General features: G+C 38.8%; 50 protein-coding genes and 1 pseudogene. 38 read left to right on the top strand and 13 right to left on the bottom strand.

Going from position 1 to position 57,671, the window contains the following annotated elements; genetic code table 11:
* The first annotated feature begins 48 nt into the window (after nucleotides 1–48).
* The 11 genes from JKP71_RS05910 (at nucleotide 49) to phoU (ending at nucleotide 11,884) form a co-directional block, all read left to right on the top strand.
* Nucleotides 49–978: a peptidyl-prolyl cis-trans isomerase gene (locus JKP71_RS05910; RefSeq protein WP_200407373.1), complete on the top strand. Its 930-nt coding sequence runs from the start codon at nucleotides 49–51 to the stop codon at nucleotides 976–978.
* Between the two features lie 264 nt (nucleotides 979–1,242).
* On the top strand, nucleotides 1,243–3,861 hold the full coding sequence (alaS, locus tag JKP71_RS05905; protein WP_200407372.1) for an alanine--tRNA ligase: 2,619 nt from the start codon (nucleotides 1,243–1,245) through the stop codon (nucleotides 3,859–3,861).
* 105 nt (nucleotides 3,862–3,966) lie between these two features.
* Complete coding sequence (locus JKP71_RS05900) at nucleotides 3,967–4,527, top strand: GDSL-type esterase/lipase family protein (protein ID WP_200407371.1); 561 nt, start codon at nucleotides 3,967–3,969, stop codon at nucleotides 4,525–4,527.
* Nucleotides 4,528–4,604: 77 nt separating this feature from the next.
* Nucleotides 4,605–5,072 (top strand): SsrA-binding protein SmpB, encoded by a 468-nt coding sequence (gene smpB / locus JKP71_RS05895; RefSeq protein ID WP_075526192.1) that lies wholly within the window; start codon nucleotides 4,605–4,607, stop codon nucleotides 5,070–5,072.
* A 196-nt stretch (nucleotides 5,073–5,268) separates the two neighbouring features.
* On the top strand, nucleotides 5,269–6,156 hold the full coding sequence (locus tag JKP71_RS05890; RefSeq protein WP_200407370.1) for a phosphate ABC transporter substrate-binding protein: 888 nt from the start codon (nucleotides 5,269–5,271) through the stop codon (nucleotides 6,154–6,156).
* 400 nt (nucleotides 6,157–6,556) lie between these two features.
* On the top strand, nucleotides 6,557–7,408 hold the full coding sequence (locus JKP71_RS05885) for a phosphate ABC transporter substrate-binding protein (RefSeq protein WP_075526190.1): 852 nt from the start codon (nucleotides 6,557–6,559) through the stop codon (nucleotides 7,406–7,408).
* Nucleotides 7,409–7,554: 146 nt separating this feature from the next.
* Nucleotides 7,555–8,478 carry a phosphate ABC transporter permease subunit PstC gene (gene pstC, locus JKP71_RS05880; protein ID WP_075526189.1) on the top strand — a complete coding sequence of 308 codons (924 nt, stop codon included), beginning with the start codon at nucleotides 7,555–7,557 and terminating at the stop codon, nucleotides 8,476–8,478.
* Nucleotides 8,478–9,365, top strand: coding sequence for a phosphate ABC transporter permease PstA (gene pstA, locus JKP71_RS05875; RefSeq protein ID WP_200407369.1), 888 nt, complete (start codon nucleotides 8,478–8,480; stop codon nucleotides 9,363–9,365). The genes pstC and pstA overlap by 1 nt, the downstream gene beginning before the upstream one ends.
* Nucleotides 9,366–9,446: 81 nt before the next feature.
* On the top strand, nucleotides 9,447–10,256 hold the full coding sequence (pstB, locus tag JKP71_RS05870; protein WP_075526187.1) for a phosphate ABC transporter ATP-binding protein PstB: 810 nt from the start codon (nucleotides 9,447–9,449) through the stop codon (nucleotides 10,254–10,256).
* Between the two features lie 107 nt (nucleotides 10,257–10,363).
* Nucleotides 10,364–11,125: a phosphate ABC transporter ATP-binding protein PstB gene (gene pstB / locus JKP71_RS05865; protein WP_200407368.1), complete on the top strand. Its 762-nt coding sequence runs from the start codon at nucleotides 10,364–10,366 to the stop codon at nucleotides 11,123–11,125.
* Nucleotides 11,126–11,230: 105 nt separating this feature from the next.
* The gene (gene phoU, locus JKP71_RS05860) at nucleotides 11,231–11,884 is read left to right on the top strand and encodes a phosphate signaling complex protein PhoU (protein ID WP_075526185.1); all 654 of its coding nucleotides are present in this window, start codon (nucleotides 11,231–11,233) and stop codon (nucleotides 11,882–11,884) included.
* A 36-nt stretch (nucleotides 11,885–11,920) separates the two neighbouring features.
* Here phoU and JKP71_RS05855 read toward each other — a convergent pair whose 3' ends face one another.
* From JKP71_RS05855 to JKP71_RS05840, 4 genes are all read right to left on the bottom strand, one after another.
* Entirely contained in the window at nucleotides 11,921–12,487 is a 567-nt protein-coding gene (locus JKP71_RS05855) for a histidine phosphatase family protein (protein WP_200407367.1), read from the bottom strand.
* Between the two features lie 20 nt (nucleotides 12,488–12,507).
* Complete coding sequence (locus tag JKP71_RS05850) at nucleotides 12,508–13,482, bottom strand: S66 family peptidase (RefSeq protein ID WP_200407366.1); 975 nt, start codon at nucleotides 13,480–13,482, stop codon at nucleotides 12,508–12,510.
* Nucleotides 13,483–13,614: 132 nt separating this feature from the next.
* The gene (gene serS, locus JKP71_RS05845; protein ID WP_200407365.1) at nucleotides 13,615–14,886 is read right to left on the bottom strand and encodes a serine--tRNA ligase; all 1,272 of its coding nucleotides are present in this window, start codon (nucleotides 14,884–14,886) and stop codon (nucleotides 13,615–13,617) included.
* 407 nt (nucleotides 14,887–15,293) lie between these two features.
* A complete protein-coding gene (locus JKP71_RS05840; protein WP_200407364.1) occupies nucleotides 15,294–15,680 on the bottom strand; it encodes a DUF956 family protein in 387 nt (128 codons plus the stop codon).
* A 142-nt stretch (nucleotides 15,681–15,822) separates the two neighbouring features.
* On the opposite strand from JKP71_RS05840, the gene JKP71_RS05835 reads away from it, so the two are divergent.
* Nucleotides 15,823–16,515 carry a YitT family protein gene (locus tag JKP71_RS05835; RefSeq protein WP_200407363.1) on the top strand — a complete coding sequence of 231 codons (693 nt, stop codon included), beginning with the start codon at nucleotides 15,823–15,825 and terminating at the stop codon, nucleotides 16,513–16,515.
* Between the two features lie 93 nt (nucleotides 16,516–16,608).
* Here the strand turns inward: JKP71_RS05835 and JKP71_RS05830 are convergent, their stop codons facing one another.
* From JKP71_RS05830 to JKP71_RS05810, 5 genes are all read right to left on the bottom strand, one after another.
* Nucleotides 16,609–16,992: a DUF956 family protein gene (locus tag JKP71_RS05830; protein ID WP_075526179.1), complete on the bottom strand. Its 384-nt coding sequence runs from the start codon at nucleotides 16,990–16,992 to the stop codon at nucleotides 16,609–16,611.
* Nucleotides 16,993–17,174: 182 nt separating this feature from the next.
* Nucleotides 17,175–18,098 (bottom strand): PTS system mannose/fructose/sorbose family transporter subunit IID, encoded by a 924-nt coding sequence (locus JKP71_RS05825; protein WP_075526178.1) that lies wholly within the window; start codon nucleotides 18,096–18,098, stop codon nucleotides 17,175–17,177.
* Nucleotides 18,099–18,116: 18 nt separating this feature from the next.
* Entirely contained in the window at nucleotides 18,117–18,929 is an 813-nt protein-coding gene (locus JKP71_RS05820) for a PTS mannose/fructose/sorbose transporter subunit IIC (protein WP_075526177.1), read from the bottom strand.
* An 84-nt stretch (nucleotides 18,930–19,013) separates the two neighbouring features.
* Complete coding sequence (locus JKP71_RS05815; RefSeq protein WP_075526176.1) at nucleotides 19,014–20,003, bottom strand: PTS sugar transporter subunit IIB; 990 nt, start codon at nucleotides 20,001–20,003, stop codon at nucleotides 19,014–19,016.
* Nucleotides 20,004–20,268: 265 nt separating this feature from the next.
* Nucleotides 20,269–20,475, bottom strand: a complete 207-nt coding sequence (locus tag JKP71_RS05810; protein WP_075526175.1) for a ferredoxin — start codon at nucleotides 20,473–20,475, stop codon at nucleotides 20,269–20,271.
* 46 nt (nucleotides 20,476–20,521) lie between these two features.
* Between JKP71_RS05810 and JKP71_RS05805 the strand changes: the two genes are divergently transcribed.
* From JKP71_RS05805 to JKP71_RS05795, 3 genes are all read left to right on the top strand, one after another.
* The gene (locus JKP71_RS05805; protein WP_075526174.1) at nucleotides 20,522–21,052 is read left to right on the top strand and encodes an SAG1386/EF1546 family surface-associated protein; all 531 of its coding nucleotides are present in this window, start codon (nucleotides 20,522–20,524) and stop codon (nucleotides 21,050–21,052) included.
* An 83-nt stretch (nucleotides 21,053–21,135) separates the two neighbouring features.
* Entirely contained in the window at nucleotides 21,136–21,798 is a 663-nt protein-coding gene (gene cmk / locus JKP71_RS05800) for a (d)CMP kinase (protein ID WP_075526245.1), read from the top strand.
* A gap of 88 nt (nucleotides 21,799–21,886) precedes the next feature.
* Entirely contained in the window at nucleotides 21,887–23,275 is a 1,389-nt protein-coding gene (locus JKP71_RS05795; protein WP_200407362.1) for an LCP family protein, read from the top strand.
* Between the two features lie 84 nt (nucleotides 23,276–23,359).
* On the opposite strand, the gene JKP71_RS05790 is transcribed toward JKP71_RS05795, so the two are convergent.
* The 3 genes from JKP71_RS05790 to JKP71_RS05780 all read right to left on the bottom strand — a co-directional run bounded on the left by JKP71_RS05790 (nucleotide 23,360) and on the right by JKP71_RS05780 (nucleotide 26,917).
* On the bottom strand, nucleotides 23,360–24,226 hold the full coding sequence (locus JKP71_RS05790) for a sugar ABC transporter permease (protein WP_075526243.1): 867 nt from the start codon (nucleotides 24,224–24,226) through the stop codon (nucleotides 23,360–23,362).
* Nucleotides 24,227–24,232: 6 nt separating this feature from the next.
* Nucleotides 24,233–25,615, bottom strand: coding sequence for a carbohydrate ABC transporter permease (locus tag JKP71_RS05785; protein WP_075526173.1), 1,383 nt, complete (start codon nucleotides 25,613–25,615; stop codon nucleotides 24,233–24,235).
* Between the two features lie 78 nt (nucleotides 25,616–25,693).
* On the bottom strand, nucleotides 25,694–26,917 hold the full coding sequence (locus JKP71_RS05780; protein WP_075526172.1) for an extracellular solute-binding protein: 1,224 nt from the start codon (nucleotides 26,915–26,917) through the stop codon (nucleotides 25,694–25,696).
* Nucleotides 26,918–27,224: 307 nt separating this feature from the next.
* On the opposite strand from JKP71_RS05780, the gene JKP71_RS05775 reads away from it, so the two are divergent.
* From JKP71_RS05775 to JKP71_RS05690, 18 genes are all read left to right on the top strand, one after another.
* Nucleotides 27,225–28,979 (top strand): glycoside hydrolase family 13 protein, encoded by a 1,755-nt coding sequence (locus JKP71_RS05775; RefSeq protein ID WP_200407361.1) that lies wholly within the window; start codon nucleotides 27,225–27,227, stop codon nucleotides 28,977–28,979.
* Between the two features lie 84 nt (nucleotides 28,980–29,063).
* Nucleotides 29,064–30,659 carry a glycoside hydrolase family 13 protein gene (locus tag JKP71_RS05770; RefSeq protein ID WP_200407360.1) on the top strand — a complete coding sequence of 532 codons (1,596 nt, stop codon included), beginning with the start codon at nucleotides 29,064–29,066 and terminating at the stop codon, nucleotides 30,657–30,659.
* A 20-nt stretch (nucleotides 30,660–30,679) separates the two neighbouring features.
* Nucleotides 30,680–31,285 carry a sugar O-acetyltransferase gene (locus tag JKP71_RS05765; RefSeq protein WP_200407359.1) on the top strand — a complete coding sequence of 202 codons (606 nt, stop codon included), beginning with the start codon at nucleotides 30,680–30,682 and terminating at the stop codon, nucleotides 31,283–31,285.
* Nucleotides 31,275–32,882, top strand: a complete 1,608-nt coding sequence (locus tag JKP71_RS05760) for an alpha-glucosidase (RefSeq protein ID WP_373298626.1) — start codon at nucleotides 31,275–31,277, stop codon at nucleotides 32,880–32,882. The genes JKP71_RS05765 and JKP71_RS05760 overlap by 11 nt, the downstream gene beginning before the upstream one ends.
* Nucleotides 32,883–32,897: 15 nt before the next feature.
* Complete coding sequence (locus tag JKP71_RS05755; RefSeq protein WP_200407358.1) at nucleotides 32,898–35,159, top strand: glycoside hydrolase family 65 protein; 2,262 nt, start codon at nucleotides 32,898–32,900, stop codon at nucleotides 35,157–35,159.
* A 145-nt stretch (nucleotides 35,160–35,304) separates the two neighbouring features.
* A complete protein-coding gene (locus JKP71_RS05750; RefSeq protein ID WP_075526167.1) occupies nucleotides 35,305–36,279 on the top strand; it encodes a LacI family DNA-binding transcriptional regulator in 975 nt (324 codons plus the stop codon).
* Between the two features lie 177 nt (nucleotides 36,280–36,456).
* Complete coding sequence (locus tag JKP71_RS05745) at nucleotides 36,457–37,125, top strand: response regulator transcription factor (protein WP_231097899.1); 669 nt, start codon at nucleotides 36,457–36,459, stop codon at nucleotides 37,123–37,125.
* Between the two features lie 83 nt (nucleotides 37,126–37,208).
* Nucleotides 37,209–38,570, top strand: a complete 1,362-nt coding sequence (locus tag JKP71_RS05740; RefSeq protein ID WP_200407357.1) for a sensor histidine kinase — start codon at nucleotides 37,209–37,211, stop codon at nucleotides 38,568–38,570.
* A gap of 88 nt (nucleotides 38,571–38,658) precedes the next feature.
* Nucleotides 38,659–40,401, top strand: a complete 1,743-nt coding sequence (locus JKP71_RS05735) for a 1-deoxy-D-xylulose-5-phosphate synthase (RefSeq protein ID WP_200407356.1) — start codon at nucleotides 38,659–38,661, stop codon at nucleotides 40,399–40,401.
* A 90-nt stretch (nucleotides 40,402–40,491) separates the two neighbouring features.
* The gene (gene yidD, locus JKP71_RS05730; RefSeq protein ID WP_075526163.1) at nucleotides 40,492–40,758 is read left to right on the top strand and encodes a membrane protein insertion efficiency factor YidD; all 267 of its coding nucleotides are present in this window, start codon (nucleotides 40,492–40,494) and stop codon (nucleotides 40,756–40,758) included.
* Nucleotides 40,759–40,892: 134 nt separating this feature from the next.
* Nucleotides 40,893–42,824, top strand: coding sequence for a beta-glucoside-specific PTS transporter subunit IIABC (locus JKP71_RS05725; protein WP_200407355.1), 1,932 nt, complete (start codon nucleotides 40,893–40,895; stop codon nucleotides 42,822–42,824).
* A gap of 99 nt (nucleotides 42,825–42,923) precedes the next feature.
* Nucleotides 42,924–44,357 carry a 6-phospho-beta-glucosidase gene (locus JKP71_RS05720; protein ID WP_200407354.1) on the top strand — a complete coding sequence of 478 codons (1,434 nt, stop codon included), beginning with the start codon at nucleotides 42,924–42,926 and terminating at the stop codon, nucleotides 44,355–44,357.
* Nucleotides 44,358–44,633: 276 nt separating this feature from the next.
* On the top strand, nucleotides 44,634–47,339 hold the full coding sequence (locus tag JKP71_RS05715) for a YhgE/Pip domain-containing protein (protein ID WP_200407353.1): 2,706 nt from the start codon (nucleotides 44,634–44,636) through the stop codon (nucleotides 47,337–47,339).
* A 161-nt stretch (nucleotides 47,340–47,500) separates the two neighbouring features.
* A complete protein-coding gene (locus tag JKP71_RS05710) occupies nucleotides 47,501–47,794 on the top strand; it encodes a bacteriocin immunity family protein (protein ID WP_200407352.1) in 294 nt (97 codons plus the stop codon).
* Nucleotides 47,795–48,020: 226 nt separating this feature from the next.
* Nucleotides 48,021–48,743 carry an SDR family oxidoreductase gene (locus tag JKP71_RS05705; RefSeq protein WP_200407351.1) on the top strand — a complete coding sequence of 241 codons (723 nt, stop codon included), beginning with the start codon at nucleotides 48,021–48,023 and terminating at the stop codon, nucleotides 48,741–48,743.
* A gap of 262 nt (nucleotides 48,744–49,005) precedes the next feature.
* Entirely contained in the window at nucleotides 49,006–49,266 is a 261-nt protein-coding gene (locus JKP71_RS05700) for a SemiSWEET family transporter (protein WP_200407350.1), read from the top strand.
* Between the two features lie 239 nt (nucleotides 49,267–49,505).
* A complete protein-coding gene (locus JKP71_RS05695) occupies nucleotides 49,506–50,246 on the top strand; it encodes a demethylmenaquinone methyltransferase (RefSeq protein ID WP_200407349.1) in 741 nt (246 codons plus the stop codon).
* Entirely contained in the window at nucleotides 50,246–51,784 is a 1,539-nt protein-coding gene (locus JKP71_RS05690; protein WP_200407348.1) for a ClC family H(+)/Cl(-) exchange transporter, read from the top strand. The genes JKP71_RS05695 and JKP71_RS05690 overlap by 1 nt, the downstream gene beginning before the upstream one ends.
* Nucleotides 51,785–51,806: 22 nt before the next feature.
* On the opposite strand, the gene menA is transcribed toward JKP71_RS05690, so the two are convergent.
* Nucleotides 51,807–52,766: a 1,4-dihydroxy-2-naphthoate polyprenyltransferase gene (gene menA, locus JKP71_RS05685; protein WP_200407347.1), complete on the bottom strand. Its 960-nt coding sequence runs from the start codon at nucleotides 52,764–52,766 to the stop codon at nucleotides 51,807–51,809.
* A 764-nt stretch (nucleotides 52,767–53,530) separates the two neighbouring features.
* On the opposite strand from menA, the gene JKP71_RS05680 reads away from it, so the two are divergent.
* From JKP71_RS05680 to JKP71_RS05660, 5 genes and pseudogenes are all read left to right on the top strand, one after another.
* On the top strand, nucleotides 53,531–54,121 hold the full coding sequence (locus tag JKP71_RS05680; RefSeq protein ID WP_075526153.1) for a transglycosylase: 591 nt from the start codon (nucleotides 53,531–53,533) through the stop codon (nucleotides 54,119–54,121).
* Nucleotides 54,122–54,451: 330 nt separating this feature from the next.
* On the top strand, nucleotides 54,452–56,332 hold the full coding sequence (locus JKP71_RS05675) for an acyltransferase family protein (protein ID WP_200407346.1): 1,881 nt from the start codon (nucleotides 54,452–54,454) through the stop codon (nucleotides 56,330–56,332).
* 190 nt (nucleotides 56,333–56,522) lie between these two features.
* On the top strand, nucleotides 56,523–56,789 hold the full coding sequence (locus tag JKP71_RS05670; protein ID WP_200407345.1) for a DUF1294 domain-containing protein: 267 nt from the start codon (nucleotides 56,523–56,525) through the stop codon (nucleotides 56,787–56,789).
* A gap of 241 nt (nucleotides 56,790–57,030) precedes the next feature.
* On the top strand, nucleotides 57,031–57,381 hold the full coding sequence (locus JKP71_RS05665; protein WP_200407344.1) for a potassium channel family protein: 351 nt from the start codon (nucleotides 57,031–57,033) through the stop codon (nucleotides 57,379–57,381).
* Between the two features lie 197 nt (nucleotides 57,382–57,578).
* Nucleotides 57,579–57,671: pseudogene (locus JKP71_RS05660) on the top strand (GlsB/YeaQ/YmgE family stress response membrane protein); the annotation flags it as partial.

The raw sequence follows: 57,671 nt of genomic DNA, 5'->3' as shown, positions 1-57,671 counted from the left end.
CTATTTTAACCAGTATGTTTATAAGAACATTATTCGAAGGAGAATATTTTGAAACTCAAAAAACTCGGATTAGTTATGGCAACAGTTTTTGCCGGCGCAGCACTTGTTACCCTGTCTGGATGCTCAAACGATGATTCTGCAAGTAAGGATATCATTACAATGAAGGGTGATACCATACGTGTTTCTGATTTGTATAAAGAAGCAAAACAATTTCCATCTATGCCTACAACAACCTTGCTCCAAAACATGACTTTTGATAAGATTTTTGCAAAAGATTTTGGAAAAGAAGTCACTGACAAGGACGTCAGTAAGCAAGTTAAAGAGATTAAAACTCAATATGGAGATCAATTTTCTTCAGTGCTTCAACAACAAGGGTTGACAGAAGCTAGCTTTACTCCTTACATGCGTACTCAAATGTTAGAGCAAGCTGCAATTGACCATGAAATCAAGTCAACACAATATACAAAAGCCAATCTTGAAGCAGCGTGGAAAACTTATCATCCGGACGTAACTGCTTATGTTGTAGCAGAAACGTCAAAAGACGCTGCAGACAAAGCTTTAGCAGCTGCTAAGAAAGATGATGCTGGTAAAGCAAGCTTTGAGAAAACAAATGCATCTAGCAAGGTAACGTTTAATTCTACTTCTACAACTGTACCAAGTGAAGTTCAAACCGCTGCCTTTAAACTTAAAAATGGTGAGTTTTCAAATGTAATCGAAGCAACAAATTCTTCAACTGGTGCAAGTTCTTATTATATTGTTGAAATGGTAAAAACTTCTGATAAAGGAAAAGACATGAATAAGTACAAGAAAGAACTTCAGTCTGTTATCAAATCAGAAAAAGAACAAGACACAACTTACGTAAGTAGTGTCATTGCTAAATACTTGAAGAAATACAATGTAACAGTGAAAGAAGAAGCATTCTCAACACTCTTCTCTCAATTTACACAAACTTCATCAACTTCTTCATCCTCTAAATAATTTAGAGAATAAAAATTGACTTTAAAGAGAGCTCAGAGTGGTGAAAATGGGTAGGTCAATGTTGTGCTTAAAAGCAGCGATAACTGCTTTAACAACCGAACTAAGATGATAGAAATTCTATCGTGAATAAGGGTGGTACCGCGGTATAACTGTATACGCCCCTTTGTTTACGGTGGAATTTTATTGTTTTATTGTGAATGTATTAACAAAGATTGTGAGAAAAGTTTAACCTCAATTTTAAACTTTCATAAAAGGAGAAAAATAATGAAAACCATGACATCCGCAGAAGTTCGCCAAATGTTTCTTGACTTTTTTAAATCAAAAGGCCATGCCATTGAACCTTCACAAAGTCTTGTCCCTGTCAATGATCCAACTTTGCTTTGGATTAACTCTGGGGTAGCAACACTCAAAAAATATTTTGACGGGTCAGTCGTTCCAGAAAATCCACGGATTACCAACGCTCAAAAAGCGATTCGAACTAACGATATTGAAAATGTCGGTAAAACAGCACGTCACCATACCATGTTTGAAATGCTTGGTAACTTCTCAATTGGTGATTATTTCCGTAAAGAAGCGATTGCTTTTGCTTGGGAATTATTGACAAGTTCTGAATGGTTTGAATTCCCCGCAGAAAAACTTTACATCACTTATTACCCAGCTGATAAGGATACTTATAATCGTTGGGTTGAAGTTGGGGTAGATCCAACACATCTTGTGCCAATTGAAGACAACTTCTGGGAAATTGGTGCTGGTCCTTCTGGTCCAGATACAGAAATTTTCTTTGACCGTGGAGAAGTTTATGACCCAGAACATGTGGGCTTAAAATTGTTGGCTGAAGATATTGAAAATGACCGTTATATTGAAATCTGGAACATTGTGCTTTCACAATTTAATGCTGATCCATCAATCCCGCGTTCAGAATACCCTGAATTGCCACAAAAAAATATTGATACGGGAATGGGACTTGAACGAATGGTTTGCATTATTCAAGGCGGAAAAACAAACTTTGATACAGACTTATTCTTACCAATCATTCGTGAAATTGAAAAACTATCTGGAAAAACGTATAGTCCAGACAGCGAAAATATGAGTTTCAAAGTGATTGCTGACCATATTCGCTCACTCTCGTTTGCTATTGGTGATGGTGCTTTGCCAGGAAATGAAGGACGTGGTTATGTTTTACGTCGCTTACTTCGTCGCGCGGTTATGCATGGTAAAAAATTGGGAATTCAAGGGAAATTCTTGGCTTCACTCGTTCCGACTGTTGGGAAAATCATGCAATCCTATTATCCAGAAGTGCTTGAAAAACAAGATTTCATCATGCAAATCATTGATCGTGAAGAAGAAACGTTCAACCGCACGATTGATGCGGGTCAAAAATTGATTGATGAACTTTTGGTAAATCTTAAAGCTGAAGGAAAAGATAGACTTGACGGGGCAGATATTTTCCGCCTCTACGATACTTATGGTTTCCCTGTGGAATTGACAGAAGAATTGGCAGAAGATGAAGGATTCAAAATTGACCATGAAGGATTCAAAGTTGCCATGAAAGCTCAACAAGAGCGTGCACGTGCTGCTGTTGTCAAAGGGGGTTCAATGGGTGCTCAAAATGAAACCTTGTCATCTATCGAAGTAGAATCAGAATTCCTTTATGAAGATAAGACTGCGCAAGGAAAATTACTTGTAGCTATACAAGATGATGAAATTGTTGATGAAGTTTCTGGGAAAGCTCAACTTGTTTTTGATGTGACTCCTTTTTATGCTGAAATGGGTGGTCAAGTGGCTGACCATGGTGTCATTAAAGATGCTGAGGGACAAGTTGTGGCTAATGTATTAGATGTACAACATGCGCCTCATGGCCAAAATCTTCATTCCGTTGAAACAGTTTCACCACTTCAAGTTGGCGAAAGCTATACTTTAGAGATTGACCAAGAACGCCGAGCTGCTGTTGTGAAAAATCACACAGCGACTCACTTACTTCATGCTGCTTTGCATAATATTGTTGGGAATCATGCACTACAAGCCGGTTCACTTAATGAGGTTGAATTCTTACGTTTTGACTTTACGCACTTTGCACAAGTGACTAAAGAAGAATTGGCTGAGATTGAACGTCAAGTTAATGAAGTAATTTGGCAATCATTAAAAGTTGAAATAGTTGAAACTGATATTACTACAGCCAAAGAAATGGGTGCTATGGCCCTCTTTGGTGAGAAATATGGGAAAAACGTTCGCGTTGTAAAAATTGGTGACTACTCTATCGAACTTTGTGGTGGAACACATACACAAACAACTTCTGAAATTGGTTTATTCAAGATTGTTAAAGAAGAAGGAATTGGTTCTGGTGTTCGCCGGATTATTGCTGTGACAGGTCAAAAAGCTTATGAAGCCTTTAAAGATGCTGAAAATACTTTGAATGAAGTGGCAACAATGGTTAAAGCGCCGCAAACTTCACAAGTTTTAGCAAAAGTTACGAGCTTACAAGATGAGCTTAAAACAGCTCAAAAAGAAAATGATGCTTTGGCTGGAAAACTTGCAGCAAGTCAATCAGATGAAATTTTCAAAAATGTGCAAACAGCTGGTTCTCTCAACTTTATCGCCAGTGAAGTCACTGTTCCTGACGCTAATGGTTTGCGTAATTTGGCAGATATTTGGAAACAAAAAGAGCTTTCAGATGTTCTTGTTTTAGTTGCTAAAATTGGTGAAAAAGTAAGTCTTTTAGTGGCTTCTAAGTCATCAGATGTAAAAGCAGGTAATTTGGTTAAAGAATTAGCACCTTTTGTTGATGGTCGTGGTGGTGGAAAACCAGATATGGCCATGGCTGGTGGTTCAAAAGCAGCAGGAATTCCTGAACTTTTGGCCGCGGTTGCTGAAAAATTAGCTTAAAAAAATAAATATCGTAGATTTTCTACGATATTTTTTTATTTTCTGGATATGAGTCAATAAATATTTATGGTAAAATGATGAAAATACTTGAAAGAGATGCCTAAGATGAAGATTACAATTTTTGGAGATTCAATTACCAATGGTTTTGGAATGGATGAAGGGGGTTCGTCAAATATTTTAGCAAGATTAATTGAAAAGAAAAAATCAGGTGTTGAAGTTGTACTTCACGGAATGAATGGAGATGATACTTATGGGGCTTTGCTACGTCTAAAGTATGTCGTGGAAGAAGCGGCGGATTTAAACTTTGTATTTTTTGGAGCAAATGATGCCTCGCCGTATCATCTTATAAGACCTTGGGAATTTCAGGAAAACCTATTAAGAATCGTCAGCGAGCTTGGAAAGCAAAAGACGGTGCTTGTTACTCCTCCGTTTTATAATGATGATGCACCGATGCATTATAGTCGACTTTCTGAGGTACAGCTCTTTAGGAAAGCAATGCTTGATTTAGCAAATTGGAAAGGAATTCAGTTACTTGATTTCTATCAAGTGATGATTAATCATGAAAATACAAAGGGATTGTTAAGAGCTGATGGTTTACATTTCACTGAAGCAGCCTACCTTCTTTTAACAGATAAAATAGTGGGTTTCTTGGAGAGAGCAAATTAAAAATAGCTTAATCTTCTTCTGATTGCTTGAGACTTTGTGGTAAAATAGAATTAAGAGATTCAGGGAGAATAATAGATATGGTAAAAAATACAGTAGATAAGCCGTTAGCTCAAAATAAAAAAGCGCGGCATGATTATGAAATTTATGAAACTTTTGAAGCGGGGATGGTGCTTACGGGGACGGAAATCAAGTCGGTTCGTCAGGCAAAAATTCAGCTTAAAGACGGCTTTGCACGGGTGAGAAATGGAGAAGTTTGGCTTTCAAATGTCCATATTTCTCCTTTTGAACAGGGAAATATCTTTAATGTTGATGAGCTGCGTACACGTAAATTATTATTAAAAAAAGCTGAAATCAATAAGATTGAAAAAGAACTTTCAGGTTCTGGTGTAACTTTAATTCCTTTAAAAGTTTATCTTAAAAACGGCTTTGCCAAAGTTTTGATGGGGCTAGCGCGGGGTAAAAAAGACTATGATAAACGAGAAAGTCTTAAACGTAAAGAACAAAATCGAGATATTGCACGCCAATTAAAGGCCTATAATCGTTAAAAAGTTACTGACCAGTGGGTCAGTAACTTTTATTATTGTCCTGAAGTGAACAAAACAGCAAATATTATAGAATTTACATAGCGTTTACTTAGTATTTACGAAGTGTTTACAAGCAAGAAAGGTTTTCAGTGATAAAATAGTTTTGTAAGCAAAAGTGCTTAACAAATCAATAGAAAAATTATTGGAGACCTCTTTTATGAAAAAGAAATTTCTTGTTGGTATGATCGCTGCTGGAGCACTCTTGACACTTGCGGCTTGCGGCTCAAACGATGCTTCATCAAGTTCTTCGTCAAGCAAGAACTTGTCAGGTAAAATCATTGCCGGAGGCTCGACAGCGCTACAACCTTTAGCACAACAATCTTCTACAGAGTTTATGGCAAAAAATCCTAGCGTACAAGTCACTGTCCAGGGCGGTGGTTCAGGTGTAGGGTTGACGCAAGTTGCGGCAGGTTCCTTCCAAATTGGGAACTCTGATATTTTCGCAGAAGAAAAATCAGGGATTGATGCCTCGGCGATCACCGATCATAAAGTCGCTGTTGTCGGCTTTGCACCAATAGTAAATGCGAAATTAGATGTGAAAAATTTGACCTCTCAACAACTGCAAGACGTCTTTACAGGTAAAGTAACAAACTGGAAAGAAGTGGGCGGGTCAGATCAAAAAATTACCGTCATCGGTCGTACAGAAGGCTCTGGTACACGGGTTAACTTTGATCAATTTGCACTAGGTGGAGCGACAGAAGTTAAAGGTCCTACACAAGATGCTTCCGGATCTGTTGTACAAATGGTTGGACAAACTCCTGGTGCCATCTCTTATGTCGCACTCTCCTACGTTGAGACGAGCAAAGAAATCAAATCCGTTTCGATTGATGGCGTGGCACCCACAGAAAAAAATGTCGTAACCAACGATTACAAAGTTTGGTCTTATGAGCATATGTACACTAACAGTAAAAGGGAAACAGCCGCTGATAAAGCTTTCATCAAATATGTAGCCAATAATGAAAAAGACATCAAAAAATTAGGTTACATCCCCATCAGTGATATGAAAGTAGAGCGCGATGCAGAGGGGAACATTACCCAAAAATAAAAAGAAATGTAGGCGTTGTTACTTTATAGCTGCAGCCAACCAAGTGGTCGGTTGTGCTGACGGTTCTTACTTTGTTCAACGGAAGTGATATTAAAATTCTTCTTCATAAATTAATTTTTTTAGTACTGACCGCTTGATAAGTTATTTAAGATAAGAAAATTTCAAAAAAAGAGCCACCAGTACAGCTGACCAGCCTGTCAGTAAGGCAACAGGAAAACTGATAAAAAGGTGCTGTAAAAAACTTACAAAATTTAGATTTCATGATTTCCCTCATCGAAGTCGGCTGATGATGCTCAACCTCTTGTGAAGTTGAGCATTTTACGCTGTTATTTACAAAACATTTACATAGAAAACCTGTGATTTTTCTTAAATTGTCCCTTCATTATGGTATAATTAAGGCATGAAGAAGAAAATTTTTATCGCTTTGATGGCAAGTTTGGGCTTGTTTGTTTTGACCGCCTGTGGTGCTGGAAACAAACAAGTGACGGCGGGAGGTTCTACCGCACTTCAGCCGATGGTTGAGCATGCCTCGATGGCCTATATGAAACAAAATCCTGATGACATTATTATGGTGCAAGGCGGAGGATCCGGTGTTGGATTAGCTCAAGTTGTGGCAGGTTCTTTTCAAATTGGGAACTCTGACATCTTTGCTGAAGAAAAATCAGGGATTGATGCAGATAAAATTATTGATCACAAAGTTGCTGTAATTGGCTTTGCTCCGATTATTAACAAAAATATTAAAGTTTCAAATTTGACTCAAGAGCAAATGATTGATATTTTCAGTGGCAAAATTACCAACTGGAAAGAAGTAGGTGGACAAGACCAAAAAATTACGGTCATTGGACGTGCTGCTGGATCGGGTACACGAGTTAACTTTGACAAGTATGGTTTGAATGGAGCGACAGAAGTAAATGGTCCTACACAAGATGCCTCTGGTTCTGTTGTGCAATTGGTTGGACAAACGCCCGGTGCCATCTCGTATGTTGCTTTCAGTTATACTGAAAAACCTGGAGTAAAAGCAGTCACGGTTGATGGGGTTAAACCTACTTACGATAATGTTAAAACAAATGCTTGGAAGATTTGGTCTTACGAGCACATGTACACCAATAAATCAAAGGACAATACGATTGAAAATAAATTCATTGAGTATGTTCAAAATGATAAAAAAACGCTTGAAGAGTTAGGTTATATTCGCGTGTCTGAAATGAAAGTTGATCGAGACGCTGATGGAAATGTTACTAAAATTAAGTAAACTTTACTGACCAAGCTGTCAGTAAGTTCGTACAGTTAAAACTGGCGCAAGTCAGCTTTAATTTGTGTCCGATTGCCTTTTTTTCAAAATAAAAAAACGGCATTTGTCAAGCAAAATGCAAAATGAATAAATATAGTTAGGTCCCTATGGAAAATTCAAAAATCAAAGAAAAATTGCTCTCAAGCAATAAAAATTCTAAACTCGAAAAATTTGGTAAGAGTTTGACATTCTTGTGTATCGCTCTCATCGTTTTTGTAGTTGGCGCTATCTTAGTATTTGTGGCTCAAAAAGGTTTGTCCACTTTTTATTCAGATGGGGTTAATCCATTGCGCTTCCTTTTTGGTACAGATTGGTCACCAGGAAATCTTGGTCCCGATGGTAAGCCAGCTGTAGGTGCGCTGCCAATGTTTACAGGTTCGCTGATTGTAACGATTCTTGCAGCGCTTGTTGCGACACCATTTGCTATTGGTGCGGGGATCTATATGACAGAGATTTCACCGAAATACGGAAAGAAAATCTTGCAGCCTGTTATTGAACTTTTGGTTGGGATTCCATCAGTAGTCTATGGATTTATTGGTTTAACGGTGGTCGTTCCTTTTATCCGTGGTATCTTTGGGGGGACTGGTTTAGGACTCCTTTCTGGTGTTTTTGTTCTCTTTGTTATGATCTTACCAACAGTCACTTCAATGACTGTTGATGCGCTTAAATCTGTGCCGGGTTACTACAAAGAAGCTTCTCTTGGGCTTGGAGCAACGCGCTGGCAAACAATTTGGCGAGTGCTTTTACGTGCTGCCGCCCCTGGTATCTTGACGGCCGTTATCTTTGGGATGGCTCGAGCTTTTGGTGAAGCTTTAGCGATTCAGATGGTGGTTGGTAATGCGGTGACCATGCCTAAGGACTTGATTTCCCCAGCGTCAACGTTGACTTCAATCTTGACTTCAGGTATTCCAAATGCAACACCTGGTATCCAACTTAATGCCCTATGGTCATTAGCCTTGTTGCTCTTGATCATGTCGCTTATCTTTAACCTCGCAATGCGTGCAATTGCTAAGAAAGGAAGTCTGAAATAATGAACGCTAAACGCTCTGACAAGATTGCCACTGGCGTGCTCTACGTCCTTTCTGGCATTATCGTTGCTATTCTAGCCTTTTTGCTGATTTATATCTTAGCTAAAGGGATTCCTCATATTTCATGGAAATTTATCACGACAGCTTCTAATCCTTTAACAGGGGGAGGGATTGCTGTACAGCTTTTCAATTCGGTCTATCTTTTGATTGTGACACTAATTATTTCCATTCCTTTGTCACTGGGTGCTGGTATTTATCTTTCTGAATACGCCAATCAAAAACACTGGTTGACTGGTGTGGTGCGTTCTGCGATTGAAGTGCTTTCGTCTTTACCTTCTATCGTGGTAGGGCTTTTTGGGATGTTAATCTTTGTACTCCAATTTGACCTTGGCTTTTCCGTTCTGTCTGGAGCTTTGGCCTTGACGGTCTTTAATCTTCCTTTGATGACACGTAATGTGGAAGAGTCATTACGCGCAATTCCAACGTCTCAACGCGAAGGTGGCTTGGCGCTTGGAATGTCCCGCTGGGAAACGGCTACTCAAGTTATCTTACCGGCCGCTGTACCAGGGATTATTACAGGAGTAATCTTATCTTCTGGACGGGTATTTGGTGAAGCCGCTGCGTTAATCTATACTGCGGGTCAGACGAACCTTCCAATCAATTGGGCCAACTGGAATCCAATGAGTTTAACCTCTCCTCTCTCACTTTTTAGACCAGCGGAAACCTTGGCTGTACATATCTGGGCTTTGAACACAGAGGGAACGATTGCGACTGCTCAGCAAATCTCTGCAGGTGCATCTGCGGTATTGATTATCTTTGTCTTACTTTTCAACTTAGGCGCACGTTTCCTTGGTAATCGAATCCACAAGAAATTAACCTCATCAAATTAATGACGGTAAATAGAATAGGCGGCTTTGTCACTTATAAAAGTGATAAGAAAAACCGCTGAACTTTTAGTTAAAAGGAATATTATGGCAACAACTTATGACTGGACTCAGCGCAAAATAATGGTGCCTGAGCAAGAAGAAATTGCATTATCTACCACTGATTTACGCGTATTCTATAATGGCACAAAAGAAGCAATCCATGGGGTTACCATGGCTTTTCCAAAAAATGAAATTACGGCATTGATTGGACCTTCGGGATCTGGTAAATCTACCTATTTGCGTGCGCTCAATCGGATGAATGATACAATTGATGGTGCACGTGTGACAGGTGAAATTAATTATGAAGGGGTCAATATTAATGACGCTAAAGTAAACGTATTTGAAGTCCGTAAGCAAATCGGAATGGTTTTTCAACGACCTAATCCCTTCCCAAAATCTATCTATGAAAACATCGCTTTTATCCATCGTCGTGAAGGAGTTAAGGATAAGAAGAAATTAGATGAAATTGTCGAAACTTCTTTGAAGCAGGCTGCTTTGTGGGACCAAGTGAAAGACAATCTTAATAAATCTGCGCTGGCAATGTCTGGAGGACAAGCACAACGGCTTTGTATCGCTCGTGCTCTATCTGTAAAACCAGAAATCATCTTGATGGATGAACCCGCATCAGCTCTTGATCCGATTTCAACAATGCAGATTGAAGAAACAATGATGGAATTGAAAAAGAATTATACGATTATCATCGTCACTCACAATATGGCACAGGCTTCACGTGCCTCTGATAACACCGCCTTTTTCTACTCTGGTGATTTGATTGAATATGATAAGACAAGTACAATCTTTACACAACCTAGCCTAAAATCAACTGAAGACTATGTGTCAGGGCATTTTGGCTAGAACTAAAGTTCGACTTTGCCCGTGCTAAGGGTTTTGCCCTAAAGCCCGCTGACATAAGAAAAGAAGATGACTGACCAGTTGGTCAGTAACTGATAAAAAGGGAAAATATGGAAAAAGAAGCAGTTTTAACAGTCAGTGACCTTTCACTCTATTATGGTAAGAAAAAGGCGCTGAATACCATTAACATGACATTTTATAAAAATGAAATCACCGCACTGATTGGTCCATCCGGCTGTGGGAAATCTACACTTTTACGTTCAATTAACCGAATGAATGATTTGATCCCAACAGTGACGATCACAGGTGCGATTGATTATAAAGGGAAAAATATCTATAGTCCGAAAATCGATACGGTTGATTTACGTAAAGAAATTGGAATGGTGTTCCAACAACCCAATCCCTTCCCCTTTTCAATCTATGAAAATGTCGTATATGGCCTAAGATTAAAAGGCGTCAAAGATAAAGCCTTGCTTGATGAAGTGGTAGAAAATTCACTCAAAGCGGCAAACATCTGGGATGAGGTCAAAGATATTTTGCACAGTTCAGCACTAGGCTTATCAGGTGGTCAGCAACAAAGAGTTTGTATCGCACGTGTCCTTGCCGTCAATCCTGAAATTATCCTGATGGACGAGCCGACATCGGCCTTAGACCCGATCTCAGCTGCTCGTGTAGAGGAAACGATGTTAGAGTTAAAAGAAGACTATACCATCGCCATAGTGACGCACAGTATGCAACAAGCCTCACGGATTTCTGATCGTACGGCCTTTATGCTAGACGGAAATTTGGTGGAATATAATGATACCAAGAGCATCTTCCTTAATCCAGAAAAACAAGAAACTTCTGATTATATTTCAGGTAAATTTGGTTAATCAACTGGCCACAAAACATGTAAAACTTAGCTATTTCCCCTCAGCAGTGGGAAATATGCTATAATAACAGAATAAATTTTCAATAAAAAATTAGAGGAGTGTTTAATGTTGCGTACACAATTTGAAGAAGATCTTAATAAACTTCACAATCAATTTTACTCGATGGGCACGCAAGTTTCTGCTCAATTAAATAAAGCAGTTCGAGCCTTCGTAAGTCACGACCGTGATTTGGCTGAACAAGTTATTGAAGGTGATCATGCCATCAATGAACAAGAAAAAAGTCTTGAGAACCAATCTCTAGAAATGATCGCGCTCCAACAACCTGTATCTAGTGATTTGAGAACTATTATTACGGTGCTCAAAGCCTCATCAGATATCGAACGCATGGGTGACCATGTCGCTTCGATTGCCAAAGCGACAATTTCTTTGAAGGGTGAGGAACGGATTCACATCGTTGAAGAAGATATTAGTTTGCTTGGAGAAAAAGTTAAATCCATCGTTGACGCCTCTTTGAATGCTTATATTCAAGGCGATGATTTACGTGCGCATGAAGTGGCAGAACAGCAAAATGTTATTAAAAGCATGAGCCACGAAATTCAAGAAAAAGTGCTTGAAGGAATGAAAGAGAATTCTGAAACAGTGACGACAGGAAAAGAGTATCTTTTAACTTTAGTTTACTTAGAGCGAATTACGGGCTACGCTGTCAATCTTTGCGAATGGATTGTTTATCTTAATTCTGGAAATATCATCGAACTTTAAGTAAAAAAGTTACTGACCAAGCTGTCAGTAACTTTTTTATTCATAATCAATCGGAATTTCCTCATGTGAGAGATAGTGGTGTCCATCGAAATTCATTTTGATAACATAGGGCATCTTTCCTGCTAAGACTTTAAAATCATTAAATTGAAAGTCCGGTTGATAATAATTAAGGATGGTCGAGAGGGAGGTTCCATGTGTTCCGACCGCTACTTTTTGACCGCTAGCATTTTTAAGAATCTGCTGCACTGCCTGAATATTTCGTTCTTGAACCTCGCGCAAAGATTCCCCTTGCTCAAGTTTATAGTCAAAATCTTGCCACTGCATTTGGGCAAAACTCCAAAAATCATCAATCCATGGACCGACGTTTCTTTCTCGTAGCGCGCTTAGAAGCTGTATTTCAAGTGCTTTAGCCTCGGCTAGAGGCTGGACGGTTCGAACAGAGCGCAAAAAAGGACTTGAATAGATCTGATCAAGCGCAACTGGTTCAAAAGCCTCTGCTAAGACCAGGGCTCTTTTTTCCCCTTCATCGGTAAGAGGAACGTCCATATCGTCATAGGCTGCTGAGTCGCGTAATGAGTGGCGAATAAAATAAATTTCTGTCATAGTAAACTCCGTATAAATGCTTATCCTTTCAGGATTTCTAGTTTTAAAGGTTTGGTCGTGAGTTGAATTTCACCCCCTAAAGGAAAAGTAAAAATAGGTTGGGTGTGACCAAAGTCAACATCATAAATGACGGGGATGTGCTGTAAAAGGGGATATTTATCGAGAATAAACCACAATATCTCCTCAGTCATCCCCTCTTCTTTGGGAAAACGGCCAATGACTAATCCTGCAATATCAGGATAAACTTGTAGGAAATGAGCAAGTTCACGGTCCCAAGCATAAAAATCTTCCTCTTCAGCATTTTCTAAAAAGGCAATCGGACTTGTAAGCTTGACTTGTGCAGAAGTTCCTGTCACGAGCATCAAGGTATTGAGATTGCCACCAAAGCTTGTTCCAGTAGCCGTGCCGTGATTGTATATTTTCCAACTTGCCGGGAGAGGATGTCGTGCTTGCGTTGGATCATACCAAGCATCGCTGGTATAAACCTTACTGGCACTTAGAGAATAAGACGTTCGACCTGCGACTGCTTTTAACCATTCCGCCGTTTGAAAATCTTGTAATTCATCCATCAAGAAGGCAATATAGCCTGGACCATAGTAAGTGACCAAACCCGTTTTAGAAAAAATGGCCTGATGAAGGACTGTAATGTCCGAAAATCCACAGAAAATTTTAGGGTTTTGTCGCACAATTTCCCAGTCAATATAAGGCAGCAATTCATTGCTGTTGAAACCGCCGATAGTGCAAAGCACAGCCTTGACATTGGGATCAGCAAATGCCGCATGAAAGTCACTGACACGTGAAGCAATTGAACTTGAAGAGAGTAAATCATTTTCTAAAATATGGGCACCAAAAGTGACCTTATAGCCAAGCTTTTCAAGTCGTGTTTTTGCTTTAAGTTTATCTTCGAAACGGCCAGTTCGCAAAAGAGAAGAACTTGGGGAAATCACGCGAATTTCATCACCTTTTTTAAGTTTATGGGGAAAAATTTTAGTCATCCAAACCTCCACTCCTAAATTGAACCTATTATAGCATTTACTGACGGCTTTGTCAGCTTACCTTACCTCAAAGAACTGTGTCATTCATTCACAAAAAAATACTGACCGCTCTGTCAGTATCTTTTTTATTAGTTATTTAATTACTTCAAGTCCACCCATATAAGGACGAAGCACTTCAGGAACAGTGATTGAACCATCTTCATTTTGATAATTTTCAAGAATAGCAGCCACAGTACGTCCAACAGCCAGTCCAGAACCGTTCAAAGTGTGAACAAGTTGAACTTTACCATCTTCGCCACGATAACGAATTTGGGCACGACGGGCTTGGAAATCTTCACAGTTTGAACATGAAGAAATTTCACGGTAAGTATTTTGCGCAGGAATCCAAACTTCTAAATCATAAGTTTTAGCCGCAGAGAAGCCCATGTCACCAGTTGACAAAGCCACAACACGGTAAGCAAGGCCCAATTTTTGCAGAATATTTTCAGCGTTTGCTGTCATTTTTTCAAGTTCATCATAAGATTGGTCAGGTTTAGTAAATTTAACCATTTCAACTTTATGGAATTGGTGCAAACGAATCAAACCACGCGTATCACGACCAGCAGAACCAGCTTCAGAACGGAAAGAAGGACTCATTGCTGTGAATTTGATTGGCAATTCTGCGCCATCCAAAATTTCCCCACGGTAGTAGTTAGTTAAAGGCACTTCAGCAGTTGGAATTAAAACAAAACCACGGTCATCTTTCAATTCAAAAGTGTCTTCTTTAAACTTCGGATATTGACCAGTGCCAAACATTGACTCTTGATTAACCATATAAGGAGTGATCATTTCAGTATAACCTTCTTTACCGTGCTCATCAAGCATGAAGTTATAAAGGGCACGTTCAAGTCTTGCGCCAGCACCTTTGTAGAATAGGAAGCGTGAACCAGTGACTTTACCAGCACGTTCCCAATCCAAAATTCCTAAATCTTCACCCAAATCCCAGTGAGCTTTAGGTTCAAAATTGAAAGTTGGAGTTTGACCAACACGACGAACCTCAACATTATCCTCTTCATCAGCACCAATAGGTGTACTTTCATGAGGAAGATTTGGCAACATGATAATGATTTCATTCAAGTTTTCTTCGATTTCAGCAAGTTCAGCATCAATGGCTTTGATTTCGGCAGAAACTTTTTGCATTGCAGCAATTTGTGCGCTGGCATCACCTTTTGCACGTTTTACTTGAGAAATTTCATCAGAAACGCTATTACGTTCAGCTTTCAAAGCCTCAGATTTTACAATGAGTTCACGACGTTTAATGTCTAAGTCATGAAGTTTTTCAAGTTTCTCTTTTTCAACACCACGAGTGGCTAATTTTGCAGCAACACCGTCAAAATCAGCACGAATTTTTTTAATATCAAGCATAAGCTCTCCTTTTTCAATTACAAATTTTTAGCATATTCTGACCGTGTAATCACAAAAAAACGCCCTATTTCCGAAGAATTAGGGCGCTGTCATTGCACGGTTCCACCTAAATTATCTACCTCACTTTACTGACTGAGAAGTCAGCAGTAGAGTAGAACTTTGGTAGCTTGTAACGCTAGCCAAGCGCTCTCACTTTCATGAGAAAATCAGAAAGAAGTAGAAAGTCATCGATCAGTTTTACTTGTTCGCAGCACCACAAGTTCTCTTAAAAAAACCTTACAAGACCAGCTCCTTAAGCCCATTTTACCATTTTAAGAAGGCATTTGTCAAAAAATTATCAGTAAAAAAGGTGGCTTACAAAGCAATATTCACCTTGTAAAAAAACTGACCATTCCGTCAGTATTTTTTCAAGATTTACGGATGGCACGGCGCAAGGGATCAAGAATACTCGGCGCACGCACCACATTTTCTTTGCCAATACGTTCTGAAATCATTTTTACGAGATGACCTGCTTCCTTAGAACCAAAACGAACCTTTGCCTGAGTACGTAGGATTAATGCAAATTGTTGACCTAATTTTCCATTCATTTTTACATCAACCTCTGCTTGTAAAATATCTTCCCACGAAAAAACAAGGGGTTGCCCACGCCGAGGATTTTTATAAGTAAAAGTGACTCCTTCATCACTAATTTTCAAAGTGCCATTTTCTACAGAACCTAAATACGCCGTCCCTTTTGTTTCATAAAAATGCTCCGTCGGATGAGTTGTCAAAGCAATGTCCTCTTTTCTAATCATTAAGTTATTATACCATAAAAACGGATACATTTTCATCAATAAATTAACGTGGCAACGAGGACATGATTTAAGAAATGCTCTAAAAAATGTTATCATTATAATAGAAGAATATTTTAATGTTATTTTAATTAAAGGAGGCAGCATGGCCCTATTAGGTGTAAAAATAGATAAGAAATTTATGAGAGATCTCATCCTTTTACTTTTGGGAGTAGGGCTCTATATCCTCTCTATACAGCTTTTTGTTGTACCCAATGCGATGGCAAGCAATGGCATTGCAGGGTTTTCAGTTTTTATCCAATTTGTCTTTGGAGTTAATCCAGCTTTGACATTTTTTGCAGTAAACATCCCACTCTTTTTCCTGAGCTGGAAACTTCTCAATAAGCGAGAACTTTTGCTCACAATTCCTGGTGCGCTTGCCATGAGTGGTTGGATGATGGTTTATGAAGCACTTGGTGTCACTGGTTTTCAGATTCCTTCACTGGTTGTTGTCGGGCTACTAGATGGTTTACTTTCGGGACTTGGTGCGGGGCTTGTGGTCCTTTCTCAAGGAACGTTTGGTGGTTCAATCTTACTGGCACGTCTGTTTGAAAATAAGTGGCATATTAGTATTGACCGTACACTTTTTGGGATTGATGTAGGGGTGATGTTACTAGCGGTCATCACTTATTTGGCCTTGCCAAACTTTTTAGTAACCCTTTTGTCCTGCTTTATCTTTAGTAAAGTTACCAGATTTGTGGGACGTGCGGAATATCGGGCAAAAACGTTACAAAAGTTTGGCTTTCCAAAGAAAACTCAAACTTGTAGCTGTTCGTCATCTCCATGCCCCCATCGCTAATTGACATTCAAAAGGATATCTTATCATGAGAGAGAGTTATGTTAATAAAAAAACAGTAAAACGTTGATTTTTACTGTTTTTTTAACGACTTGCTCATTTCTTTTTTTTACGCTTAAAGGCATTTTTAAATGTTCCCAGAAAGCTTGGCGATTTCACTACCTTCTCATTTCCTAAATAATCGCGCATCCAGCGTAAAACAGTTCCGGATTCTTTAGAAGAAAAGCGAACCTTGGAGCCATTTTGCAGTACGATGGAAAATTGACGACCGACCTTGACTTGTCCTTTGAGGGTTTTTGTGACATCACCCTCCACACGTAAAATCGAAGACCAAGGGAAGGTCATATTTTTTTCTACATTTCGATCATTATAAAATTCAAAGGCAACATCGCCAATTAAGATTTTGCCATATTCAGCAAAACCGAGGTAAGCAATCCCTTCTGTTGAAAAATCAGCTTTAGTATTTAGTGATTGAGCCACGCAAGTTACTCCATTTCATAGTTTAGATTAAAAAATAGTATTTTATCACTAACTTAGCAGTGATGAAAACCTCATAATAACTATTTAATTATAGCATAAAAACGCTTTATTTTCCTTAATCATCAGAAAAAGAATAAACAAAAAAGCCAATCCGAAGATTGACTTTAAACATCGCTAATCGATTACATGATTTGTGCCCAACGACCGAGGATACCCACGATGAAGAGACCGAAGATGATAACGATTGGAGAAACCTTTTTCTTAAGCAACCACATGCAAAGGAATGTGATAAGCAAACCAGCAAGACCAGGAATCAATTGATTCAAGTTATCTTGAAGGTAAGTGACTTTTGTAGAATCAAGTGGAAGGTTGCTGCCGACTTGACCAAGAATATCGTGGAGTTGTGTACCAGATACATTGCCTTTAGGGAATTCTACATAAGCACCTTTTTGCAAAGGAATTCTTGAAACGACTGCATTCGCACCGTTAAAGTTAATGGTTACCCAACGTTGGATTAACACACCAAGGACAAACATACCAAGGATAGAAGCACCTTTAGTAACGGTTTGGAGGAGTCCTCCACCGAGGTCTTTAGTGATTGCAGAACCTGATTTGTAACCAAATTCTTGAGTGTACCACAAGAAAGCGATACGGATAGCATTCCACACGATGAAGAAGAAGAGTGGAGCGATGATTGATCCACCAGTAGCCAATGAAGCTGCAATCGCACCAACGATAGGACGTACTGTGAACCAGAAGACAGGGTCACCAATACCGGCAAGAGGACCCATCATACCAACTTTAACCCCTTGAATAGCGGCATCGTCGATTTCAGCACCGTTAGCACGTTCTTCTTCAAGGGCAAGCGTTACACCGATGATTGGAGCGGCAACGTATGGGTGAGTATTAAAGAATTCCAAGTGACGTTTCAAAGCTTCTTTAGCTTCTTCGCCAGAAGGGTAGAGTTTTTTCAATGCTGGAATGAGCGAGTAAGCCCAACCACCATTTTGCATACGTTCGTAGTTCCAAGAACCTTGGAGGAACATTGAACGCCACATAACGCTACGACGGATTTTCTTATCAAGAGTTATTTTATTTTCAGACATTTTTTAGATCCTCCTTTCTTAGTAGTCGTTCAAGATGTCGCCGATTGGGTCACCTGATGAAGCTGCAGCGCCATTTCCAGAACCACCAGAAGCTTGGAGGTTAAGGTAAACAACAGCGATAACAACACCGAGGACACCAGTTGCAATCAAAGTCAATTCTGAGATTGGGGCGATAGCGAAACCAAGGAAGAAGAATGGCCATACTTCACGTGTAGCCATAAGGTTGATAACCATTGCATAACCAACGGCAACAACCATACCACCACCAACGGCAAGTCCACCAGAGATAACTGGAGGAATAGCGTTCAAAGCATCTTGGATAACTTGTGGTGAGATAACCAAAAGAAGTCCAGCAGGGATAGCAATACGCAAACCTTGACAGATAAGTGCGATAAAGTGCCACATTTCAACACCTGAGTATGATCCATTTTCAGCAGCACGGTCAGCTTGGTGAACGAGCACAACTGAGAGCATACGTACAAGAGTAGTCAAGACAAGACCAGCAGTTGCAAGCAAGATAGCAGCAGGAACGATTGTACCCATGATATGGTTTAAGTCAAAGTTATTTGATTGAACCATCAAGATAGATGAAGCGATAGAGGCAAGGGCAGCATCGGGTGCGACAGCGGCACCAACGTTAGCCCAACCAAGAGCGATCAATTGAAGCGAACCACCAAGGATAATCCCTGCAGAAGCGTGACCGGTAACGATACCGATAAGCGAGCAGGCGATAATTGGTTGGTGGAATTGCCATTGGTCAAGGATACCTTCAAGTCCAGCAAGGAAGGCAACGATAATGACCAAGATTACAGATAAAACACCGTATTCCATGTTTAATATATCTCCTTAATAATTTGGCTGCCTAATATTCAATTTTAAATAATAATCGGAATATCAGACAAGCTCATATTCTGATTATTGTACGTCAGCTTTGTTGATTAAGCCAAAGAGGTCAGCTTTAGAATCAGCTGGAACTTTACGTACGTCGAATTTAACTCCGAGGTCACGCAATTTTTCAAAAGTAGCAACGTCATCTTTGTCCATAGAAAGAACTTTGTTGAGCATTGTTTTACCAGTTGAGTGAGCCATAGAACCAACGTTCAAGGTATCAATTGGTACGCCACCTTCGATAGTTGCAAGAGCGTCTTGCGGAGTTTCGAAAAGAAGAAGTGCTCTAGTTTCACCAAAACGTGGATCTTTAGCTACTTCAATCATTTTCTTGATTGGAACAACGTTAGCTTTTACACCAGTTGGAGCTGCTTGTTCAATGAGTTTCTTACGCAATTCGTCTTTTGAGACAGTGTCAGAAACTACAATGATACGGTTGGCTTTTGAATCTGGAGTCCAAGCAGTCGCAACTTGACCGTGAAGCAAACGAGAGTCAATACGCGCAAGGTTGATTTTAATTTTCCCATCGCCAATGACAGTTCCTTCAGGAATTGCGCCTTGTACAGCAGCAGGAGCGGCTGCAACAGCAGTTTCCTCTGCAGGTTGAAGTTCCTCAGGGAGTACTTTAATACCACCTTTCGCTTCTTTCATAATGTTAGCCGCAACTTGTTCAACGCCAGCAGATGCATCCATCATGCGTTCTGTGTAGGCTTGAATAAGCATAGGCAGGTTGAGGCCTGTGATGATAGCAATCTTGCGATCAGGGTTTTCACCCATCACTGCACTTGCTTGGTTAAATGGAGAACCGCTCCACAAGTCAGCAAGGACAAGAACTTCATCTTCAGCATCAAATGTTGCGATGGCAGCTTCGATTTTAGCATGCAAATCAGTTGGTCCTTCGTTAGGCATAAAAGTAACTACTTGTACTTTTTCTTGCTCTCCGAAAATCATAGAACCAGATTGTTTGATGCCTGCGGCGAATTCACCATGGCTCGCAATAACAATTCCGATACTCAATGTGAGTAACCTCCTATATAAGATTATAATAAAAATTATTACCTAGTTATTATACTATTTTCATTCCACATTTGCAAATGTTTTCATAGAATAATAATAAGGGTTCCCACGCTTATGGAAACCCTTTTATAAAACAAACTGTATAGATAGCTTTAGGTCAAGCTTTCACAATTTTTTTCACAAATTTTCATAAATAAAAAAGTTTTTTTATTGAAAAATACCTTGAAATTGAAAACTTATGGTAAAATAGAAAGTGATAAAATATCTAGATGTCTTTATCAATTTTGAGGGCTCCAGTAGGACACGATTTGACCGCTGTGCGAAGCGACGGAGCATCAGGAAAAGTCTTTTCTTGGTCTTGAGTATCATAAAATTTTACAATCCCATTATCATGATAGTCAAAAGCCTCTGGTGCATGAATATGGCATAAGCCACAGGCAATGCATTTATCAGGAATTATTTTTATCTTCATATAAAGAATGATAATAAAAAAAGACTAAAAATGAAAGGAAAAGGTCGTGGCAACAAAAGAACCCTGGAATAACGAAATTTATCGTGCAATGAAAGAAGAGCCTACGGAACTTAAACGCAAAGTCCGTACTAAAGATGAACATAAACGTCCTTTGACAACGCGTTTTCTGACCTTTCTCGTTGCATTAATGTTTATTATTGTTGGTTTTGCAATTGTGTTTATTCTTTGGAACAGCCAAAATCAAAGTAATGAAGCAATCGCCAAAAATTTCCATCAATCTTCAAGCACTTCAACGGCTGCAACACAGTCAAGCAGTAGCACGCCTGCCTCATCCTCTTCATCGACGGCGACTAGTCAAACGGAAGCTTCATCAAGTAGTACCCCTGCCTCCTCTTCGTCAAGCAGCGCAGAAGCTGGTACGACTTACACAATCGTGGCGGGCGATTACCCAAGCACCATTGCTGCTAAAACAGGGCTGTCATGGGATCAGATTGCTAGCTTGAATAATATCTCTTCCGATGGATATAATGCTGATGGTAGTGCTATTCACGCAGGACAAGTCCTCAAATTGAAATAAAAATTTACTGACAGTTTGGTCAGTAAATTTTTTAAAGTTTGTCAGAAAAAGATTTAAAAGATAAGGTAGAAAATTTAAAAGTGATGAAAAAAATCCAAATTGCTGTAGACGGTCCTGCTTCAAGTGGGAAATCAACGGTGGCTAAAATTGTAGCGCGGGATCTTGATTTAATTTATTTAGATACGGGCGCTATGTACCGTGTGGCGACATTGGTGGCCATGCAAGAACAGACACAAGATCCACAGGTTATTATTAATTTTATTGAAGAAAATCCGATTTCTTTTGCGAATGGACCAAAGGGGCAGGAAGTGTTCTTAGGTGAGCGCAATGTGACGGATGTGATTCGAACTAATGAAGTGACGAACGCAGTTTCAAAAATTTCAGCCATGCCTGAAATTCGTAGTTTTCTAGTAGCTGAGCAACAGCGGATTGCTAAGGAAGGCGGGATCATTATGGATGGACGTGATATTGGTACAGTTGTTCTTCCAAACGCTGAGCTTAAAATTTTCTTGGTAGCCTCTGTTGAAGAGCGTGCAGAACGTCGTTACAAAGAAAATCGATCTAAAGGTATTCCAACAGACTTGGAGCGCTTAAAATCAGAGATTGCTGCTCGAGATCATAAGGATAGTACGCGCAAAGTGTCTCCCTTGAAACAAGCTGAGGATGCTGTTTTGTTAGATAGTACGGGCAAGTCAATTGCTGACGTTGTCGCCTTCATTGAAACGCGAGCAAAAAGACTTATTTAAAGTCTTTTTTTTACTGACAGAGCTGTCAGTAATCAATAAGAGAGCCAGCTTTGCAGTAAAATACAAACTTTGGTATAATAGTGAAGAAATGAATGAAAAAAAATATAAACGCTTGGAATATTTGAGACATAATATTGATTATCTCAGTATCCGAGAGCGCCAAGAGTACTATGAGCTTCTCAATGAGTTGAAACGTTATGATGGTTATTCTGACGATGACATGCAAGAGGAAGTTGAAGCAGACGCTTATGAAGATTCACAAGAACATTGGCAAGAACCTGACTACGCTTATAGTGGTGCCTCAAATAGTGAGGGCGTCTCTTCTCGAAGAGCGTCCAGAAATCATGCAAGTGCATCACCTTCACCCAGAAATACAAATATAAAGCTTCCTAAAAAGCCTAAAAAGGATAAGCCTCGCAAGAAAAGACGTTGGCTAAGAGGCATACTTGCTTTTATTATTCTGATTATTATTGTCATGGCAGGGTTCTTTGTATATGGTTACAACCGTGGTGTGAAACAAGAAGGTGGAACGATAAAAAATGAATCTTTTACGGGCACCAAAAATTCTGATGGCTCTACTAACATTTTAGTACTTGGAGCAGATAAGCGCCCAGGCCAGTCAAGTGATGTGGCTCATACAGATTCGATCATGGTTTTGCACATTAGTAAAGATAAAAAAACAGTACGCCTTGTGAGTTTCATGCGGGATACACTCGTTCTGGTTCCTGGCGTGACCTCTGATACTGGTGAGCCGAATGTCAAAATCAATGCCTCCTTTACCATTGGTGAAAATTATAATGGGCAGGGAATAAATTTATTAAGTGATACATTGAAGAAAAATTTTGGAATAAATATCCAATATTATGCGGTCGTTGATTTTTCAAGCTTTTCAACGGTTATCGACTCACTGTTTCCAAACGGAGTGGAGATAGATGCAAAATTCTCTACAATTAATGGCCAAACAATGGATGAAGTACCCGTGCCTGATGATTTGTCAGAGACGCAGGGGATGGCAAGTTCTGACAAGGTGTTGACCGCTGAGCAAGCTGCTGAGTTAGGCTACCCTGACGGAGGCGGTACCTTCATGATGATTAAACAAGGCAAACAAAAGATGGACGGACGGACGTTGCTCAATTACGCGCGCTTTCGTCACGATGATCAAGGAGACGCAGGCCGGGTAGCTCGCCAGCAACAAGTAATGTCCACGGTAATGTCGCAACTTAAAAATCCTTTGATGTTATTTACTGGTGCGAGCGCTTTAGGGACGGCGCGTGCTGTAACGATGACAAACATCCCCAACAGCTTCTTTTTGACAACGGGCGTAAGAACTCTGTTTAGTAGTGCAGGTGGACTTGATTCCACGACTATCCCGGCTGACAATGACTGGACAAATGCTTATGATAAATATGGCGGTCTAGGTTTATTGATTGATATGTCAAAATACAGAACCAAAGCACAAAGTCTTCTTGGACAATAAAAAACTTACTGACCAGCTGGTCAGTAAGTTTTTTTATTTTTAGTACACCCTCAAATGAAAAAGTAATGATGTATTACTAGGTTATTAGCCTTTGTCTGCACCAGCAGTGATCCCATTGACATAAAATTTTTGCATGATGACAAAGAGGATTGTAATTGGAATTGCAATGATGACACAACCAGCGATAAATTGTGTGAAGAATGCAGTAGCAGCCCCTTTTTGACTGTTGACCATTGAATAAAGCCCGTAGGCGATGGTGAACGTTTCAGGATGTGCTTGGTTATTTCCTAAGATAATCCCTGAGAAGATGAAGTCGGTCCAGGGTGCAATGAAGGCCATCAAAGCTGTATAAACAATGATGGGACGAGAGAGCGGAAGAGTGATGTGTGTGAAGATTTGCCATTTGTTTGCACCATCAATCGTTGCTGCCTCGTCAATAGAATGTGGAATAGTATCGAAGAATCCCTTAGCAATATAAAATCCTAGTCCAGCACCACCGACATATACTAAGACCAGCCCACCAATATTCAGCATATTAATGGCTTTCAAGATATAATACAAGGCTATCATTGACATGAAACCAGGGAACATCCCTAAAACGAGAGCGATTTGTAAGAAAGGTTTACGAAATGCAAAGCGTAGACGTGAAAGGGTATAAGACATAATGATGGTAATAAAAGTAGAAAGTGTCGCTGAAACGATGGCTACAAGGAAGGTGTTACCAATCCAAGCCACAAATGGGAAACTCCCACTCTTATTTTGAAAAAGCTGGATATAATTAGTCAAAGTAAAACTTTTAGGGATAATCGTTGAGACAAATCCAGTGTTATTTTGAGTAAGACTTGCAAGAACAATCCAAATAATCGGGAAGATCCAGATTAATGCTAAAAGCCCAAGCAGGATATATCGAAGCGTCAGTGATACGCGACGTTGAGTTTTATATGATTTCATTTTCAATTATCCCTCCTTAAATGCATTTGTACGGCGATATGCGACAAGGGAAATAGAGGCATTAACAATAAATATTAAGATACCAAGTACGGCTGCCGCATTGTAGCGCTGTGTTTGACCGAAGACCAAATTATAAAGCCAAGTAACAAGTAAGTCAGTTGATCCTGCACCCTGATAATCAGGATTCATTGGCCAGCCCTTAGTTAAAAGGTAAATCACATTGAAATTATTAATGTTACCAATGAACTGTTGAATAAGAGCAGGTGTCATTACAAAGAGGATTTGAGGAAAAGTGATGGAGCGGAAAATGTTAAATGTATTTGCTCCATCGATACGTGCTGCTTCGATTTGATCTTGCGGAAGGTTTTGGATAATGGCTGTGGACACCAGCATCGAAACGGGTATACCAATCCACATATTAACGAAAATAACAGTGATTCGAGCTACCATTGGATCTGACGCTGCACCAATAAAATTAATAGGGTGAGAAATGAGATGAAGATTCATTAATATGCCATTAAAAGCTCCCTGCTGATCTAAAAATTGCGCCATCATCAACAAAGTTACAAATTGTGGAACAGCAAATACAATAACAAAAATTGTCCGCCAAAAACCTTTAAATTTGATTCCAGTTGATTCAATCAGTAAAGCTAGAAGAACACCACCTAAAAAAGTTGTTGCGGTGGCAACTACAGCCCATACTAAAGTCCAACCTAGTACTGGAAAGAAAGTACCTGCTAAGTCGCCTGTCAACACGTTACCAAAAGCTTGAAACCCAGTCCAAGAAAAGGCAGTCGCATGTAGACGATCATAGTTAGTAAATGCCATTGAAATCATGTAGACAGTTGGCAGAACAGTAAATGCTAAAATTCCTAATAATGGTATAGCCATCAACGTCGCATATAAACGTTCGTCAAGCAAAGAGGCAAGTTCTTCTTTATTAGATGGGATAGCTTTTCCTTCACGTTTCAGGTAATAAAGGTGTTTGTTCGAGCGATAGTTAAACCAATAAAGCAAAACGAACAAAATGACGATTAAACAGGCGATAATCCCCCATAATAAAATGAGGACTGAATGGTCAGGTTGCACGATAACAGGAAAACCATTAGCATCTGTCGTTTCGCGTAAAGTTTTGTTGGGACCTAAACTACTCAAGAGTGAAAAGGCGCTAAGCCCAGAAAACAAGAGCCAACCAATAAATGCAATTTCAAGTATTAGAAATGTAAATCCCTTTACCCACTGTTTATTTCTGATTTGATTTAAGCCCATCACAAAGAAAGTTAGCTTTGTTACGGCGTCTCCTTTAGAAAAAACTTCGCGGATACTTATGGACTTTTCTTCTGGAGAAATAGAACTCTCTGTGAGTCTTCTTTTTTTTCTTTTAGTCATAATATTTCCTTTAATAAATTAAAAGGTCAGGCTGAAGGAGCCCAACCTCTTATTCACGTATTGACATAAGTGGATCTCTTATTTAGAGATACTATCTTGGAATTTTTGCAGTTGAGCAGAGAAATCAGCAGGTTTGATTGATCCAGTGTACGCACCATTAATCAAAGGAGCAGAGTTGTTCCAGAATGTTGCCATTTGTGGAAGCTTAGGCATTACAACAGAGTAGCCTTTTTGAGACATGGTAATTACTGCTTTCGTTGCATCATCGTTTTTCACTGCTTCATTTTCTTGAGCATCCTTGTTTGTTGGGACGTTACCTAAAGCTTTGAAGAGTTTGATTTGTGCATCTTCGCTTGTCAAATATTGAGCAACTGTTTGGGCTGCGGCTTGGTTTTTAGTTTCAGAATTAATTGCAAAGCCTTTAACACCTTGGAAGGCTTGTAATTGTTTTTGTTCACCACCAATAGTAATAGTTGGGTAAGGAGCAACAGCATAGTTATCTCCTAAAATCTTCTTAATGTTTGCAGTGTCCCAAGGTCCATCAACGATAGCTGAGGCTTTACCGGATTGAAGTTGGTTCAAAGCGTTAGAAGTTTGCATAACATTTTTATTGGATTTTTGATCTGCAAACCATTGCATCGCCTTTACACCATTTTCAGAAGCGACATCTGTGCCAGATACGTCCTCACCAGAAGTTCCAAAAAGAGTAGTTCCAGCTGTGAAGAAGACAGGGTAGAAGTTATAAGCATTAGTGAAATCAGTAGCGAAAACCGCTTTAGAAGTCATTGTATCCCATGTTTTAACATCATCAGCTGTTAATTTAGATTTGTTATAGAAAAGGACTTGGGCTTCAGTAGAACCTGGGAAAGCATAAAGTTTATCTTTATAAGACATTCCCGCGTAAGCTGTATCGGTGCTGTCAGATTTGACTTCACTTGCCATTTTGGATTGAATTGGGCTGATGAATCCTTTATCAGCCATATCTCCCAATTGGTCATTTGGTACAGCGAAGACATCAGCATATTTAGAAGGATCTTTAGCGATATCTGTTTTAGCATTGGCAGAGCCAGAAGCGTTGGCGATAACTTTTACAGTAAGGTCAGGGTATTTAGCTGACATTCCTTTAGCGATAGATTCGTAAGTTGCTTTTTGCTGGGTATCTACATAGACACGGACTGTCCCTTTGATGTCAGAAGAGCTTGAAGAGGTTTTACTACCACTTGTAGAATTGCCACAAGCTGCAAGCGTTGTGACTGCGAGAACAGAAGCTCCGCCCAAGGCTACTTTTTTCCAAGATTTCATTTTGTTTCCTCCTAATGAAAACGGTTTTATTTTCTATGATTCTTATTTTACGCAAACGTTTGCTTTTTGTCAAGAAAAATCATATTACATTTTGATGACGGAGTATATTGCTTTATAAACTAGCTTATTTTCTCCTAATAAATTAAGAAATAGACTTGTAAAAAAATAGAAAACGCAACAAAATATGCAAACGATTGCGCTTTTGAAAGCGTTATGATAAAATGATACCAATGTGAGATTTATGTTCTCCAGATGTGGTGGAAATGACACTAGTACAGCCATCAAAAAAATTTGGAGGTTCTATTTTATGAACAAAGCAGCTCTTTACCATCGTCCCGAATCAGAATTTGCATATCTCTATACGCGTGATACGATGCAGGTCCGACTTCAAGCTCAAAAAGATGATATTGAAAAAGTCGAGCTTTTCTATGGCGATCCTTATCTTTGGGAGGGAGTTGAAGACCCAGAGCACCAAACTTGGAAAAGTGCTCAAGTAGAGATGAAAAAAGTTCTTTCTACTAATAGAAGTGATTTTTTCGAAGCAGAAATCACGGTAGCAACAAAACGTGTCGATTATCTTTTCGTAGTGACTGGGTTAGATGGTGAGAAGGTGGTTTATACTGATCAAGGATTGTTAGATTATGATGAAACGCTGATTACCAAAAAATATGGAGCATTTCGTTTGCCGTATTTTCATGAGACGGATCGTTTTAAAACACCTGGGTGGGTTAAAGAAACAGTTTGGTATCAGATTTTTCCTGAGCGGTTTGCTAATGGCGACACTCAAAATGATCCTGAGGGTACAAAAGCTTGGAATGCATTAGATGTACCAGATCGGCAAGATTTTTACGGTGGGGATTTGCAAGGGGTGCTTGACCATTTGGACCATTTGACGGAACTTGGTGTAAACGGGATATATTTTACTCCTATTTTTCAAGCCTACTCCAATCATAAATATGACACAGAAGACTATTTAGCTATAGATAAAAACTTTGGTGATAAAGCGTTATTCAAGCATTTGGTCGAAGAAGCTCACGCGCGTGGCATCAAAGTGATGCTTGACGCGGTCTTTAATCATATCGGTGATACTTCACCACAATGGCAAGATGTTCTAAAGCATCAAGAAAAGTCCAAATATGCGGATTGGTTCCATGTGAATAGTTGGCCTGCAACTTATACACCAACTGATGATTTTGAGAACGCTGAAAATGCGACTTATGATACATTTGCTTTTACGCCACACATGCCCAAATTAAACACAGCAAATCCTGAGGTGGAAGCTTATCTCTTGGAAATTGCGGATTATTGGATACGTGAATTTGACATTGATGCTTGGCGTTTGGATGTTGCAGATGAAGTGGACCATACTTTTTGGAAAAAATTCCGTGCAACGTGTGATGCGGCTAAAAAAGATTTTTACATTTTAGGAGAGGTTTGGCATTCTGCACAGCCTTGGCTGGTTGGTGATGAATTTACTGCTGTGATGAACTATGCTTATACGGATGCCATCAAAGATGGATTGATTACCAAGAAAATTTCTTTACCTCAGATGGTATCGAATATTAACACTCAATTGACACTTTATAGAAAACAAGTCAATCAAGTGATGTTCAATGTTTTAGATTCACATGATACGCCGCGCATTTTAACTGTTGCTAATGAAAATAAAGCGTTGATGAAATTGGTAGAGACGTTCACCTTCTTACAGCCCGGAGTACCCTGTATCTATTATGGTGATGAGTATGCTTTAACAGGCGGAATGGATCCTGAATGTCGGAAGTGTATGCCTTGGATAAAAGAAGAACAAGATGTGGAGATGTTTGAGTTCTTTAAAGAACTCATCGCGCTACGCCATGCTTATCAAGAAGTTTTGAGCGATGCAGCCGTAGTTTGGCAAGAAGTGGATGGTAAAAAAGGTGTCGTGGAAATCCAGCGTGGTGAACTAAAAGGATGCTTTAATATTGGAGAAAATGCAGTCAAGTTTGAGGCGGATGAGATTATTTTCTCAAATTTAGTGGAAGATGAAACGATTTTGCCTTTTGGATTTGTAGTTTATAAATAAATAGGATGCTGTCAGTAAAATTTTTACTGACAGCCTGTATTTTTGAAACTGACCGTTTGGTCAGTCAAGTATTGGAGTAAAGTGATGAATAAAAAATGGTGGCAAAAAACGGTGGTTTACCAAATCTATCCACGCTCTTTTATGGATGCTAATGGCGATGGTATTGGAGATTTGCAAGGAATTATTTCTAAGTTAGACTATTTACAAGAACTGGGCATTGGTGCGATTTGGCTGAGTCCGGTTTATCAATCACCTATGGATGATAATGGTTATGATATTTCTGATTATCAAGCAATTTCTGAAGAATTTGGCACAATGGCTGATATGGATGAGCTATTAGCTGAGGCACATCGACGAGATATTGAAATTGTTATGGATTTAGTGGTTAACCATACTTCTGATGAGCACGCTTGGTTTGTTGAAGCAAGACAATCAAAAGATAATCCTTATCGTGATTATTATATATGGCGGGATAAACCAAATGGCTTAAAATCAATCTTTTCTGGGTCAGCATGGCAACTTGATGAAGAAACGGGGCAATATTACTTGCATTTGTTTAGTAAACGGCAACCCGATCTTAATTGGGAAAATCCCAAAGTCCATCAAGAAGTGTATGACATGATGAATTTTTGGATTGATAAGGGGATTGGCGGCTTTCGTATGGATGTCATTGATTTGATAGGAAAGGATATTGACCAAGAGTTAACAGGTAATGGCTCCAGACTTCATGAGTACCTCCATGAGATGAATCGCGCAACCTTTGGTGGCAAAGATTTACTGACCGTTGGTGAAACGTGGGGAGCTACGCCTGAGATAGCAGAGCTTTATTCGGCACCCGAGCGCGAAGAGCTCTCGATGGTTTTCCAATTTGAGCATGTGACAAACACTTATCTGGATGAAGGGGAAAAATGGGATAAAAAGAATTTTTCGGTGCCCTTACTAAAGGAAATTTTTGCAAAGTGGCAAGGACTTGAAAAAGGCTGGAATTCACTGTTTTGGAATAATCATGATTTGCCCCGAATTGTATCTATTTGGGGAAATGATAAGACATACCGAGTACATTCTGCTAAGGCCTTTGCTATTTTACTTCATTTGATGAAAGGGACACCTTATATTTATCAAGGAGAAGAATTGGGGATGACGAACTACCCTTTTCAGACAATTGAAGAAGTGAACGATGTAGAATCCCGAAATATGCGTGTGGAGCGTCTTGAGCAAGGCTACAGTGAGACGGAAATTTTAGATGCTATCCGTCGTGTTGGTCGTGATAATGCGAGAACCCCCATGCAATGGAATGTACAGCCTCATGCGGGCTTCACAACAGGAAAGCCTTGGCTTGCAGTCAATCCTAATTATCAGAATATTAATGCTGAAGATGCCATCAATAACCCTGACTCGGTATTCAATACTTACAAGGCGCTAATTAACTTACGTAAGCATAATGACTGGATTATTTATGGTGACTTTGAGTTATTGAACTCTGCTGATGAAGTTTTTGCTTACTTACGTAAGTATCAAGGCAAGAAATACTTGGTTGTGGTCAATTTATCAGATCAGGTCAATCCCTTCACCACCGGTTTTGTCCCCTACAAATCAGTAATCACAAATGACAAAGTACGGCAAGAAATTTCACAAATTGAACTCAAACCTTGGGAAGCTTTTGCTTATGAAGTGGAATAGAAATTTGGGAGGTCAACAAGATGAGTGAATACCACAAAATGATATCGGGGCAACTCTATAGTGCTGAAAAAATTGAAGCAGCTTATCGTCCGGATAAATCAAGAGCTCTAGTACAAGAAATTAACCAACTCCATAGTCTTGAAAAAGAAAAGATCGTTCAATTAGAAAAGAAATTATTTGGCAAGACTGGTGAGCAGATTTATGTCAATCCCCCGCTTTATGTTGATTATGGTTTTAATACAAAGATTGGTGAAAATTTTTATGCCAATTTAGATTGTATCTTTTTGGATGTTGCTCCGATATCCATTGGAGATGATGTTATGTTTGGTCCACGTGTAAGCTTGATTACAGCGACCCATCCGATTGATGCGGCGGTGCGAGGGCGAGGTCTGGAATATGCACAGGCGATTAAGATTGGCGACCGGGTGTGGTTAGGTGCTGGCGTTATTGTCAATCCTGGTGTTGAAATTGGAGAGAACACCATTGTAGGTTCAGGAAGTGTTGTGACTAAAAGCTTACCGCCAAATGTCATTGCAGTGGGTAACCCTGCGCGGATCTTGCGCAAGATAGATGATGAAGATCGAGTTTTTTGGGAAGAAAAAGAAGAAAAATATTATGGAAAATGATTTTCGTAAAATGGTAGGCTATCAAATTTATCCTAAGTCTTTTAAAGATACGAATGGAGATGGCATTGGTGACCTTCAAGGCATTATTGAAAAGCTGCCTTATATCCAGCAGTTAGGTGTTGATTTTATATGGATTAATCCAATTTATAAAAGTCCACAGGTAGATGGTGGCTATGATATTTCAGATTATTATGCGATTGATGAGCGTTTTGGAAGTTTAGAGGATTTTAAGACTTTACTTCATAAATCCCACGAATATGGACTGAAGGTTATCATGGATTTGGTAGTTAATCATACTTCGGATCAACATCCTTGGTTTTTAGAAAGTAAAAAGTCTAAAGATAACCCCTATCGAGATTTTTACTTATGGGAAGATGCTACAGCTCAGCAACTTCCTAACGAATGGCGATCCTTTTTTGGAGGATCAGCTTGGACTTATGATAAGAAAACAGAACAAGCGTATTTTCATGCTTTTGCAAAAGAGCAGCCTGATTTAAACTGGAAAAATCCCAAAGTACGACAAGAGATTTATAAAATGGTTCGCTGGTGGCTGGAATTAGGTGTGGATGGCTTTCGTCTGGATGCTATTTCTCACCTTCAAAAAATGCCCTGGTCATACAAGATTAAGTCTTGGCGAGGTGATGGGCCATGGGTTCCTTTTATGAATGTCTCAGGTATTGAAGACTATATGACGGAACTAAAAGCAATTTTTGATTCATATGGCGCATTAACAGTTGGCGAAGCCTCTGGTGTACGATCAATGCAAGCGCCTGATTGGACTGACGAAAAGGGCTATGTCAATATGATTTTTGAGCTGGAACACAATGTGAGAAAAGCAAATGGTCGAGGATCGATTTATGGTTACAAAAAAGTGATCATGCGTTGGCAAAATGATTTACTAGCCCGGGGCTGGAACGCCCTTTATCTAGAGAATCACGATCAACCGCGTAGCATTGATGTCTTTGGAGACGGATCATTAGCCTCCGCTAAAGCCCTTGCGGTGAGTTATATGCTTTTACGGGGCACGCCCTTTATCTATCAAGGGCAAGAGCTAGGAATGCGTAACTTCCCGTTTACTTCCTCTGATCAGTTGCGCTCAGAAGAAGTCATTGCGCAATACGAGAATTTACTGACGGACTTGTCAGCTCAAGAGGCTTTGCAAAAAGTGACACAAGATAGCCGGGAGCATGCCAGAACCCCAATGCAATGGTCTGACAAGGCGAATGCAGGTTTTACGACAGGCCGTCCCTGGATGGACATTCATCCTAATTACCCTCAAGTTAATGCTGAAAAACAAACGGAACTTTTTGAACTCTATCAAAAACTAATTCAATTGCGCCACGATAATCAAGCCATTGCTAGTGGCTCAATCTATTTTTACTTTGAGCGACATCCGCAGGTGTTAGTTTATACGCGTGATGAATTTTTAGTCATCGTTAATCTAGGGACGAAAAAAGCGCATTTAGATTTTTCAAAAGTAGAAGCGTTTACTGACGGATCTGTCAGTAATTACCAAAGCATCTTAAGCAGTCAGCCACGTCCTTTTGAACGAAGCATGTCCTTAGCCCCTTTTGAATATCAGGTTTATAAGAAGTAAAGGAAGAAATAAAAAATGAAACAAATTAAACGAATCATGGGCATTGATCCCTGGAAAATCACTGCAAATAAGGTAGAAGTAGAAAATCGGCGTCTCCAAGAATCGCTTACCTCTATTGGAAATGGTTATATGGGGATGCGCGGTAATTTTAGTGAAACGTTTAGTGCTGATCATCACCAAGGAACTTATATTGCAGGGGTGTGGTTCCCCGATAAAACCCGCGTTGGTTGGTGGAAAAATGGCTACCCCGAATACTTTGGTAAAGCCATCAATGCAGTGAATTTTGCAAAGGTCAGCTTGTTGATTGATCAGAGTGAGATTGACTTGGCGATTGCTGATCTAGCAGATTTTGAGATGGCTCTAGATATGAAACAGGGGGTTCTAACCTATCGTTATGTGGTAGGCGGAGTTCAGGTAGTCGTAGAGCGCTTCTTTTCAATCGCCACACCAGAACTTGCAGTTTTCAGGTTTTCATTTGAAGCAACAGACGGGAAAAGTCATGATATTCGCCTGGAATCAGTTATTGATGCCGATGTACACAATGAAGATGCAAATTATGATGAAAAATTTTGGAAAACCTTAAAAACTGAAAATACAAGCGATGGATCGTTCTTAATCAGCGAAACCGTTCCTAATCTTTTTGGAGTGGAGCAATTTACAGTTTTAACAAAGCAAACTTTCAAAGGAGATTTCCATCGTACAAATCAAGAAAGCTTGGAAGATCAGGTAATAGACTACTTTGAAGGGGAATTGAAACCAGCAAGACCTCTCAGCTTTGAAAAACGCGTCCTTGTTCTGACCAGCCGAGATTACCAAACGCTTCCTGAGCTGACCAAAGTGTCAGAGGAATTAAGCCAAGAAGTTAATGCTCAAACTTATGAACAACTTTTTACAGCACAGGCGCAAGCTTGGGCAAAGCGTTGGGAACTTGCGGATGTACAAATTGATGGATCGGATGAAGCGCAACAAGGGATTCGCTTTAATCTTTTCCAACTTTTTAGCACTTACTATGGCGAAGATGAGCGACTCAATATTGGCCCTAAAGGTTTTACTGGTGAAAAATATGGTGGGGCTACGTACTGGGATACAGAAGCCTATGCTGTCCCACTTTATTTAGCACTAGCTGATACAGCTGTCACCAAAAATCTCCTCAAATATCGTCATCAACAGTTGCCTCAAGCACAACATAACGCAAGACAACAAGGTTTGGCAGGAGCTCTTTATCCAATGGTTACTTTTACCGGTATCGAATGCCACAACGAGTGGGAAATTACCTTTGAAGAAATTCACAGAAATGGCGCAATGGCCTATGCCATTTACAACTATACCAATTATACTGGGGATGAAACCTATCTGGCAAATGAAGGTTTGGAAGTATTGGTCGAAATCGCCCGTTTCTGGGCTGATCGTGTCCACTATAGTAAACGAAATGACAAGTATATGATTCACGGTGTGACAGGACCAAACGAATATGAAAATAATATCAATAATAACTGGTACACTAATACGTTAGCGACTTGGGTTTTAAAATATACCCTTGAAAGTCTTCAAAAGTATCCGCGAGAAGATTTGAAGGTGAGTCAAAAAGAAAAGCAAAAATGGGAAGAGATTATTCAAAAGATGTATCTTCCGGAGGATGAGACGCTTGGTATATTTGTTCAACATGATGGATATCTTGATAAAGATTTAACACCGGTGGCTGACTTAGACCCTAAAAATCTTCCGCTCAACCAAAATTGGTCTTGGGATCGCGTTTTACGTAGCCCTTATATCAAGCAGGCAGATGTTTTGCAAGGAATTTACTTGTTTGGTGACCATTATACGATGGAACAAAAGAGAAAAAACTTTGAGTTTTATGAACCTTTGACAGTGCATGAGAGTTCGCTCTCACCATCCATTCATGCCATTTTAGCAGCAGAGCTAGGGTTTGCTGATAAAGCAGTTGAAATGTATGAACGCACGGCCCGATTGGATCTGGATGACTATAATAATGATACAGAAGATGGCTTACATATCACTTCGATGACGGGTTCATGGTTAGCGATTGTGCATGGCTTTGCTCAAATGAAAACTTGGAACGGTAAATTGAGTTTTGCGCCCTTCTTGCCGGAAGTTTGGACTGGCTACGCTTTTCACATTAACTACCGAGGACGTCTTCTTAAAATTTCAGTCGGGGAAAAAGTGGAGCTTGAATTGCTTAAGGGGAAAGCCCTGAAATTAGACGTGTATGGGAAAACTATTGAGTTAATTACAAATTATGTGACAGAAACGAAATAAAAAGGTGTCGAAAAAAAGACATTTTCTTGTCAACTCCTGAAAACTATTGAAAAATAAGTAAAAATTTGGGAAAATAATAATCCGAGAACACTGTAAGAAAGGAGTGCTGGAAATTTCCAGTCTGAGCGAATCTCAGGAAGAAAAAATGGCAGTTACTATAAAAGATGTCGCTAAGAAGGCTGGAGTTAACGCTTCAACAGTCAGCCGTGCGATTAAAGATAGCTCTGAAATTAGTGATAAAACCAAAGCTAAGGTGCGCAAAGCCATGCATGAGTTAGGCTATCGGCGTAACGCCGCTGCTCAGGTACTGGCTTCTGGAAAAACCAATACGATTGGTGTTGTTTTCCCTGCAGTGAATGATAAGGAAAGTCAACCTTTTTATATGAAGATTCTATCTTCTATCAATGAAACAGCACGTGATTATGATATTTCAGTTGCGATTGCGACAGGTCATACTGTGGCCCAACTCAAAAAACAGGTCGAATTGCAGTACTCCGAAAAAAGAGTGGATGGCTTTATTGTGCTTTATGCCGGAAAAAGTGATCCGATTAGGGAATATTTACTAAATAATAAAATCCCGTTCGTCCTTGTGGGGACACCTTCAGACCATAAAAACGAAATTACGCATGTGGATAATGATAACATGCTCCTAGGAAGAGAGGCAGTCCATCACTTAGTAGACTTGCATCATGAAAATATTTCCTTTGTCACTGATACCACGCAAGGGGAGGTTTTTGAAGAACGTTATCATGGCTTTAAAGATGAGGCCCAACGTTACGGAATAAACGAGAAGTTGTTAGTGATGGATCGTGATTTTTCTGTTACTAATGAAACGGCTCTGGTTGTGATTGATGACGTGCTGGCCTTGAAAGTAGTAAAGCAGTTAACCAGCCAAGGTCTCCGTGTCCCAGAGGACATCAGTATCATCACTTATAATAATTCTATTTTTACAACGATTATTCATCCTTATTTGACTACTTTTGATATCAATATTGAACAATTGGGAGCAACAGCAGTAAAAAAATTTCTTGATTTACGAGATGAAGAGGAAAAATTACCTGAAAAAACAATTATTCCCTTTCAACTTATCGAGCGAGAAACAACTAAAGCTAGAATCTGAGGTCTAGCTTTTTAGTTTCATTTAAGTCAAGTTTAAGTCCAATACAAGACAAAAATAACATAATAGTGTAAAATAAAAAGAAAGGGAAGAGCGCATTCTAGTCGACTTTATTGAGCCTAAAGGGACAGATGAGAGAAAATTTTTTCGAGCTCGGAAATGTGAAGAGGAATGGATTCGATGATTAAAATATTATTGGTAGAGGATGATTTGTCACTTTCAAAGTCGGTATATGACTTTTTAAAATCTTTTGCGGAGGTCAAACAGGTTTATGATGGGGTAGAAGGCCTCTACGAAGCAGAATTAGGGATTTATGATTTGATTTTGCTTGATTTGATGCTCCCAGAAAAAAATGGTTTTGAAGTACTCAAAGAGTTGCGCGAGCAAAATGTAGAAACTCCGGTGTTAATTATGACAGCAAAGGAATCTTTGGATGATAAAATGCATGGATTTGATATTGGTGCTGATGATTACCTCACGAAGCCTTTTTATCTGGATGAATTAAAAGCGCGCATTCAAGCACTTTTGAAACGGACCGGTAAGTTGGAAGATTCACATGGTTTAAGCTACGGTGAAGTGCGTTTGAATCTCTCTAATAAGTCCACCATGGTGGGGGATAAAGCAGTAGATTTGATTGGGAAAGAATTTGATTTGGTCGTTTACTTGATGCAAAATCAAAATGTTATTCTCCCAAAAGAACAAATTTTTGACCGGATTTGGGGCTATGATAGTGATACAACGGTAACGGTTGTTGAAGTTTATATGAGTAAAATTCGAAAAAAATTGAAAGATACAGAGTTTGTAAACAATCTCTCCACCCTGCGAAATGTAGGCTATATTTTGAGATAATGATTTAGCAAAGATTTGCTTTTACTGATAGAAAGGGCACTTACCGAGCTGTCAGTAAGGAGTGAATCTAGAAACGAGAAAATTTGAAGAAAGTAATTAAAAAAATAAAATCTTCGGCAATTGTAAAGAATGATGGGAAGAATTTCCTTCATTTTTTTCTAGCTTTTACAGTAATTTTTGTCGCTTTAGCAGTGATTATTATACAAGTTATGCAGTTGGGAATGTATCGTGCGACTGACCAAAATTTACGAGACCTGTCCCAGAATCAAGCTTTCTTACAAGATGCCGCAAATAATCAGTTAGGTACCAATAGTCCTCAAAGTAGAGGAGATTATGGGCCAAATAACAGTGTTATCTTTTATAATTCGGATGGTGAGAGCTTCATGCCGTCAAGTAGCACGGCTCAGAGCTCAGATTTCGTCTTGACCCATTTACAAAAGTCAATGAAGTTCAAAGAGAGCCAACTTAATTCGATTTCATCGGTATCGGTGAATAATCCCTATGGGGATGATTGGCACTATCGTTATTTAACTTCCCGCTTTATTATCAACAATGTTGACGGAAGTATCACACCCGTGTATGTGCAAATCTTTTCAAATGTTGACCAGATTCAGGATGCAATGAGTCGGGCGATGTTTGTCATTATCACGACGATGATTGCTTTTTGGCTCTTGTCCGTAGTAATTAGTTTGTATCTGGCTAATTGGACCTTAAAACCTATCCTTTCAGCTTATGAAAAGCAAAAAGAATTTGTGGAAAATGCTTCTCACGAATTGCGGACCCCTCTAGCAATTTTGCAAAATCGGTTAGAGTTGCTTTTTCAAAATCCGACCTCAACAATTATCGATGAGTCAGAGAACATCTCGGAAAGTTTGTCAGAAGTACGCAACATGCGCTTACTAACCACTAATCTTTTAAATTTAGCACGTCGTGAATCGGGAATTAAGATTAGTCCAGAGCCCACCACGGCAAGTTACTTTGAAAATATTTTTAGTAGTTATGAGATGCTTGCTGAAAATGCAGGCAAATCATTCACGGGTAATTTGAAGTTAGATGGAACAATTAATCTTGATCAAGCTCTGATTAAACAGCTCTTAACCATTTTGTTTGATAATGCCTTGAAGTATACCCATGATAACGGCGAAATCTCTCTAGATGTCCAGAAGGCTGGCGGAATTTTAATTTTCACGGTAGCGGATAATGGAGAAGGCATCTCGGATGAGGATAAAAAGAAAATATTCGACCGTTTCTTCCGCGTAGATAAAGCACGTACGCGTCAAAAAGGTGGACTTGGTTTAGGATTGTCACTTGCAAAACAGATCGTGGACGCCTATAATGGTAAAATCACAGTGGAAGATAATAAGCCGCAAGGTACGAAATTCGTCATTCGACTTCGTCTGGATAACCCGATTACAAATCCTGCAAAAATCTTTCAAAAGTTGTAAAATAATAAACGAAAATGTAAACAATGAGATGTTTGTTACTGACAGCCCTGTCAGTAACGCTAATTTTCATTGTTAGAAAGAGGAAAAAATGGCGATTTTAGATCGTATTAATTCACCTAAAGATGTTAAAAAGTTGACCAGTCAAGAGTTGGTAGAGTTGGCGCAAGAAGTACGTCAAACTGTCCTGCATAAAGTATCAAATGTAGGAGGACACGTCGGTCCAAATCTTGGAGTGACTGAGCTGACTATTGCTTTACATAAAGTTTTTGATTCACCTGTGGATAAATTTGTCTGGGATGTTTCACATCAAACTTATCCCCATAAGATTCTGACAGGTCGAAAAGTAGGTTTTACAGACGGACATTTTCATGATATCACGCCTTATACAAACCAAAATGAGTCAGAACATGATTTCTTTACAGTAGGCCATACTTCAACATCTATTGCTAATGCACTGGGTTTGGCAAAAGCGCGTGATCTGACAAATGGGAAGGGCGACCGTATTGCTATTATTGGTGATGGTTCTCTCTCTGGTGGTCTTGCAATGGAAGCACTCAATAATGCCGGTGACTTTGATGGAAATCTTATTATTATTGTAAACGATAACCAAATGTCTATTGCCGAAAATCATGGTGGACTTTACCGCAATCTAGCTGAATTACGTGCTACAAAGGGACAAGCTGAAAATAACTTGTTTAAGTCATTTGGTTTAGATTACAAGTACCTGGAAGAAGGGAATGATCTTGAAGCATTAATTTCACTCTTTGAAGAAGTAAAAGGAATCGACCATCCGATTGTCCTACACATTCATACGGAAAAAGGGCGGGGTTATCTTCCTGCTACTGAAAATAAAGAAGCTTTCCACTGGCGCGGTGCTTTTGAACTCGAAACAGGAGCTTTGAAAGCAACTCCTGCTGGTAAATCTTACACGAGCATCATGTTAGATTATATGGATCAAAAACTTTCAGAAGGCATTCCACTTGTTGCAATTAATGCGGCAATACCAGGTATTTTTGGCTTAAAACAATTTGCAGCAAAATACCCTGAACGTTATATTGATGCGGGGATCGCTGAACAATTTACAATTACTTTTGGCGGAGCGATGGCTACAGAGGGTGTTCGTCCGATTATTTTCCATAATTCTACTTTCTTGCAACGCGCTTATGACCAACTTTGGCATGACATTGCCATCAACAAAGAGCCAGCGATTATTATTGTCAAAGGTGGAGTAATTTCGGGATCTGATGAAACTCACCAAGGCTCATCAGCGATGACTTGGATTTCTAATATTCCTAATCTGAAATATTTAGCACCAACTTCTCAAGAAGAGTTTACGGCAATTTTGGATTGGGCTTTGGCCCAACATGAAGAGCCTGTTGTCATTCAACTTCCAGAGCATGGGGTTGAATCAAGAACGACTGTATTGACTGATTTCTCAGAAAGTACTTATCAACTTGAAAAAGCAGGTGAAAAAGTGGCGCTCTTAGCACTTGGTGGACTTTATTCACATGGCGAAAAAGTAGCTGCTAAGCTTGCTGAAAAAGGGATCCATCCAACGTTAGTGAACCCTTTGTTTATCAATGATCTTGATGAAGACTTTTTGGATAAATTGACTGAAAACCATGAGGTGATCGTGACGCTTGAAGATGGAATCCTGGATGGAGGCTTTGGGCAAAAAGTAGCTTCTTTCCTTGGCAAATACGATGTTAAGGTTTTAAACTATGGAGCGAAACGTGAGTTCAATGATTCCGTGCCGGTCAGTGAACTTTATGACCGTTATCATTTGACACCAGAACTGATAGCTGCCGATATCCTTAAACTTCTAAAATAAAGCCGGAGATAAAACAAGCGGTTATTCGTAAGCATCGCTTTTAAAAATTAAGTTACTGACAGAACTGTCAGTAACTGATGAAAGTGAAAAATGAGAAAAATATTAGTAAAAACTGTACAGGGCTATCAGCGCTGGATTTCACCAATATTACCTCCAGCCTGTCGTTATTACCCTACCTGTTCAAATTATATGATTGAGGCGATTGATAAACATGGCCCTGCCAAAGGCTTAGCAATGGGAACAGCAAGAATATTACGTTGCCATCCTTTTTGTACACCGGGTTATGATTTAGTTCCAAATCATTTTAGTCTCCGACGAAACTGGAGCGAACCTACAAAAAACAAATCTCAAAAATGAGGTTTGTTTTTTTTTGCTAATAATATCATTACGAAATGAGAAAAAAATGAGTTATACTGAAAGAGTAAAAAGAAAGCGAAAACATAGAGCGGTCGTTTTATATAGACCCAAAGAATCCCAAGGAGGTATGAAAAATGGGAAAATACGAAACACTTGCACGGGACATTGTGAAAAATGTCGGAGGCAGAGCAAATGTCAACTCAGTAGGTCATTGTATCACTCGGTTGCGATTTAAGCTTAAGGATGTAGCCAAAGCGGATACCCCTTATCTCGAGGATCTAGATGGCGTTGTTACTGTGATGCAAGCAGGCGGACAATATCAAGTGGTTATTGGTAATCATGTGGCACAGGTTTATGAAGAAGTCATCAAACTTACAGGAACAGATGCTTCTGACGAGGAAGAAGTTGAAAAAATGTCACCCTTTAATCGGTTGATTGATATTATTTCAGGTTCCTTCCAGCCCTTCCTTGGGGTACTTGCCGCTGGTGGGATGATCAAAGGGTTGAATGCGATGCTTATCGCCTTTAATCTTGTAGCAGCTACAGATGGGACTTCGGTTTTACTCAATGCGGTTGGAGATGCGATTTTTACATTCCTTCCGCTTGTTGTTGGACTTACAGCCGCCCGTAAATTCAAACTTAACGAATTCATCGGATTGGTTTTAGGGATGATAATGATGTATCCATCAATCCAGCTTTCAGCATTTGAAGGAAGTACACCCATTGGAAGTCTTTTTTCAGGGACGATTATTGAGAGCAATTATTTCTCAACTTTCTTGGGCTTGCCAATAATCGCCCAAAATTACTCTGGTACAGTGGTACCGATCCTCTTTACGGTTTGGTTTGCGAGTATCATTCAGAGACGGGCAAAGAAAATCATTCCAGAAATGTTGCAAACTTTCTTTGTACCTTTCTTTACACTACTCATTGCAGCACCTCTTGCCCTCCTTCTAATTGGACCAACACTTAATGTTGCTACAGATTTACTTAGTACGGGGTTCCAAAACTTACTCGCCTTTAATCCGATTATCTTTATGGCGCTCCTTGGTTTGCTCTGGCAGGTTTTAGTAATTTTTGGGTTACATTGGGCAGTGGTTTCAGTAGCGTTAGTGCAAGTGGGAGCAGAAGGCTTTACACAAATGCTTGCAGGAACATTTGGTGCATCTTTTGCCCAAGTAGCTGTAGTTTTTGCACTCTGGTTAAAATTTAGAAAAAATGATAAGGGATTAAAAACGCTAGGTATTCCAGCGATGATCTCAGGGCTTGCTGGCGTTACTGAACCCGCAATCTACGGTCTAACTCTCAAGAGAAAAAGCGCATTTTTATACTCTATGATAGGAGGAGCGGCCGGTGGAGCAATCTTAGGAATGGCAAATTCTGGTTTTTATACGCTCGGAGGGTTAGGAATCTTTGGTTTACCGAATTTCATCTCACCAGATGGAAACCTAGCGTTTGTATGGAGTGCCATCATGGCTATTGCTGTCTCAATGCTTGTAGCCTTTGCTCTAACTTGGTTATTCTACAGTGAAACGGCTGAAGGAAATGAAAAAGTGAAGACAAAAAATCCAAAATCATGGCACTTTAATCACTCGCCACTCCAAGCTGCATTGGCTAGCGAAAGTTTTGATACACCTGTTCCTGGTGAAATTAAAGCTTTACATGAGGGATCCGATGAACTATTTTCTAGCGGTGCAATGGAACAAGGAGTTATCGTCCTTCCTCAAAAAGGTGAAGTCTTCGCCCCTTTTGATGGGGAAGTAGTGACGATATTCCCGACAGGACATGCGATCGGGATCCGATCTAATAACGGTGCAGAGTTGCTCATTCACATTGGAATGAACACTGTAGAATTAGGAGGAAAACATTATGAAACTTTTGTCCAATCAGGCGATCAGATTCATAAAGGAGATTTACTCATAAAATTCGATCGAGAAGCCATCGAAGCTGCTGGTTATGTGACTGAAACGCCCGTGATTCTGACTAATTCTCAAGATTATTCTGAGGTTAAAACCTACCTCTCACATGATGATAAAATAATTGAAACCGCTTCACAAAAAGCGTTGTAAGCGGACCCAAAAAATGTTACAATGAAGAAAGAAGCGTTCTATCACCTCTTTCTTCTTTTGTTAGAACCACTTTATATTTATATTAAAAAGGAGCTATGTATGCCATTTAGTAAAGATTTTCTTTGGGGCGGTGCAACCGCAGCCAACCAGTGTGAAGGCGGCTATAATCTGGGTGGACGAGGACTTGCCAATGTGGATGTTGTTCCACATGGAAAGGATCGTTTTCCCATTATCACGGGTGAAATGAAACATCTCGATTTTGATGACCAGCATTTTTATCCCGCCAAGGAAGCTATTGATATGTACCATCACTGGAAAGAAGACCTCGCATTATTTGCAGAAATGGGTTTTAAGATTTATCGGATGTCTATCGCTTGGACGCGGATTTTTCCTCAAGGCGATGAGAAAGAGCCAAATGAAGAAGGACTAGCTTTTTATGAAGAAATCTTTAAAGAGTGTCAACGATTAGGCATTGAGCCGCTGGTTACTATCACACACTTTGATTGCCCAATACACCTCATTAAAGCGTATGGTGGTTGGCGCAACCGCAAGATGGTTGACTTTTACGAAAATCTGGCGCGTACCTTGTTTACACGTTATAAGGGCTTAGTCCATTACTGGTTGACTTTTAATGAAATTAATATGCTTTTACATGCACCTTTTATGGGAGCTGGCCTAGTCTTTGAAGAAGGAGAAAATAAGGAGCAAGCTAAATATTTGGCTGCACATCATGAACTCTTGGCTTCAGCATTAGCGACAAAGATTGGACATGAGATTGACTCAGAAAATAAAATTGGTTGCATGCTAGCGGCAGGAGATTATTATCCTTACGATTGTCATCCTGAAAATGTCTTTGAAGCTCAGCAACAAAATCATGACAATCTCTTTTTCATCGATGTGCAATCACGAGGAAAATACCCAAATTACCTCCTGAAGCGACTAGAACGTGAAGAGATTGAATTACCTATTCAACCGGGAGATTTAGAACTACTAGCAAAAAATACAGTTGACTTTGTTTCCTTTAGCTATTATGCGAGCCGTGTCGCTAAAGTGGCAGAGCAAGATGCGGACAAATCAGCTGGCAATATCTTTGAATCGGTTACGAATCCGTATCTTGAAGCGAGTGAGTGGGGATGGCAGATTGATCCTCTGGGTCTTCGAATTACGATGAATACGATTTATGATCGTTATCAAAAACCTTTATTTATCGTTGAAAATGGCCTAGGTGCAATCGATAAACCAGATAGTGATGGTTTTGTGACAGATGATTACCGGATTGCTTACATGGCTGCTCACATTAAGGAAATGAAAAAAGCAGTTGAGTTAGACGGTGTGGAATTAATGGGCTATACTTCTTGGGGATGTATTGACCTAGTGTCTGCAGGAACGGGTGAAATGAGTAAGCGATATGGCTTTATTTATGTCGACCGCGATGATTCTGGAGAGGGCACCTTAAAACGAACACCTAAGAAATCTTTTGAATGGTATAAAAAAGTGATTGCCACCAATGGCGAAGATTTGACCAATGAATAAATTTAAAAAGCGAGGGACTTATTATCCCCGCTTTTTTAAACTTATTAAGTCATCTTAAGAGTACTTTTTCTGAGGGAAAGGGTAAAACATGCTATAATTTTTAGACAGGTTAAAGAAATTTGTAGTCGAGTCATGATGGACAAGGTGTCCAAAATATGCTACAATCGTTTATTGTAATTTTAAAAATTAATGTCAAAAAGACGCTTTAAAAATTAAGCAATGGAAAACTGATCCACCTCATACAACGATGAGGAATAAGACAGAAAAGGAGCACCTGTGAAACATTTAAAAAATACTTGGAAATTATTTGTTATAGATTGGAAGAGAATATTCAAAAATCCCATCGCTATATTTTTAGTGGTGGCTTTGATGATTGTTCCTTCATTATATGCTTGGTTTAATATTAAGGCCCTCTGGGATCCTTATGCGAATACTTCCCAATTACCTATCGCTGTCTACAGTGAAGATAAAACACAGAAATTTGAAGACAAAAGCATTAATATTGGTGATGAGGTTCTCAAGAACCTCAAAAAAAATCATCAGTTAGGTTGGCGCTTTGTAGATTCTAAGGCACAACTTGATAAAGGAGTGAAGTCTGGAAAATATTATGCAGGGATATACCTACCCAAGGATTTTTCCAAAGATTTGCTTAGCTTTACGACTGGGGATATTAAAAAGCCTCAAATTGTTTACTCTATTAATGAGAAGATTAATGCCATTGCCCCAAAGATTACCGAAAAGGGCGCCACATCTTTACAAAGCCAAATCTCTGAAGAGTTTATACAGACAGCAAGTAGTACTTTACTAAAAGTGTTCAATAACATCGGTTACGACCTTGATAAAAATATGGTCAGCATTCAAAAAGTTAAAAGTGCTATTTTGACTACAAATGATAATTTAGGTACAATCGATAACTACACTAAACAAGTGGTGGAGCTGCATGGTAAGGTGCCAGAGTTAAAGGAAAAATTAGCTAAAGCGAATGAATTTACAAAATATTTACCTGATGTGGATGCTTTGGGTACAAAAATTGTTGCGCTGAATGGCAAGATGCCAGAGATTAATGAACAACTTGGTGTAATTCTAACTTTACAAGAAAAAATTCCGGAAATACAAAATGCTGGGCAGCAACTAGCCATGATTGATGAAGATTTTGCTTCTGTTGAACAAACCATGACCGAAGGGATTCAAGAAGCTAAAGAAGGCTTGACGATTATCCAACAAGTTCAACAATCCCTTCCAGATATTCAAAGGTTGGGAGACGAAGCAAATGATCTTGGAACAACAACACTTCAAGGAGCCAAAAAACTCCAAGAAGCCTTACCAAGTGTCACAAATAGTGTAAAAATTACGCTTCAATCCATTCAAACGTTTGCTACTGATACTTCATCAATTATCTCAACCATTCAGCAAGCGATAGATGATAATCAATTGTCGGATCAAGAAAAGCAAGATATTCGTGATCTCATTAACCAGTCTATTGCAAAAATTGAGCAGCAACGCCAAGCAATAAAAGGTTTGGTTGATTATCTTCAGCAAGTGCAAGAAAGTACAGGAAGTACCGAACTGGATGCTGCAATCAAAAATTTACAAAGTGCAGATAATTTGTTGGGAGATTTGAGCCAACGGATGGAACACCTTAACACGCTCGTTCAAAATGGAAATGTTTCTGCGGTTGATGAATATCTTGGTGAAATCAGTACAGTGGCTACCAATATTTCTAATCTCGTCGGACAAATTAATGTAGAAAGTATCACAGAGACCTTAAATCAAGTTATTACAAAATTAATGACGACGATTACGGATGCTCAAGGTCTACTGAACAAGGCCCAACAGATTGATTTTGAGTCTTTGTTAAATGCAACGAATAAAACTGTGTCAAATGCAATCACGATTTTGGAAAAATACCAAGCAGAAATGCCGGCTATTAAGCAAGAGGTTCATGATGCCAATACGATGTTAAATGGCAATATGGATAAGATTGTCAGTGCCATCAATGAAGGGGCCTCACTTTATCAAAATGAGTTTCCACTGGTTAAAAACAAGTTGGGACTTGCCGCTAATTTCTTCCAAAATGATTATGCAGGGATCAGAAATGATCTAACCAATACATTAACTACCCTGAATGAAAAAATGCCAGATGTCGAAGCCGCCTTGAACCAAGCCAATGATTTAATACAAAATGATTGGCCAAATATCAAAAAAGGGATTCAAAAGGCCGCTACCGCAATTAAAAAAGGTGAAAAAGAAGTCGATCTTGGCGAACTTGTCAAACTCCTTAAACTTGATGCAACAAAAGAAAGTGAGTTTTTGACACAGCCTGTGGAAGTTCAAGAAAATACGATTTATCCTATTGCAAATAATGGTTCAGCCAGCACACCATTTTATACTGCACTCTGTCTTTGGGTCGGTGCGGTCCTCTTTTCAAGTGTGGCGACGACTGAGGTTTACCTGCGTGATAAAGATAAAAAACGCTACTCCAAACGGGAGCAATTCTTTGCACGGATGCTAACTTTCATCGTTATGGGCTTGGGACAAGCGCTCATTGTTACTTTAGGAAATTATTTCGCCTTGGGTGTTGATGTGCGGGCTCCATTTTACAGTGTCCTCTTTGCCTTATTGATTGCGATAACCTTTATGATTATGGTCTATGTGCTTGTCGCTCTTTTTGGTAATATCGGGAAAGGGATTGCGATTATTATCCTCGTACTCTCTATCTCTGGTGGGGGTGGGAATTATCCTATTCAGGTTTCAGGAAAATTCTTCCAGGCCATCAATCCTTATCTTCCATTTACTCATGCGGTTAACTTGTTGCGCGAGTCGGCAGGGGGGATTTATTGGCCAAATGCCTGGTTTGCTATCGTCATTTTAGTGGCTGTAGCTGTGGTTTTCCTTGTCATTGGTGCTCTGCTCTTCCCTCACTTTGAGGAAAGAACGAAAAAAATTGCCGAACTTTCTCGTCAAAGTCATCTCTTCCATTAATGGAAAAATCTTAAAAAGTTACTGACAGAGCTGTCAGTAACTTTTTTACTCCCATCAGCTTTACTTTTGAGAACGTTTGCAGTAAAATTAAACCGTAGAAGGGCTTGAGTGAAAGCAGATATACAGAAGGGAAGTGAATGGAGACCAACGTCTTCTAAAAAATGACAAACTTAAACAAGCAACAAGAGCAGTTGTATGAGTTGCTCTATAACGTTTTGCTAAACCCGCAAACTTCAGTCAAAGAGCGTACTTTGTTTAAAGGGGCGAGGGATAAAATTGAAGCAGGAAAAGCTTTTGATCCAGTGCTCAGTGAACTTTTTAAACAGCTTATGTATCTTCCTCAGTCAAAACCCGTGGTAGAGTTTGCTGAGGCGGCGCGCCAGAGAATGCGTGTGGGTCCTGGGACCGCTGGGACTACACACGGATTTTCTAATTATCAAACTAAAGAAGAATGAGTCAAAGTTACTGACAGAGCTGTCAGTAACTTTTTTGAAACTTACACTTGGGCTTTAATGGATAGGATTAGACAATAATTTTTGATAAAAGTTTAGAATGACCGATTAGCTTAAGAAAACAAAAAATCTGAACCCTATGAGTATTTCCTTGAAAATATTGTCAATTTAGGTTATAATATCTTTGATTTATAACCTAAGGTTGTGGATTTTCTTGAAAGGAAAAGATATGGAACTCAAAAATAATACGATTTTAATCACAGGGGCGACTTCTGGAATTGGGCTAGAAATGGCTAAACAACTCATGAATTTAGACAACACTGTCATTGTAACAGGAAGAAATAAAGAGAAGATGGAAAGTGTAAAAAAGATGTATCCTTCTCTAAATGTTTATCCCCTTGATGTGACTGATGTCACTTCCATTCATTCTCTTTATGATCGCTTGATAAAAGATTTTCCTAAACTAAATATCTTAATTAATAATGCGGGCTTAATGAAATCTATTCAATTTACGTCAGCTAAAATGGAAATTTTGACAGATGAGATAACAACCAATCTAGCCGGTCCTATACTTATGATTCAGACCTTTCTCCCTCATATTTTACGTCAAAAAAATAGTGCTATTTTAAATGTTACCAGTGGAATTGCTTATTTTCCGTTTGATAAAGCACCGCTTTATAGTGCTTCCAAATTAGGTCTGCATTCGTATACGCAGAGCCTTCGTAAACAGTTAAAAAAGACAAACGTCAAAATTTTTGAGCTTGCCCCACCACGAACCGATAAGCCAATGTTTAGCGGATCAGAAGAAGATAATGCACAAGTCGACAGAATCCCACAAATGCCTATAGAGAAAGTAGTACAGACGATGATTACTGGCCTTAAAAGAGATAAACTTTTGATTCTTCCTGGAATGAGTAAGCTCCTTAGAATAATAGGAAAAATACAGCTATAATTTCACGAGACTGTATTATTGAAAAATGAATGAGTGGGATGATAGCGATCCTATATAAATATAATAAGAAACATTCATCTAGAAGGTAGCTTAGTCAAAGAGACTTATCCATTTTAAACGTACAAATGTTGAGGTATGTTATAATGTAATAACAAACATTTTGAATGTTGAAAAGAGCGTAGGCAACACACTTGAAAATTATTTATTAGTTTAGTGGTGTACGCTCCGGAACTCTTTGAATAAATAGAGAGGAAAATAGTAGATGGATCAAGAAAAATTTATTAAATATCTTAGCTGGATAGCTACTGGTATGTCCGTAATGATGTATGTGTCATATCTTCCTCAAATTGCTAATAACCTTAGTGGGGTGAAGGGAAATCCTATCCAACCTTTGGTAGCAGCAATCAATTGTACGCTGTGGGTGATTTATGGCGTTTGGAAGAAACCAAAAGACTTGGCCTTAGCAACAGCTAATTTTCCTGGGATTATCTTCGGTTTGTTCACCTTTTTTACAGCTTTGTAAGAAAGTAACTTAACTCTTTAAAGTCGTCTTTATTTCTGTCCGTAGGGACAGATTTTTTATTTAAAAAACTCACTTTTTAAGAACTATCCTACGGAGATATCAAAATTAATGAGTGATGATTTTAGTGACGCGCTAAGTAAATATTCGGATTCTTACCCAGAATTTTTCTCCACAAACTCAAAATTCCTATTAGAGAAGTGATATTGTATCCTATTGATTGAGTATGGTATACTAAATATATGACAAAAGTGAATGAAGAACGGGTGCATGAGATATTTAATAATATTTCTGCAGATTATGATAAAATGAATGCCATTATCAGTTTTAAACAACATGATCTTTGGCGGGCGGCTACGATGAAGCAAATGGGGCCACTTACCGGTCTGTCAGCACTGGATTTATGCTGCGGGACAGGCGATTGGACATTTGATTTAGCAACAGCAGTGGGGGAAAAAGGGCATGTAGTCGGCTTAGATTTTTCTGAAAACATGCTAGAGGTAGCTCAAGAAAAAATCAATCAAAAAAAGGTAGAAAACATCTCCTTGCTACAAGGCAATGCAATGGCACTTCCTTTTGAAAATAACACTTTTGATGTTGTTACCATTGGCTATGGTTTACGTAACACTCCTGATTATCTGACTGTCCTGCGTGAAATTTACCGAGTGCTTAAACCAGGAGGCAAGGCGGTATGTATTGAGACCTCACATCCTGACTTACCAGGCTATAAGCAAGCTTTCAATTTTTATTTCAAACATCTCATGCCTCTTTTTGGAAAATTATTCGCAAAATCCTTAAAAGAATATCAATGGTTACAAAAATCTGCACAAGATTTTCCTGACGCTAAGACGCTCAAGGCTCTGTTTGAAGAAGCAGGTTTTATCAGCGTTCGGTATAAACGACATGGTGGGGGAGCAGTAGCCACTCATTTTGCTACAAAATCAGCTAAACCCAAAACTAATATTCGCATTGGAAATAAGTAATGAAACTCAAAGATATTGAAAAATCAACGAATAAAAACCTTTATCTCCTGTTCTTAAGCGTACTCGTGGGGTTATCTGCGGGTTTTTTGACGAGTCTTTATCGCCTTGCACTAGAAAAGGCAGAAAACCTTGGTTTAAAAATTTATAACTTTACAAGCCATCAGTTGCTTACGCTTCCTTTGCTTATTCTGGGCTTACTTCTCCTCACTGCAGTGATTACTTTTTTGATGAAGCGCTATCCCATGAGTTCGGGTTCAGGGATTCCCCAAGTAAAGGGTCAATTGCAGGGCTATTTTAAAAATAATTGGTTCACGACAGCTTTTTCTAAGTTCGTTGCAGGAACACTGGCAATGTTAGGAGGGCTCTCTTTAGGGAGAGAAGGCCCTTCTATCCAATTAGGTGCTTCAATGGGGCAAATGGTATCAAGTCGTTTAGCCGAAACAGAGCGACATAAAAGGATCCTTATTGCCTCAGGCGCTTCTGCTGGACTTTCCGCGGCTTTTAATGCTCCCCTTTCTGGAGTAATGTTCACACTGGAGGAAGTATTTAAGTACTTTTCTCCTCTTATTTTAGTTACTTGTATGGCTTCAGCGATGGTAGCTGATATGGTTTCAAGACTGATATTTGGTGCTGAGCCAGTCTTTCATTTTCAAATTGTTGGTTCAATCGAACTGTCTGATTATTGGTTATTACTTCTTTTAGGAGTTGTGTTAGGGTTCTTCGGAGCATTTTATAACTGGACTTTATTAAAAAGTCAAGGGTTAATGAAAAAGATTAATTCTTCATTTTTAAGAGTTTTTATCAGTTTTGCTGTTGTTGCAGTCACTGCCCTAATTTTTCCGCTTGTGGTCGGGAGTGGACACCATTTAATGGAACGCTTTAGTTTTGGAATGGGACTTGGTTTTTTATGCGTTATTTTAGTTAGCAAGTATGTGATTTCGATGATTTCTTACGCTTCTGGTGTTCCAGGTGGAATTTTCTTTCCTTTATTAGTTTTAGGAGCGAGTCTTGGGGCTGTCTTTGCTACAATCGTGATTAATGGTTTTCAACTGCCCCATCATCTCTTTGCAAATTTTGTGATTCTGGCGATGGCTGGCACCTTTACCGCGATTGTACGTGCCCCGATGACAGGTATTTTACTTTTAGTTGAAATGACGGGATCGTTTGATCATTTGTTGCCACTTGCTCTGGTTTCACTAGTTGCCTATGTCGTTGCAGACTTATTGCATGCTGCGCCTATCTATGATTCATTATTAGAAATAATGCTTGATGACCGTGAAGGAAAACAGGAAGTTGAAGAAGGACAGATGATGTTTGAAACAATAGTGCCTTTTGATTCTATCGCAGATCATTCGACAGTTGCCCAACTTGCTCTTCCAGAAGGGTGCTTACTTGTTTCAGTTCACCGCTCAGGCCGCGATATCATTCCTCAAGGAAAGACGGAGCTCCAAGCGGGAGATTACCTGACTATTTTGATTAAACGAGAGGATGAGCTTCTTGCAAGAGAAGAACTTCGAAAAGTTTTGACTGAAAAATAAAAAAGTGGTTATAACCACTTTTTTATTTTATGACACTCTGCCAGATGAGAGAAAAAAGAAGACCGAGTGCATAGCTGCTATTAAAAAGGACCATATTTTTTAAGGAATATACAAAACTATGGGGGGCAGGAACCTCCTTGGCATGAGCTTTCAAATTCTTTTGAATGAGAGGAAAGGTAAGGAAAGTGACTAAGATAGGCCAGTCGAAAAGTCGAAGTACCAATCCCAGTAAGATGGCAACATAAGAACCATACATCAACACTCGGAAAAGTTTCATTCCAGTGACTCTTCCAATATAGTAAACGAGCGTATAACGGTGATTTTTGATGTCGGTGTCCAGATCTCTTAAGTTGTTGGCTAGCATAATGTTCGCAATAGTAAAAATGAGGGGGAGGCTTGCGATAATGAGTGCAAATACTGCAAAAATAGATCCTGTTAAAGCAAAACGGTTTTGAGAAAAATTGATAGAAAATCTAAAGATGGGCGAGGAATTAGTATTGATCAAAACGACCATTGTAAAGATCCCCAAGCCCATTGTTCCCCCAGAAAATATTTCTCCTAAAGGCATGCGCGACAGCGGAATAGGACCATATGTATAAAAAACACCAATAAAAAATACAACGGCACCCACAAACAAGAAGAGCCATCCTGTGAAATAAGCGATGCTAAGCCCTAAGCTTAAGCTGATTAAAAGCATCACAATAATCAGGTTACGAACAAATGAGGGTGAAAGATTGGCTTGTCCAATAATATTTTGTTCATTTTTATAATGCTCATCCTTGGCTTTGACATAGTCTTGATAGTTATTAATAGCAGTTACGGTCATATCAAAGAGAAGCATCGCTAGGAGAAAAAGTAATGTAAAGAGGGGAACAAATTCGTTAAAATAGCACAAACTGAAAAGTAAACCGATTATAAAAGGGAAGATACTGGCAATTTTAGTCTTAATTTCCACGAGTTCCAAAAAAATTTTAAAATTCATAATTATCCTTTTTTGTTGAATAAGAACACAGTTTATAGAAAATTTTTCTTTCTATATATTAAATGCCTTTGAGAGAGTTAATGAGAAAATAGACAAATACTTGTTATCTTTATCTTACTCACATACAGTTTATTATACTTAATTAAGCGTGAACAATCAATACAAAGCACAATATCTGGTATTTTGTATTAACAAATGTTAATAAAACGAGAATTATTAAGCACGTAAGGAGAGGGTATACTTGAAAAACATTCTGCAATCATTTAATGAAAAGCATATATATTGGAAGTTTATGAAAAAAAGACCTATAAATGAGAAATTTATGTTAGTAGAAGAGGACTATTATGGGAAACATTGTAAAGGAACAGATAAAATCTCATGTCTCCGATTAACCTTAAGTTATAAAAAGAATATCTATTCATAAAAGCAAAAATTGCACACTTAGTATACATAATTTGATTAAGTTTTAGTTAAGGTAATGATACTATAATAAGCCCTCATACGAAATATTAATTTTAAAAACTACATTTTTAAAGCTTTCTGAGAAAATTTAGCTTAATGAGGTTAAGAGTTTAGGCTAAGAAATTTTCTTTTTAAAGAAGCTAACGTCCATAGCGTGCAATGACGTTAAACTGCTTACGGTAATCCTACACAAGCGTTAATAGACTTTATGATGTGTATGGGAAGTAACCATGATGATGGAGTACAGACTGGGCTGTGATAGTCTTATGGAGTAATCCTAGTGGCGAAATCGAAAGGTCTAAATGAAATTCAGTAAAGTTGCTATTTCAACTGGTTTAGTTGCATCGTTTATGTTTGTTGGCGGTATCGCTCATGCAGATACACCTGCTACATCAACACATGATGTTGCGTTAGAAGTTATTAACGGAAGTTACGGTGATGGTGATACACGTATTACCAACTTGAAGGCAAAGGGGTTGGATGCCCAAGCTATTCAAACGGAAGTCAATAATATTTTGACAGGAAAAGTTACTAAAACGACTGTTTCTAAAACTACCACTGTTGAAACACAACCTACTAAAGCTGCATCTACATCTGTAGCAACTACAGCGGGTGGGCTTAATTTGAGCCAAACATCTGGGCAAGTTGATGTTCAAGCATTAGCAAATTATATGGCAAGCAATACAGCGAATGCTGCAGGATACTCTGCAAGCGAGTGGGCGTATATCATTACTCATGAATCTAATGGTCTTGTCAATAGTGTGAATGCTAGTTCAGGGGCTTATGGAGCTTTCCAACTGCTCGGACATGGTGAATACTCAGGGATGACTCTTGCCGAACAAATTGCTATGGCAAGTAAACTTCCAGCAGGAAGCTGGGTCGTATATAATTAAGCGCTGACGAGCACCTCTTCTAAATAAAATAAGTGTGTCATATAAAACCGCTCATAAGATGTTAGGGCTGGTTTATTCCAGCAAAATCAATAATGAAAACACCAAAAGAGTTGGTGTTTTTTTGTTTAAAACTGTTACTAGAAATAATCTTATGGAGTTAAATTAGAAGATGTTCGGTGGTATAACTAAGGATAGAAAATCAAAATTTAGACTTTTTCATGATAAAAAATAAATCTAAATTCTTATTCTAATATCTTATAATAATAGAATAAGAATAAAGACACAGTAGTAACTTGAGCGTCTTTATAACTGTAATAAGAGGATTTAGTAATGAAGCGAATAAAGTATTTAGATGGTTTTCGAGGTATAGCAGTATTGATGGTCCTTCTTTTTCATTTCGGGATTTTCAAGCAAGGTTTTGTGGGTGTAGAACTATTTTTTGTTCTATCAGGATATATTATCACGCACTTTTTAATAATTGAGCAAGGTGAAAGCCATAATATTAACTTGCTCTCTTTTTTTAGGCGACGGATTTCACGTATTTACCCTCCGATGATTGTAATGTTGGGAGTAGTCATTTTTGTGTTCACAAACTTGCCCGTAATACCCATAATTAATAGAGTGCATCAGGAATTATTCTACACTAGTATTGGTGCGGTTAATTGGTATGAGATCGCACATAACAGCGGATATTGGGAATCAGGTACCAAATCACCCTTGCTACATATGTGGTCTATTGCTATTGAGATGCAATTTTATTTAGTCTATCCTTTTTACGTCTATCTTGTTTTTAATATTCAAAGGTTAAAAAATAATTTCCGGGAAAAGTATATCCGATCAACAATAATTTTGACCACTTTTTTGGTTTTGGCAACATTCTATTGTTCTTTTCACTTTGATTTTAACTCTCTTTATTATTCAACTTTTTCCAGAATATCCTCATTTTTGATAGGCGGAATCTTTGCAGCATTGTCATCTAAATATAAAGAACTCTCATCTAAAAAACTTATAATTCCTTCATATATGGTAGTGTGTGTGCTGATGCTGGAAACATTCTGCTTTAAACTTAATGACATGAAGTTGTTCAGGGGAATGTTTCTCTCCTACACTCTTTTAATTGGTTTTTTGATGTTTTATTTTTCAATCACTAATAGAAAGCACCTTTTTAAATGGATATTAGAGCAACCTCCTTTAACCTATCTTGGGAAAATTAGCTATTCACTGTACTTATGGCACATTCCCGTAATTGTTTTTGTCACTCAGGCGAATATCCAAACTATTTTAGGCATTACAATTAGCAATACCCTGGCTTTAATGGGACTGCAATTGATACTTTCTATAACCGTAGCTATTGTTTCAAACAAACTTTTTGAACAATTAATAAAGTTTAAAACATCAAAAATAGCTTTTTCAGTTGTTATAATTTTGCCTTTGTTGATGATTTTGGGGACATCTGCCCCCGCCTTAACAAAAATGAGAATTGTATCGTCTCAACCAGAAATAGCCGAAAAGTGGGTAGGTACTAATCCCATTATTGAAAAAGGTAAGACCCCTTTGCTCATTGTCGGCGATTCATGGTCTCGTCGTATCGCTTTTGGAATCAATCAAGCTCAGAAGGATAGCAATAGTAATGAATATAAACTTCTAGTCTATGGTGTAGGGAATGGCAGTATTATGGATCCTGAATATCTTATTTCAGCAGATGGACAAAGTCTCCCTGCGTTCAAGTCATTCCAAGGTTATCTCAATTATTGGCAAGATGCAATTGATAAATACCACCCTAAAAAAGCCCTCTTAATATTTGGTTTTGCTGACCAGGCCACTATGGTTGTTAATGGGGTGAAAATTCGTATCCCGTCAGAAGAATTTGAGGAAAGATACTTCGTACAATTTTCAAAACTTATACATTTTTTCCAAGATCAAGGCATCCAAATCTATATGACTAATACAGCGAACAATTCACATAGTGTTGCGGATAGGAGTTTAAATAAGTATTCTGATGCAATGAATAAGCTCTTTGAAAAAGCATTGAATCAGCATCCGGATGCGAATATAAAGGTGCTTGATATTCGTTCGCTACTCTCAAATGGAGTGAAAGAAAGTTCACCTTCTACCATAAATTCCATCGTCATGTATGATTATACCAATCATCCTTCATATTATGGAGCGGAGTATATAGGTAAGTATATATTAGAAGAGATGGACCAGTAAAGGGCGAATCAAAGGGTAATCTAAAGTAGGTTACCCTTTGATTATTAGAAAAAGAAATAAATGTAAAGCTTGCAGACCTTTATGGCTTATGGTTAAATGGATAGAGTATTATAAAGATAACGTCACTATTATCATAATGAAAAGTATTTTAATTATCTAGAAAGTTGAACCGCTACTTTAGAAAGAGAAAATGAAGGATATTTTATTTTTGTTCCTGATACTATGGAATGCCTTAGTATTTATAATCTATGCTATTGATAAACATAAGGCACGCTTACATCAGTGGAGGATATCAGAAAAAACTTTAATTAGCTCAGCTTTGCTCGCTGGAGGAGTAGGGGCTTTTTTAGCTGGTATGCTTTGTCATCATAAGACAAGGAAATGGTATTTTCGTATAACTTGGCTGTTTGGTCTTCTCATTGATTTCATTATCATGCTAGGGTTAGCTCACCTCTAAAAATACAACATTATGATTAAAGAAAGGAGGTATCAGATGCATTCTTCTCGCAAACCGATCATTACGTTCTTGTTGAATCTTGTAGTTTTTATAGTAATTATTTTATTAATAAGCCTTGCAGCATATTTATGGTATAAGCGCGTGCTGGAAGTTCTTGTCCCAATTCAGTCTCCTTAGTGGAAATTTTATGGACTTATAGAAAAAATTGCTATAAAAGTTAACTTCAATAAAGGAAAAAAGGATGTTTTCGTTATTATTATCAATAAAAGAATTATTTCAATCTTTTAAGTTTATTTTTAAGTCTAAAGATACGCGAGCTCTCTTTGCCCTAATTATTGCTACTTTAGGGATAGGAACACTTTTTTACACCAGTGTAGAGAAGATGAGTCCACTAGATGCAGTGTATCTGAGTTTTATTACTTTAACAACGATTGGTTATGGAGATTTACACCCTATCACAGCAATCGGTAAAATCTTTACGATGTGTTACGCTACCGTAGGCCTCGGTTTTATGGCCATGTTTATTTCCGTTATAGCGAAATCATTTGTCTATTCTGCACACAACCGCAAGCATAAAAATACGAAAGAGTAGTTGACTCTTTTTTTTTTACAATTATTTACATTTTAAATTGGACGTTTAAAATTACCAGTAACTCTTTGGAATTATGTTAAAACAGAGAAAAGCGAGTCAGATTTCTTGAAGACGTTTTCTTATTATGTTAGATTAATATTAAAGATGTATGCAATAAATTACCTAAAAAGACAGTGCATACTAGAAAGAGGTATTTTATGATTTGGTCGTTAATAGTAGGAGCTATTATTGGTTTGATTGCAGGGGCAATCACAAATAAAGGGGGATCGATGGGCTGGATCGCTAATATC

The organism is Lactococcus taiwanensis, assembly GCF_014905395.1.
GTDB lineage: Bacteria > Bacillota > Bacilli > Lactobacillales > Streptococcaceae > Lactococcus > Lactococcus taiwanensis.
Note: the sequence above shows the minus strand (reverse complement) of the source record. Positions and strands in the feature narration are given on the sequence as shown.

Excerpts from the sequence above, each read along its gene's own strand:
- alaS (WP_200407372.1), top strand. The coding sequence starts at position 1,243 with ATGAAAACCATGACATCCGCAGAAGTTCGCCAAATGTTTCTTGACTTT.
- JKP71_RS05900 (WP_200407371.1), top strand. The coding sequence starts at position 3,967 with ATGAAGATTACAATTTTTGGAGATTCAATTACCAATGGTTTTGGAATG.
- smpB (WP_075526192.1), top strand. The coding sequence starts at position 4,605 with ATGGTAAAAAATACAGTAGATAAGCCGTTAGCTCAAAATAAAAAAGCG.
- JKP71_RS05890 (WP_200407370.1), top strand. The coding sequence starts at position 5,269 with ATGAAAAAGAAATTTCTTGTTGGTATGATCGCTGCTGGAGCACTCTTG.
- JKP71_RS05885 (WP_075526190.1), top strand. The coding sequence starts at position 6,557 with ATGAAGAAGAAAATTTTTATCGCTTTGATGGCAAGTTTGGGCTTGTTT.
- pstC (WP_075526189.1), top strand. The coding sequence starts at position 7,555 with ATGGAAAATTCAAAAATCAAAGAAAAATTGCTCTCAAGCAATAAAAAT.
- pstA (WP_200407369.1), top strand. The coding sequence starts at position 8,478 with ATGAACGCTAAACGCTCTGACAAGATTGCCACTGGCGTGCTCTACGTC.
- pstB (WP_075526187.1), top strand. The coding sequence starts at position 9,447 with ATGGCAACAACTTATGACTGGACTCAGCGCAAAATAATGGTGCCTGAG.
- pstB (WP_200407368.1), top strand. The coding sequence starts at position 10,364 with ATGGAAAAAGAAGCAGTTTTAACAGTCAGTGACCTTTCACTCTATTAT.
- phoU (WP_075526185.1), top strand. The coding sequence starts at position 11,231 with ATGTTGCGTACACAATTTGAAGAAGATCTTAATAAACTTCACAATCAA.
- JKP71_RS05855 (WP_200407367.1), bottom strand. The coding sequence starts at position 12,487 with ATGACAGAAATTTATTTTATTCGCCACTCATTACGCGACTCAGCAGCC.
- JKP71_RS05850 (WP_200407366.1), bottom strand. The coding sequence starts at position 13,482 with ATGACTAAAATTTTTCCCCATAAACTTAAAAAAGGTGATGAAATTCGC.
- serS (WP_200407365.1), bottom strand. The coding sequence starts at position 14,886 with ATGCTTGATATTAAAAAAATTCGTGCTGATTTTGACGGTGTTGCTGCA.
- JKP71_RS05840 (WP_200407364.1), bottom strand. The coding sequence starts at position 15,680 with ATGATTAGAAAAGAGGACATTGCTTTGACAACTCATCCGACGGAGCAT.
- JKP71_RS05835 (WP_200407363.1), top strand. The coding sequence starts at position 15,823 with ATGGCCCTATTAGGTGTAAAAATAGATAAGAAATTTATGAGAGATCTC.
- JKP71_RS05825 (WP_075526178.1), bottom strand. The coding sequence starts at position 18,098 with ATGTCTGAAAATAAAATAACTCTTGATAAGAAAATCCGTCGTAGCGTT.
- JKP71_RS05820 (WP_075526177.1), bottom strand. The coding sequence starts at position 18,929 with ATGGAATACGGTGTTTTATCTGTAATCTTGGTCATTATCGTTGCCTTC.
- JKP71_RS05810 (WP_075526175.1), bottom strand. The coding sequence starts at position 20,475 with ATGAAGATAAAAATAATTCCTGATAAATGCATTGCCTGTGGCTTATGC.
- cmk (WP_075526245.1), top strand. The coding sequence starts at position 21,136 with ATGAAAAAAATCCAAATTGCTGTAGACGGTCCTGCTTCAAGTGGGAAA.
- JKP71_RS05795 (WP_200407362.1), top strand. The coding sequence starts at position 21,887 with ATGAATGAAAAAAAATATAAACGCTTGGAATATTTGAGACATAATATT.
- JKP71_RS05790 (WP_075526243.1), bottom strand. The coding sequence starts at position 24,226 with ATGAAATCATATAAAACTCAACGTCGCGTATCACTGACGCTTCGATAT.
- JKP71_RS05785 (WP_075526173.1), bottom strand. The coding sequence starts at position 25,615 with ATGACTAAAAGAAAAAAAAGAAGACTCACAGAGAGTTCTATTTCTCCA.
- JKP71_RS05780 (WP_075526172.1), bottom strand. The coding sequence starts at position 26,917 with ATGAAATCTTGGAAAAAAGTAGCCTTGGGCGGAGCTTCTGTTCTCGCA.
- JKP71_RS05775 (WP_200407361.1), top strand. The coding sequence starts at position 27,225 with ATGAACAAAGCAGCTCTTTACCATCGTCCCGAATCAGAATTTGCATAT.
- JKP71_RS05770 (WP_200407360.1), top strand. The coding sequence starts at position 29,064 with ATGAATAAAAAATGGTGGCAAAAAACGGTGGTTTACCAAATCTATCCA.
- JKP71_RS05765 (WP_200407359.1), top strand. The coding sequence starts at position 30,680 with ATGAGTGAATACCACAAAATGATATCGGGGCAACTCTATAGTGCTGAA.
- JKP71_RS05760 (WP_373298626.1), top strand. The coding sequence starts at position 31,275 with ATGGAAAATGATTTTCGTAAAATGGTAGGCTATCAAATTTATCCTAAG.
- JKP71_RS05755 (WP_200407358.1), top strand. The coding sequence starts at position 32,898 with ATGAAACAAATTAAACGAATCATGGGCATTGATCCCTGGAAAATCACT.
- JKP71_RS05750 (WP_075526167.1), top strand. The coding sequence starts at position 35,305 with ATGGCAGTTACTATAAAAGATGTCGCTAAGAAGGCTGGAGTTAACGCT.
- JKP71_RS05745 (WP_231097899.1), top strand. The coding sequence starts at position 36,457 with ATGATTAAAATATTATTGGTAGAGGATGATTTGTCACTTTCAAAGTCG.
- JKP71_RS05735 (WP_200407356.1), top strand. The coding sequence starts at position 38,659 with ATGGCGATTTTAGATCGTATTAATTCACCTAAAGATGTTAAAAAGTTG.
- yidD (WP_075526163.1), top strand. The coding sequence starts at position 40,492 with ATGAGAAAAATATTAGTAAAAACTGTACAGGGCTATCAGCGCTGGATT.
- JKP71_RS05725 (WP_200407355.1), top strand. The coding sequence starts at position 40,893 with ATGGGAAAATACGAAACACTTGCACGGGACATTGTGAAAAATGTCGGA.
- JKP71_RS05720 (WP_200407354.1), top strand. The coding sequence starts at position 42,924 with ATGCCATTTAGTAAAGATTTTCTTTGGGGCGGTGCAACCGCAGCCAAC.
- JKP71_RS05710 (WP_200407352.1), top strand. The coding sequence starts at position 47,501 with ATGACAAACTTAAACAAGCAACAAGAGCAGTTGTATGAGTTGCTCTAT.
- JKP71_RS05705 (WP_200407351.1), top strand. The coding sequence starts at position 48,021 with ATGGAACTCAAAAATAATACGATTTTAATCACAGGGGCGACTTCTGGA.
- JKP71_RS05700 (WP_200407350.1), top strand. The coding sequence starts at position 49,006 with ATGGATCAAGAAAAATTTATTAAATATCTTAGCTGGATAGCTACTGGT.
- JKP71_RS05695 (WP_200407349.1), top strand. The coding sequence starts at position 49,506 with ATGACAAAAGTGAATGAAGAACGGGTGCATGAGATATTTAATAATATT.
- JKP71_RS05690 (WP_200407348.1), top strand. The coding sequence starts at position 50,246 with ATGAAACTCAAAGATATTGAAAAATCAACGAATAAAAACCTTTATCTC.
- menA (WP_200407347.1), bottom strand. The coding sequence starts at position 52,766 with ATGAATTTTAAAATTTTTTTGGAACTCGTGGAAATTAAGACTAAAATT.
- JKP71_RS05680 (WP_075526153.1), top strand. The coding sequence starts at position 53,531 with ATGAAATTCAGTAAAGTTGCTATTTCAACTGGTTTAGTTGCATCGTTT.
- JKP71_RS05675 (WP_200407346.1), top strand. The coding sequence starts at position 54,452 with ATGAAGCGAATAAAGTATTTAGATGGTTTTCGAGGTATAGCAGTATTG.
- JKP71_RS05670 (WP_200407345.1), top strand. The coding sequence starts at position 56,523 with ATGAAGGATATTTTATTTTTGTTCCTGATACTATGGAATGCCTTAGTA.
- JKP71_RS05665 (WP_200407344.1), top strand. The coding sequence starts at position 57,031 with ATGTTTTCGTTATTATTATCAATAAAAGAATTATTTCAATCTTTTAAG.